We start from the raw sequence: 55,094 nt of genomic DNA, 5'->3' as shown, positions 1-55,094 counted from the left end.
GCGTTTTCTAGACGGCTTGAATCGATTTCGTTGCGCCAAGTCAGACCGAATGCAAGCGCTGGCGTGAGCCGGAAAGCTGGCTTGGCGCGGAACTTAGAAGCGGTAACCCAGCGACAGGAACGTGACCACCGGGTTCAGCTTGACCTTGGCTTCGCTGGTCGTGGTGATCGGGCCGCGGGTGGTCGTCAGCTTGGCGGTGGTGCTGACCGGGATGTACGACACGGAGAATGCGAGCGTCCAGTGCTTGTCCATGTTGTAGTTGATACCCGCGTTGAACACTGGCGCCCACGAATTGGTGAGCTTGGCCGTTGTGTTGCCGCCTGGGCCGCCCGTCAATGCATTGCTGGCCAGCGATTGGAAGCCCGGCGTCAGTTCAATGTTCGTATACCAGAAGTAGCTGACCCCAAGGCCGACGAAGGGACGCCATGTATCGTTTGCCTGTCCGAAGTAATACTTCAGCAACAAGGCCGGGCTCCACTGCTTGGCCGATGCCAGCGAACCGCCACCTGGCAGCGCGAGGTTGCCCTGTCCGTAGAGGCGGAACTTCGGCGCGAAGCCGGTGACGGCTTCCACGGCGATGTTGTCGGTAAAGAAGTGGGCAAACGTGAGGCCCGCGGTGTCGGCGTCGTCGACTTGGGCACCCGTATTGCCCAGTCGGCTATTCACTGCCGCGGCCAGACCCGGAACGTTCGATCCGGTCACATTCAGTGGATCGCTGGAAACCTGGGGCGAGAGGTGGAACCAGCCAAGGTTGACAACGTTATCGCCGGCTTGCTGTGCAAACGCGGCCCCGGACACCGTGAGCGTGGCCACGGCAGCCATCGTCAAATGCTTCAACTTCATCGATTCGTCTCCTGCTCAAGATTCTTTATTGTCGAGAATTTCGGTAAATGAAATTCAGGGCCATTATGCCGACGGGGCATAGCAGCGGAAAGCAAGAGTCTGGAGTGCGCGCTCTAAAGGTGTTGTTTCCATGCATCGACTCATGGAATGCCCCTAGAAAAGTGCGCTGGACGGGCGAAAAGCGCGCCCTGACGCCCAGGGCACGCCTTTAGGATTTCACTGCGGAGTCCGATATGTCGAACGCATTCTGCGTCCCGCACGCTGAGTCTAGAACTTGTAGCCGAGCGAGACGAAGGTGACAATCGGGTTCAGTTTGATCTCGGCGTCGGAGGAGGAGAGGACCGTTCCGTCCTGCGCCTTGATCTTGATGTTCGCGGTGGTCTTGAGGGGAACGTAAGAAACCGAGGCGCTGGCGACCCAGTGTTTGTCGAAGGCATAGGACACGCCGGCATTGAAAACGGGTTGCCACGACGCCGACGATTTCGCTTCGACGGTGGTCGGCCCGTTATGCCCGGAAGTGAACGCGAGCACGCTGCCGAAATTCTGATTCAACGCCGCTTCGAAATTCGGATTGAGATTGACGTTCGTGAAGAACGTATAACTCACACCGACCCCCAGAAACGGGCGCCAGGTGGAATTGGCCTGGCCGAAGTAATACTGGAACACAAGCGCCGGACTCCATTGACGAACGCTCTGCACAATCGGATTGTTTTGTGGCGCGCCAAGGTCGATACTCGTGAGCGCGCCGGCCAGTCCCGGCGGTGCGATCACGCCTTGTCCGGTAAGCTTGAACTTGGCGGGAATGCCGGCAACCGTCTGTACGGCAATGTTGTCGGTGACAAAGTGGGTGATGACGAGGCCGAGCGTGTCGGCGTTACTGACCTTCGCTCCGCTTCCGGGGGACGTGAAGTTCGACGGCACCAGGCTTGGAGTGAGCCCTTCCTGGGTGACACTTGTGGTCATCGGCTTGCTGGAGTCTTGCGGCGCGATGTGAAACCATCCGAGATTGACGACGTTGTCGCCGGCTTGTTGTGCACTGGCGCGGGTGGGCGCCAGGGAAACGAAGAGTCCGAGCGCGCACAAGCACGCCGCGGACCGATAGGCCCGAGTTGTCATTTGTCTATCCTCCCAAGATTATTTATTTATTTTTCGATGCATTATGCGCTTGGGATTTCACGGCGCAATCGCCGTATCTAGAGCTTTTGTACGAATCAACGGGGTTTGGCTAGATATCAGTATTTAAAGGGGTTTTTATGATGAAACTCCCTCGACGATCGTGATATCGAGCTTTAAAGAATTACATTTGAATCCGCATGGCCCGATTACCGCGACTTTTCATTCCACGCCAACCGCAGCATGTGATTCTGCGCGGCAATAACCGGCAGGCGATCTTCGTCGACGACGAGGACCGGCGTGTATTTCACGACCGGTTGCGCGACGCCGCGCGCGCCAACGGACTGGCGATTCACGCCTGGTGCATGATGCCGAACCACCTGCATCTGGTTGCCACGCCCGCAGACGAGCGCAGCCTTCCGGCCACGCTTCAGGCCGTTGGTCGCTACTACGTGTTGTATTTCAACCGGCGTCACCAGCGCACCGGCACGCTTTGGGAGGGCCGGTATCGCGCCACGGTCATCGAAGCGGAACACTATCTGCTGCTTGCCAGCCGGTACGTCGAGCTCAACCCGGTGCGCGCGGGGCTGGCAGATGCCCCCGGGAATTACCGATGGTCGAGTTACCTCCATCACGTCGGCCTCACGGTCGATAGTCTGGTCACGGACCACGCGCTGTATTGGGCGCTCGGCAATACACCGTTCGAACGTCAACGTGCCTACGCCGAGGGGTTTTCGATCCCGCTGCCGGCACCTGAGATTGACGCATTGCGTACGGCAACGCAGAAAGGATGGCTGCTCGGCGGGCCCGATTATCAGGCTCGCATGTCACTTACCGCCAACCGGCGCGTGAGTCCTCTCACGCGCGGTCGTCCACGCAAAGCGATCTCGGACGCGCTCTGACACTGGCTGGCCGCAGGCCGGTTCCGGTCTGCCTCGCTTTCTCCAGCTATTTGAAATCACAGAATTTTTTGACGAGCACAGATCGGATCGAATTAATCTGACCCTAATAAAAAGGGGCCTTCGATCAGCGTGGTTTTTAATGCGAATCTGACCCCATTAAATTGTTTTGTCTTTGTGAATTCCTTGGCGTATATTCCAACTTCGGCCGATTGGTGCGATGCGCAAAAGCGTGCGCGCTGAGTCGGCTCCCTGTGGCGACGCCCAAGAACGACCTTCGACGCGCGCGAATCCGCAGTCCTGGCCCACCCGGCCACCCCCACTTAACCCGGTCGAGCGCGACGAGCATGCGCGCGGCGACCTCGCCAAGAGACGGTGTAACTCGTGGAAAAGAAACAGCAACCGATTGCAGCGGCCGTAGCGATGCCGGGTGAGGCGTACGTGGCGCCGGACGCTCAGGGCATGTACGACCCGGCCAACGAACATGACGCCTGCGGCGTCGGCTTCGTGGCCCACATCAAGGGCGTGAAGAGTCATGCCATCGTCGAGCAGGGCCTGAAGATTCTCGAAAACCTCGATCACCGGGGTGCCGTGGGCGCCGACCCGTTGATGGGTGACGGGGCCGGCATCCTGCTCCAGATTCCCGATCAGTTCTACCGCGAAGAGATGGCCCGGCAAGGCGTGACCCTGCCGCCGGCCGGCGAATACGGTGTCGGCATGATCTTTCTGCCGAAGGAACACGCGTCGCGTCTGGCCTGCGAACAGGAACTCGAGCGGACCGTGAAGGCCGAGGGGCAAGTCGTGCTGGGTTGGCGCGACGTCGCGATCGATCGCGACATGCCGATGTCGCCCAACGTGAAGGCGACCGAGCCGGTGATCCGTCAGATCTTCATCGGCCGTGGGCAGGACATCATGGTGACGGACGCCCTCGAGCGTAAGCTGTACGTCATCCGCAAGACGGCAAGCCATCGCATTCAGGCGCTCAAGCTCAAGCACGGCAAGGAATACTTCGTGCCGTCGATGTCGGCGCGCACGATCGTCTACAAGGGGCTGCTGCTGTGCGACCAGGTCGGCCGCTACTACCGCGACCTGGCCGATCCGCGCACCGTCTCGGCGCTCGCCCTCGTTCACCAGCGTTTCTCGACGAACACGTTCCCGGCATGGGAGCTGGCGCACCCGTACCGAATGGTCGCGCACAACGGTGAAATCAACACCGTCAAGGGCAACGTCAACTGGATCAACGCCCGCACGGGCGCGATCTCGTCGGCCGTGCTCGGCGACGATCTGCAGAAGTTGTGGCCGCTGATCTACCCGGGCCAGTCGGACACCGCATCGTTCGACAACTGCCTCGAAATGCTCACGATGGCCGGCTATCCGCTCGCCCACGCCGTGATGATGATGATCCCGGAAGCCTGGGAGCAGCACACACTGATGGACGACAACCGCCGCGCGTTCTACGAATATCACGCCGCGATGATGGAGCCGTGGGACGGCCCCGCCGCCATCGCCTTCACCGACGGTCGTCAGATCGGCGCGACGCTCGACCGTAACGGTCTGCGTCCGGCGCGCTTCGTGATTACCGACGACGACATGGTCATCCTGGCCTCGGAATCGGGCGTGCTGCCGATTCCCGAGTCGAAGATCGTCAAGAAGTGGCGCCTGCAGCCGGGCAAGATGTTCCTGATCGACATGGAGCAGGGCCGCATCATCGACGACAAGGAACTCAAGGACAACCTCGCCAACGCGAAGCCGTACAAGAGCTGGATCGACGCCGTGCGCATCAAGCTCGACGAGATCGAGCCGAAGGTCGAAGAGGCCGGTGTGCATCACGATTCGGCCACGCCGCTGCTCGATTTGCAGCAGGCCTTCGGCTACACGCAGGAAGAAGTGAAGCTGCTGATGACGCCGATGGCGATCAACGGCGAAGAAGCCGTGGGCTCGATGGGCAACGACAGCCCGCTCGCGGTCATGAGCAACAAGAACAAGACGCTCTATCATTACTTCCGCCAGTTGTTCGCCCAGGTGACGAACCCGCCGATCGATCCGATCCGCGAGAACATGGTGATGTCGCTGGTGTCGTTCATCGGCCCGAAGCCGAACCTGCTCGACACGAACAACATCAACCCGCCGATGCGTCTCGAAGTGTCGCAGCCGGTGCTGGACTTCAAGGAAATCGCGAAGATCCGTCACATCGACAAGTACACCGGGGGCAAATTCCGCTCGTACGAGCTGAACATCTGCTATCCGGTCGCGTGGGGCAAGGAAGGCATTGAAGCGCGCCTCGCGTCGCTGTGCGCCGAAGCCATCGACGCGGTGAAGTCGGGCTACAACATCCTCATCGTGTCGGACCGCCTGACGAATCGCGAACAAGTCGCCATCCCGGCGCTGCTCGCGACCTCGGCCGTGCACCAGCATCTGGTCGCGCAAGGTCTGCGCACGAGCACCGGCCTCGTGGTCGAAACCGGTTCGGCGCGCGAAGTGCACCACTTCGCATTGCTCGCGGGCTACGGCGCGGAAGCCGTTCACCCGTACCTCGCGATGGAGACGCTCGCACAGATCGCCCGCAAGCAGGGTGGCGACCTCACGCCCGAGAAGGCGGTCAAGCACTTCGTCAAGGCGGTCGGCAAGGGCCTGCACAAGGTCATGTCGAAGATGGGCATCTCGACGTACATGTCGTACACCGGCGCGCAAATCTTCGAAGCCATCGGCTTGTCGCAGGAACTGGTCAAGAAGTACTTCCAGGGCACGGCGTCGAACGTCGGCGGTATCGGCATTTTCGAAGTGGCCGAGGAAGCGGTGCGTCTGCATCGCGACGCCTTCAGCGACAACCCGGTGCTCGCAAACATGCTCGACGCCGGTGGCGAGTACGCGTTCCGCATTCGTGGCGAAGACCATATGTGGACGCCGGATGCCATCGCCAAGCTCCAGCACTCGACCCGTTCGAACTCGTACCAGACGTACAAGGAATACGCGAACCTCATCAACGACCAGAGCAAGCGTCACATGACGTTGCGCGGTCTGTTCGAGTTCCGCGTCGATCCGCAGCGCGCGATTCCGCTCGATCAGGTTGAATCGGCCAAGGACATCGTGAAGCGTTTCGCCACCGGTGCCATGTCGCTCGGCTCGATCTCGACCGAAGCGCACGCCACGCTGGCCGTTGCCATGAACCGTATCGGCGGCAAGTCGAACACGGGCGAAGGCGGCGAAGATGCGCGCCGTTATCGCAACGAGCTGAAGGGAATTCCGATCAAGAAGGGCGAATCGCTCGCATCGATCGTGGGGCACGACGTCATCGAGGCCGATATCGAACTTCAGGATGGCGATTCGCTGCGCTCGAAGATCAAGCAGGTGGCCTCGGGCCGCTTCGGCGTGACGGCTGACTATCTGGTCTCGGCCGATCAGATCCAGATCAAGATGGCGCAGGGCGCCAAGCCGGGCGAAGGCGGTCAGCTGCCGGGTCACAAGGTGACCGAATACATCGGCAAGCTGCGTTACTCGGTGCCGGGCGTCGGCCTGATTTCGCCGCCCCCGCACCACGACATCTACTCGATCGAAGATCTGGCGCAGCTCATCCACGATCTGAAGAACGTGAATGCCTCGTCGTCGATTTCGGTGAAGCTCGTGTCCGAGGTGGGCGTGGGGACGGTCGCCGCCGGTGTCGCGAAGGCCAAGGCCGATCACGTGGTGATCGCCGGTCACGACGGTGGCACGGGCGCTTCGCCCCTGTCGTCGGTGAAGTACGCCGGCACGCCGTGGGAGCTGGGCCTGGCCGAGACGCAACAGACGCTGGTGCTCAATCGCTTGCGCGGTCGTATCCGTGTGCAAGCCGACGGTCAGATGAAGACCGGTCGCGACGTGGTGATCGGCGCACTGCTGGGTGCCGACGAATTCGGCTTCGCGACGGCGCCGCTCGTCGTCGAGGGCTGCATCATGATGCGCAAGTGCCACCTGAACACCTGCCCGGTGGGCGTGGCGACGCAAGACCCGGTGTTGCGCAAGAAATTCCAGGGCAAGCCGGAGCACGTGGTCAATTACTTCTTCTTCGTGGCCGAAGAAGTGCGCGAAATCATGGCGCAACTGGGCATCTCGAAGTTCGACGATCTGATCGGCCGCGCTGACCTGCTCAACACCCGCGCGGGCGTGGAGCACTGGAAGGCGAAGGGCCTGGACTTCGCGCGCATCTTCCATCTGCCGGAAATGGAAGCGGACGTACCGCGTCTGCATGTCGAAACGCAAGATCACGGTCTGGCCGCCGCACTCGATCACGCGCTCATCGAAAAGGCGCTGCCGGCGCTCGAGAAGGGCGAGCATGTCTCGTTCATTCAGCCGGTGCGCAACCGTAACCGTACGGTCGGCGCAATGCTTTCGGGCGAAGTGGCTAGGCGTTACGGCCATGACGGTCTGCCGGACGACACGATCCACGTGCAGCTCAAGGGCACGGCCGGCCAGAGCTTCGGGGCGTTCCTCGCACGCGGCATCACGCTCGATCTGGTAGGCGACGGCAACGACTATGTGGGTAAGGGCCTGTCGGGCGGGCGCATCATCGTGCGTCCGACCAACGACTTCCGCGGCAACGCCGAAGACAACATCATCGTGGGCAACACCGTGATGATTGGCGCCATCGAAGGCGAAGCCTTCTTCAATGGCGTGGCCGGCGAACGCTTCTGCGTGCGGAACTCGGGCGCCACCGCCGTGGTGGAAGGCTCAGGCGACCACGGTTGCGAATACATGACCGGCGGTACGGTGGTCGTGTTGGGCGAGACCGGGCGTAACTTCGCGGCGGGGATGTCGGGCGGTGTGGCCTACGTGTACGACGCTGACGGCACGTTCGCCGCCAAGTGCAACACCGCGATGGTCGCTCTCGACCCGGTGCTGCCGCACGGCGAGCAGGAGCGCACGGTGAGCCAGGGATTGTGGCATCGCGGCCAGACCGACGAGGCGCAACTGCGCGAGCTGATCGAGCGTCACTTCCAGTTCACGGGCTCGACGCGCGCCAAGGCGCTGCTCGAAGACTGGGACGGCGCGCGCCGCAAGTTCGTGAAGGTGTTCCCGAGCGAATACAAGCGGGCCCTCGGCGATATGGCCAAGGCCAACGAAAAACAAGCACTGGCGGCCTGAAGCCGCTAGCGCGGCGGCGCCACGGGGTGAGGGCCCCGATGGCGTGCCGCGCGCGGGTGAGGCACGGTAACCACAAAACTTTCCGACTGAAGAAACATGGGCAAGGTCACAGGTTTTCTCGAATTCGAGCGCCAGGGCGAGTCTTACGAAGCACCGCTGGCACGCGTAAAGCATTACAAGGAGTTCGTGCTCGCGCTCTCCGACGAGCAGGCAAAGGTGCAGGGCGCGCGCTGCATGGACTGCGGCATTCCGTTCTGCACCAACGGTTGCCCGGTCAACAACATCATTCCCGACTTCAACGACCTGGTGTATCGCCAGGACTGGAAGTCGGCCATCGCGGTGCTGCACTCGACGAACAACTTCCCCGAGTTCACGGGCCGTATCTGCCCGGCGCCGTGTGAAGCCGCCTGTACGCTGAACATCAACAGCGATGCGGTGGGCATCAAGTCGATCGAACACGCGATCATCGACAAGGCGTGGAGCGAAGGCTGGGTCGAACCGCAGCCCGCGAAGCACAAGACCGGCAAGACGGTCGCCGTCGTCGGCTCGGGCCCGGCGGGCATGGCCGTGGCGCAGCAACTTGCGCGCGCCGGTCACGACGTCACCGTGTTCGAAAAGAACGACCGTGTGGGCGGACTGCTGCGCTACGGCATTCCCGACTTCAAACTGGAGAAGTGGCTGATCGATCGCCGCATGCGCCAGATGGAAGCCGAGGGCGTGACGTTCCGCACGGGTGTCTACGTCGGCAAGGACGCGCCGGAAGCCCACGTCAACAACTTCTCCAAAGAGACGATCTCGCCGGAGCAGTTGCAGGCGCAATTCGACGCCGTGGTGATCGCGGGCGGTGCAGAACAGCCGCGCGATCTGCCGGTGCCGGGGCGCGAGCTGGAAGGCATCCATTACGCGATGGAATTCCTGCCCCAGCAGAACAAGGTCAATGCGGGCGACAAGCTGGCCAACCAGTTGTTGGCCACGGGCAAGCAGGTGATCGTGATCGGGGGCGGTGATACCGGTTCCGACTGCGTGGGCACGTCGAACCGTCACGGCGCAAAGAGCGTGACGCAGTTCGAACTGCTGCCGCAGCCGCCCGAGCAGGAAAACAAGCCGATGGTGTGGCCGTACTGGCCGACCAAGCTGCGTACATCGTCGAGCCACGAAGAGGGTTGCGAGCGTGACTGGTCGGTGGCAACGAAGCGCTTCGAAGGCAAAAACGGCAAGGTCGAGAAGCTGATTGCCGTGCGTCTCGAATGGAAGGACGGCAAAATGCAGGAAGTGCCGGGCTCGGAATTCGAACTCAAGGCCGACCTGGTGCTGCTCGCGATGGGCTTCGTGTCGCCGTTGCAGACCGTGCTCGACGCGTTCGGCGTGGACAAGGACGCGCGCGGCAACGTGCGTGCCTCGACCGAAGGCGAGCGCGCCTACACGACGAACCTGCCGAAGGTGTTCGCGGCCGGTGACGTGCGTCGCGGTCAGTCGCTGGTGGTGTGGGCGATTCGCGAAGGCCGTCAGTGCGCCCGTGCGGTGGACGAGTTCCTGATGGGCTACTCGGAACTGCCGCGCTGAGCGCGTGAAAGAGTAATGCCTGCCAAAACCACAAATACGGGGTTGAGAGGAGGGGCGCGGAGGTAGGTCTCTGCGTTGCCGTGAAGAAACCGTCCGGGCGACAACGTCCGGGCGGTTTTTTCTTGCCCGATCGCTTTGCGTGTCTTTGTTTGCACGGTATTCGGGCGACCGGGACATGCACAAGATCGATAAATATAAGATGTCATATGACATGGCCGATCTTGCGTCATCGGCCTTCAGGGAAACACCCCTGGTATAGGTGGGCGCCAATGAATATAAGGCTTGTCGCGTCGATGCAAGGCATCGAGTGAAATACTAGGGATTCTCCGTAAACCGACCAATTGGCCATTGTCATCGTACATCGTCTGACGTAGGATGCCTCTCCATGCGACCCCCACGTTTTCGATGAGCGTCGGGCGCGCCGACGCGGCGCCGGGTTTGTTGTGGCAAGGCGTCGTCGCATGCACTGCGATCTACCGACGAACAAGGACTGATATGAGCCAGACATCCGGCAAACCCTTCCGCCGTCTGCTGCTGACCGGCGCAGCGGGCAATCTTGGCAAACAACTGCGCGGCAAGCTCGCCGAGTGGGCGGATATCGTGCGCGTGAGCGACATCGTGCCGCTCACGGCTGATGCGCCGCACGAAGAAGCCATGCAGGTCGACCTCGCGGATCGCGCCGCCGTGCACGCGCTGCTCGAAGGCGTCGACGCGCTGGTGCATCTGGGCGGCATCTCCGTCGAGGCGCCGTTCGACGACATCATGCAAGCCAATATTCTCGGCATGTACAACGTCTATAGCGCGGCGCAGAAGCAGGGGGTGAAGCGCATCGTCTACGCCAGCTCGAATCATGCGGTGGGTTTCCATCCCGTGACGGAAGTGCTCGATGTCGACGCGCCGCACCGTCCGGACAGCATGTACGGTATCTCGAAATGTTTCGGTGAAGACCTGTCCCGCTACTACTTCGATCGCTTCGGTCTGGAGACCGTGTGCCTGCGCATCGGCTCGTCGTTCGAGCAGCCGAAGAATCCGCGCATGATGGTGACATACCTGAGCTATCGCGATTTCGTCGAACTCGTGCGCTGCTCGTTGTTCACGAATCGCGTGGGCCATGCCATTGTCTACGGCGTGTCGAACAACCCGACGCTGTGGGTCGACAATACGAAGGCCGCGTTTCTTGGCTTCCGTGCGCAAGACAGCTCGGCGGAATTCGCCGGCCTGTTTCCGGCGCAGGCGCCCGATCCGCGCATGGACGATGTGACGCAGCGCTACCAAGGCGGACCGTTCGTGCTGCTGGGGCCGATGGAACCCAAGGCATGACGGTGTCGATCGAACGGCTCGAACCGTCGCGACAGACGCCTCACGCCGTTGGCGAGAGCCCGTTGTGGCGGGCCGACGAGCAGGCGCTCTACTGGGTGGACATCCCCGCGAAGCAACTGCATCGCGTAACGCCCGCCGACGGCGATCATCGCCAATGGACATTCCCCGAGCAGATCGCGTGCTTTACCTTCGACGCCTCGGGCATGCTGCTGGCGGGCTGCGAGACTGGGCTGTTCGCGGCGCGCCTGGGGCCGCCGGGCACGCTTGCGGCGTCTGATTGGCAGCGACTGGCCGCGCCGGTGTTCCCGTTGCCGGGCATGCGCTTCAACGACGGACGCTGCGATCGGCAGGGCCGCTTCTGGGCGGGCACGATGGTGCAGGATATGTCGCTCGCGAGCGACGCAGGCGCGCTCTTCTGTTTCGACACGCACGGCCGTCTGTCGGCGCCGCTCGTCGAGGGCCTGGTGACGCAGAACGGTTTGGGCTTCTCGCCGGACAGCCGCACGATGTACCTGAGCGATTCGCATCCGACGCGCCGCCGCGTGTGGGCGTTCGACTTCGATGCCGAGTGCGGTGCGATCAGCGGGCAGCGGCTGTTCGTCGACATGAATGACTATCCTGGCCGTCCGGACGGCGCGGCCGTCGATGCCGACGGCGCTTACTGGACGTGCGCCAACGACGGTAGCCGCTTGCTTCGCTTCACGCCCGCAGGCGTGCTGGACCGCGAGATCGTGCTGCCGGTGTCGAAGCCGTCGATGTGCGCGTTCGGCGGGCGCGACTTCGACACGTTGTTTGTTACGTCGATTCGTCCGGCAACCGGCGCGACCGAACACGACGGCCATGTGTTGGCCGTGCGTTGCGGCGCGCAGGGATTGCCGGAGGTGCCTTACGCCGGCTAGGCCGCGTCGACCACCCGTGGCGGCGCGACGTCGCCCGCGGCATGCAGCGTCATGGTGTGTTGATGGAAGCGGCCGAGCGTTTCCCTATGGGCCACGCTGACCATCGTGGTGCCCGGTAGGCGCGCATGCAGCGCTTCATACACCGCCTCCTCGGTTTCTACGTCGAGCGCACTGGTCGCTTCGTCGAGGAACAGATAATCCGGCTTTTGCAGCAAGGCGCGCGCGGTGGCGAGCCGTTGTTGCTCGCCGCCGGACAAGCGGCGGGCCCAGTGAGCGACGGTCAGTAACTCGTCACGATACTGCTCGAGGTTGACGGCGCTGAGCACGTCTCGGCATTCGTCGTCGGTAAAAGTATCGGCATGCGAAGGAAAGGCCAGGGCCGCCTTCAGTGTGTCGATCGGCAAATAGCTTTGTTGTGACAGGAACAGCACGCGGGCGTCGGCGGGAACTTCGATGCGTCCGCTGCCGAACGGCCACAGGCCGGCGAACGCGCGCAGCATGGTGCTCTTGCCGCAGCCCGAGCGGCCACGGATGAGCCATCGCGAGCCAGGCGCAAAGGCAAACGACCCGGCGACCGCGAGCGGTGCACCGTCGGGTAGCGCCAGGCGAAGATCGGTGGCCGTGAAGGCTGCCGAGGGCGAATGGGCGGTCGTCACGAGCGCAATGCCACCGGTGCTCGGTGCTTGTGGCGGTGCGTCGATCACGCGCGTGAATTCGCGCAGCCGGTTGATCGTCGCTTTCCAGTCGGCCAACGTCGAGAAGCTGTTCACGAACCACGAAAAACCGTCGCTCACTTGCCCGAACGCACCGATGATCTGCATGAGCACGCCGAGCGTGAACGCGCCGGCGAAGTAGCGCGGTGCGGCCGCCATGATCGGGAACACGATGGCGATCTGCCCGTAGATCGAATTCGCGAAGATCAGCCGTTTCGTCACGACCATGATCTGCCACCAGTTGTCGCGCACGGCCCCGAAGGCCGACGTCAGGCGCGACAATTCAGCGCCTTCACCGCGATAGAGCGCGACCTGCTCCGCCGACTCGCGCAGACGCACCAGCAGAAAGCGGAAATCCGCTTCCACCTGCTGCTGACGATAGCTCAGCCCCACGAGTGGCCGACCGACCTTGAAGATGAAGAACGATCCCACCAGGGCGTAGAGCGCCGCGACCCAGACCATGTAGCCGGGAATCGTCACGTTCATGCCGCCCAGCACAAATGACACGGCGCCTGAGATCGTCCAGAGAATGGTGATGAACGAAAACAGCGAGACCAGCGTCGTGAGCAAATCGAGCGACAGCGCCAGCGATGCGCTGACCAGCGTGCGGATGTCTTCCGAAATACGTTGGTCCGGGTTGTCCGCCAGATGGTCGCGCTCGATGCGGTAATAGGCTTGATGCGAGAACCACTTCGACAGGTTGGCATCGGTGACCCACTGCCGCCAGCGAATTTCGAGCATCTGGCGGAAGTAGGTGCGGAACGTCGCAATGACGATGAAGCTGAATGCGAGTACCGCGAATTCGATCAGCGACGACTTGAAGATGGGCCAATCGCGCTTGTCGAGCGCGTCATAGAAGCCGGCGTTCCACGCATTCAGTCGTACGTTGATGAACACGACGGCAAGATTGAGCGCCACGACGAGTGCGAGCAACCGACGGCCCTCCCAGCGCTTCTCCGAGGCCCAGTAGGGCCGGATCAACTGCCACGCAGTGGGGTGCTTCGGTGGCTTGGGGGCAGGGACGGCCGGGTTGCCGGCGGGCGGCGCCTCGGGAGGCGGGGAAGACATCGGCGTGTGGGCCATGATCGTCTGGCGGGGTTGCCGCGGAAATGCAACGTGTTATTAGGGTCGACGGCCCATTTGACCGCAGTTCCGGCGGGTGCGTTGCACAATTTTCGGATTGGGGGCGCTTGTCACGTCGGTTTTCAGTTTACGTGGGGTTACACGGCCCGGGGGATTCGTCAAAAAACGAGACGCATCGCGCGTGCAATCGTCCGATGCCCCGGCTTGCACGGGCATCGGCATCTATGTTGTAATGGCTGCGGGCGAAACAGGGGTGCTCCGTGTCGAACGCAGGTGTTGACCATGCGTAACCATACGACGCGGGGCTGAGAGAGACCCTTTGCACCCGACCCGGGTAATACCGGCGTGGGAAGTTTCCGACTACTCCAGTGGGGTAAGGTGTTCAACACCGTTTCGTCCTTTTGCTTTCATGAGGAAAGGACCCCATGCGCTGCCTTCCGCAGATTCCTGCGCTTATCCCTGCGGTTTTCGCCGCAACGACTTCCGAGATTCCGCTCGCGAGTCATCCTTTGCCTGCTTTCGAGTGCCTGCGCGCCGTCCCGGCTTGCGCGGCAGAACGCGTATGAGCGCTTCCACTTCGCGTCCCGACGTCGCCGTGCTCGGCGGCGGCCTGTCCGGGCGTCTGCTGGCGTGGCAACTGATTCGTGCCGGCGCACGCGTGGCGCTCTACGAGCGTGGCGATGCCGACGGGTCGTCGGCTGCCGGCTGGGTGGCAGCGGCCATGCTCGCGCCCTTGGCCGAAGCGGCCGTGGCCGAGCCGAGCATCGTCGAGATGGGCGCCGTCGGCCTGGAACGTTGGCCGGCATTGATCGACGGCCTGCCCGAACACGTCTTCTTCCAACGCAACGGCACGCTGGTCGTGTGGCACCAGCCCGATCGCGCCGAGGCGGTGATGTTCGACCGACGCATGCGCGCCAATGCCCCACCGGCCTTGCTGCGTGACGGTGTGCGCCGCGTGTCGGGCGCGCAATTGGCCGAGGTCGAGCCGGCGCTGGCCGGACGGTTTCAGGAAGGCTGGTGGCTGCCGAACGAGGGCCAGCTCGACAACCGGCAACTGTTGCGCGCGCTGGCGGCAGGTCTTGCTAAGGCGGGGGCGGCGCTGCATTGGCATACCGAGATCGCCGAGGGCGCGTATCCGGACGCCGGTCTGGTCGTCGATTGCCGCGGGCTGGGCGCGCGTGCCGCGCTCACGCAATTGCGCGGTGTGCGGGGTGAGGTGGTGCGAATTCACGCGCCGGGCATTGGGCTGCGCCGGCCGGTGCGGTTGCTGCATCCGCGCTATCCGATCTATATCGCGCCCAAGGAAAACGATCTGTATGTGATCGGCGCGACCGAACTCGAGTCGGAAGATATGTCGCCGATGACCGTGCGCTCCGCGCTCGAACTGCTCTCGGCGGCCCATTCGCTGAACCCGGCGTTCGGCGAGGCGCGCATTGTCGAGCTGAATGTCAACTGCCGTCCGGCATTGCCCGACCATCTGCCGCGGGTGCAGTGGGACGGTGCGCGGGTGCTGCGCGTGAACGGTTTGTACCGGCACGGTTATTTGCTCGCGCCGGCGGTCACGGGAGAGGCGTGCGCGCTGGCGCAGGCATTGATGCAAGCGACGAGCGCGCGAGTGGGCCTTGGGCACGCGTTCGACTGGGAGATGTGGCGAGCCAGCCGGCCGTGGCCGGACCTGTTCCGTCGTGCATGAGAGGGGAGGGACACCATGGATATTCATATCAATCAACAGACACTGAGCGTGGCCGAGGCGGCGACGCTGGCCGAGGCGCTCGCCGCCTACGGCGCCAAGCCGCCGTTCGCCGCGGCGATCAACGGGCAGTTCGTGCCCAAGACGCAATATGCCGCCCGCGCGCTCGCGCATGGCGACAAAATCGATGTAGTGCAACCGGTGGCCGGAGGCTGACATGAACGCATTCACCGAATCGGCCAACGTGGCCGCAGGCAGCGTGCGCGACGCGCTCACGCTGTATGACACGCGCTTCGGCAGTCGCTTCCTGCTCGGCACGGCGCGCTACCCGTCGCTGCAGGCGCTCAATGATTCCATCGACGCCGCCCGCCCGGGCATGGTGACGGTGGCGTTGCGCCGGCAACTCTCGGGCACCGGGGCGCAGGCGTCGGAAGGCCATTTCTGGGAAACGCTGCGCCGTCTCGCGGTGCCGGTGCTGCCCAATACAGCGGGTTGCCACTCGGTGCAGGAAGCGGTGACGACGGCGCAAATGGCGCGCGAAGTCTTCGAGACCGACTGGATCAAGCTCGAACTGATTGGCGACGACTACACGCTTCAGCCCGACCCGTTCGGTCTGGTGACGGCCGCCGAACAACTGATTCGCGACGGCTTCAAGGTGCTGCCGTATTGCACGGAAGACCTGGTGCTGTGCCGTCGCTTGCTCGACGTGGGCTGTCAGGCGCTGATGCCCTGGGGTGCGCCGATCGGCACTGGCAAGGGCGTGATCAATCCGTACGGCCTGCGACTGCTGCGCGACCGTCTGCCGGATACGCCGCTTATCGTCGATGCCGGGCTCGGTCTGCCGTCGCACGCGTGTCAGGTGATGGAGTGGGGCTTCGACGGCGTGTTGCTCAACACGGCCGTGGCGCTTGCCGCCCAGCCGGTGGAGATGGCCGGCGCGTTCGCCGCCGCGATCAAGGCGGGCCGCGCGGCGTGGCTCGCCGGACCGATGGCCGAGCGCGAGAGCGCCGAAGCCAGCACGCCGGTCGTCGGGGTGCCGTTCTGGCATCAGTCGGGCGCGTGATCCCCGAGGAGACGCGCTTGAATTCCACCGCAACCTCGCACCGCCTGACCCACCGGGAAGCTTCATGACGACGCATAGCGGCGGCGCCACCCTGTCTCACGTGCAATGCCTGCCGGCTAACGCACCCCTCGCCACAGCATGGCAACAGGCCGCCGCCGGCATCCGCGCGCGCCTCGCGCCGTGGCCGGACGACCCCGCTACGCCAAGTTGGCGTGTGCACGCGCAGACGCCGGACCGCGCGGGGGCTGGGGACGTGGTCTGGTGGCCGCTCTCGCCGCAGGGCGCTCCCGGAACCGAAGCCACCGTGCAGATCGACGCATGGCGGGCGGCGCACGCCGTTGTCCTTTGCTCGCGGGCGCTGGCGGCGGGACAGGTGGAAGACACCTTGTACACGCACGACACCGTTTATCGCGTTGCGGGCGCGGACGATCCGGCCTTCTTCCCCGCGTTCGCTGCGTTCCTCGACTGCGGATTCGCCCCACACGACGCGCTCGTGCTCGCGCGCGCATGGCGCACCGACGGCAGCCACGCGCGCGCGGCCGATGCCGACACGCTCGGGGCATGGCCGACGGTGCTCGAAACCTTCCCGGTCGTGCTCGGCCAAGTGCCGTCACCCGGCCGGTTCCCGGCCTGCCCGTCACGCCTCGGTCTGTATCCGGTGCTGCCAGATGCCGGTGCTTGCGAGCGCATGGCCGATCTTCAGGTCGGCACCGTGCAGTTGCGGATCAAGGATCCCGCGGATCCGACGCTGCGCTCTGAGATCGAACGGACGGTGGCGGCCGGGCGGCGCGTGATGCACGACAGTGCCTGGTTCATCAACGACCATTGGCGCGAAGCCGCGCAAGCGGGTGCCTATGGCGTGCACCTCGGACAGGAAGATATGGCGGCGCTTTCCGCCGACGAGGTCGCGGCGCTGTTTGCGACCGGCATGCGCCTGGGCATCAGCACGCACGGCTATTACGAGATGCTGGCGGCGCATCACTTCCGGCCCAGCTATCTGGCCGTGGGGGCCGTGTTTCCGACAACCACCAAAGTGATCGCGACCGCCCCGCAGGGACTCGCGAAGTTGGCGCGGTACGTGAAGCTCATCGCGCCGCACTATCCGCTTGTCGCCATTGGCGGCATCGATGCGGACAATCTCGGGCAAGTGCTCGACACCGGGGTGACCAGCGCGGCCGTGGTGCGAGCCGTCACGCAGGCCGTCGATGTGGCGGCGGCGGTGAAGGGAATGCAGCAGGCGTTCGCGCAACGCGCGTGATGTTTGCCGCGCGCAGCCTGTTATAGCGTGCGCGTCATGAACATGGCGCCGTCGCCGTATCCGGCCAACTTCGCGGCCATCTGCGGCGAGGCATCGCTCGTTGCGGCATAACCGAAGCGCGCCCAGAACCCCTGCGATTGCTGCACCGCCACGAGGGCCGACGCGCGCAATCCTGACGACCGTGCCACCGCCAGAGCCGCCGCGTAGAGTTGGCAAGCCACGCCCGCGCCGCGCGTGCGAGGGAGCAGCGCCATGTCGTGCACGTACCAGCAGTCGGCCGCGTCAGGCAGGGCCTTGAGGATGGTGTCCAGTGGCGGCGGGGCGGCCATGCGCCACGGGTGTGTCAGTAGATAGCCGACCACGGACGTATCCGTTGGGCCTGTTCCCTCCGCAACCCAACACGTTGACGGCGACAGCGCATGACGTGAGGCCAATGTCGCTTCCGACTCACGCATCGGACCGACATACGCTGCTGCCTGTACCGTCAGGACTTGGGGAATATCGCAGGATTGCATCGGACGAATCCGAAATTCGATCGTCTCCGTATCTTGCGGCAGAAGGGGATGGAAAGGCGTTTGGGGGGCGCGGGGCATCGGGGTCAACGATTTATTGCGTGAAACGGCGTATTGTAGCAACGGCGCAACACCCGACACCCCCGAGGTCTCGATAAGTCCTTGCTGGCGTTACGTTTTTTGTTCGTTGTGCCGGTCGGCGCGCGACAAGGCGAATGGACGCCGGCCCTGTAGAATGCCGCGGGGCAGCGCCAATCCTCGATTTCGTCCATCGCCGTTGGGCGGCATCAATCGGCATTCCCCCCTATAATTGGCGTTTTGCGCCGCACTATAAGACCCGAAACGTGCCTATCCCGAATCCGGAAAATTTGCTCGAATTGCGCGACGTCAGCTTTGGTTATGGCGAACGATTGGTGCTTTCCGGGTTGAATATGCGGTTCCCCCGCGGCAAAGTCGTTGGGGTGATGGGGGGGTCCGGCTGCGGCAAGACGACCGTGCTGCGCCTGATCGGCGGGCTCGTCCATGCCAGCCGCGGCACCGTCGAATTCGACGGGACCGATGTCGCATCGCTCGACCACGCTGGCTGGTACCGCTTGCGGCGTCGCATGGGCATGTTGTTCCAGTTCGGTGCGCTCTTTACCGACATGACGGTGTTCGACAACGTGGCGTTTCCGCTGCGCGAACACACCCGGCTCGACGATGCGCTCATTCGCGACCTCGTGCTGATGAAGCTCAACGCCGTGGGCCTGCGCGGCGCACGCGACATGAAGCCGGCCGAGATTTCGGGCGGCATGGCGCGACGTGTGGCACTGGCACGCACGATGGCGCTGGACCCGGACCTCATCATGTACGACGAGCCGTTCACTGGGCTCGACCCGATCTCGTTGGGTATCACCGCGAATCTGATCCGCAAGCTCAACGACGCGCTGGGCGCCACGTCCATTATTGTTTCGCATGATGTGACGGAGACCTTTGCCATCGCCGACTACATCTATTTCATTAGCGAAGGGCGCATCGGTGCCGAGGGGACGCCGGAGGCGCTGCGAGCCTCGAATGACCCGACGGTGCGCCAGTTCATCGATGCGCAACCGGACGGGCCCGTAAAATTTCAGTATCCCGCGCCGTCGCTTGCGGACGATTTTGGGATGGGAGCGCGTGCATGATCACGACCCTCGGTAGTTTTGTTCGCGGTCACGTAGAGCGCCTGGGGTACGGTGCGCGAATGTTTTGGCGCGTGCTCGCGTCGAGCGGGGCGATGCTGCGCCGGCCGCGTCTGGTGACCGACCAGATTCATTTCGTCGGCAACTATTCGTTCGTCATTATTGCGGTCTCGGGCCTGTTCGTCGGCTTCGTGCTGGGCCTGCAAGGCTATTACACGCTTAACCGGTACGGCTCGGAACAGGCGCTGGGTCTGCTTGTGGCGCTGTCACTGGTGCGTGAGTTGGGGCCGGTGGTCACCGCACTGCTGTTCGCGGGACGCGCTGGAACCTCGCTCACCGCCGAAATCGGTTTGATGAAGGCAGGGGAGCAATTGACCGCCATGGAGATGATGGCGATCGATCCGATCGCGCGCGTGGTGGCCCCCCGCTTCTGGGCAGGCGTGATCGCCATGCCGATTCTCGCGGCCATCTTCTCGGCGGTGGGTGTGTTTGGCGGTTACCTGGTCGGCGTGAAGTTGATCGGCGTGGACCCCGGCGCGTTCTGGTCGCAGATGCAAGGCGGCGTAGACGTGTGGTCGGACGTCGCCAACGGCGTCATCAAAAGCGTAGTGTTCGGGATTGCCGTCACCTTTATCGCCCTGTACCAGGGATTCGAGGCGCAGCCGACGCCAGAGGGCGTGTCGCGTGCGACCACCCGTACGGTGGTGCAGGCGTCCCTCGCGGTACTCGGTCTCGACTTCCTGCTCACGGCCCTGATGTTCAGCTAACGGGCCTGCGTGCCCGCCAAGACATAGATAGATTGCGCACACTGACACAATGAAAAAACACCCCCTCGACTTCTGGGTTGGCCTGTTCGTCGTTCTCGGCTTCGCAGCGCTGCTGTTCCTCGCGCTCAAGGTGGGCAACATGAGTTCGCTGTCGTTCTCGAGTTCGTATCCGGTGACGGTGCGCTTCGACAACATCGGCGGCCTCAAGCCGCGGGCGCCTGTCAAGAGCGCGGGCGTCGTGGTCGGACGCGTGGCGTCGATCAACTTCGACGACAAGCGGTACGTGGCCGACGTGACGCTCAACATCGATTCGCAATATCACTTCCCGAAGGACTCGTCGGCGAAGATCCTGACGTCGGGGCTGCTCGGCGAGCAATACATCGGGCTCGAGGCGGGCGGCGACGATCAAATGCTCAAGGCCGGTGATACGATCACGCTCACGCAATCCGCAATCGTGCTGGAAAATCTGATCGGCCAGTTCCTGTACAACAAGGCGGCAGATGCCGGGGGCGCCCAACCGGGCGGGGCATCGACCGCACCGGCATCGACCGCACCCGCTGCTTTGCCGGCGTCAGGGGCGGCCACGGCAACCCAAGGAAAATAAAAAAGATGACCCGCTTCCGTACTTCGGCAGTGCTGGCCGCCGGCGCGATGGCGCTGGCAGGGTGCGCGACTGTCACGAATCCGAGTCCCGCCGACCCCATCGAAGGGTTCAACCGTTCGATGTACACGTTCAATGACACGCTCGACAAGACGGTCATGACGCCCGTGGCCAAGGGCTACCGCTTCGCCGTGCCGCAACCGGCGCGCGACATGGTCACGAACTTCTTCTCGAACGTGGGCGATGTGTACAACTTCGCCAACAACCTGCTGCAACTGGAAGTCACGGCTGCCGTGCAGGATCTGATGCGCCTGACGATCAACACCTTCCTCGGTGTGGGCGGTCTGGTCGACTTCGCCACGCCGGCCGGCTTGCCCAAGCACAGCCAGGACTTCGGTGTGACGCTCGGCAAGTGGGGCCTGCCCGACGGCCCGTACCTCGTGCTGCCGGTGCTCGGCCCGAGCACGGTGCGCGACAGCGTCGGCATGGCTGGCAACATGTTCATCGACCCGACGTCGTATATCAATCCGACTTGGGTCAGCTACTCGATCTTCGGCGTTCGCATCGTGAATACGCGAGCGAACCTGCTCGACGCATCGAACCTTCTCGAAGCCGCCGCCCTCGATCCATACTCGTTCACGCGCGATGCTTATCTCGCACGACGCAAGTATTTGATCAATGGCGGGGCCGCGGGCAACGCGGCGTTGCCGAATTACGAAGAGGAAGACGGCGCCGGCGGCACGAACGCGCAGCCGATGCCTGCCTCAGGCGTTCAAGCCGAACCTGCCTCGGGCGTGAAAGCCGAACCGGACGCGCCGCAAGGTTCGCCCGTACCGGGCAAGATCGTGCCGGGCGGATTGCCGTTCCGCCGGTGATCGGCGCGAGTCGCCTGCCGCCAGGCATCGATGCCTCCTGATGACAGGGCGCCCCGCCTTACGGGGCGCCGTTGGCAGGCCTGTCGGGCAACAGTTTGTTACACGACACTGCCGGTATTTCGCGAACTCCAGACACAACACGGGTATCCAATCCCGCAACACCTGTCACTCGAAAGAGGAAGTCCACAATGAAGAAGTTTTGGCTCATTCCCGTCATGGCTTTGATGACGTACACCGCCGCCGGCGCCGCCGTGGCCCAGGCGCAAGCGCCTGACGTTCTGGTCAAGCAGACCGTGAACGAAGTGATGGCCGCCGCCAAGTCCGATCCGAACATCCAGAAGGGTGATCTGAACAGCATCACCAAGCTGGTCGAGCAGAAGATCTTGCCGCACGCCGACTTCGCGAAGACGACGCAGTTGGCGACTGGCGCCGCATGGCGCACCGCTACGCCGCAGCAACGGCAGCAGCTGACCGAGCAGTTCAAGACGCTGCTGCTGCGTACGTACGCGGGCGCCATCGCGCAGATTCGCGACCAGCAGGTCAACTACAAGCCGTTCCGTGGTCAGCCGGGCGACACCGACGCCGTGGTCTATACCGATGTCCTCAACAACGGTCAGCAGATCGAGCTCGACTATCGTCTGTACAAGTCGGCCAGCGGCGAATGGAAACTGTATGACCTGAACGTGCTGGGCGCCTGGCTCATCCAGACGTACCGCAATCAGTTTGCCGAGCAGGTGAACAAGTCGGGCGTCGACGGTCTGATTCAGTTCCTGACCCAGCGCAACCAGCAACTGGCCGGCGGCAAGTAAGCGCATGCTCGCGTTGCAGACCGATCTCACGCACGACACCGCCGGCGACGTCCTCGCGCAGGCCATCGATCGCATCGACGCGGGCGAGACCCAGATCGATTGCGCCGGGCTGAAGCAGTTCGATTCGTCGGCGCTCGCCGTGTTGCTGGCCCTGCGCCGCCACGCGGTTCGGCGTGGTGCGACGTTGGCGTTCACTAACCTGCCAGCGGGGCTGGCCAGCCTTGCGCTGGTGTACGGCGTCGACCAGTTGCTCTCGATCTGATTCGCCTGGCCGGATCGCCGTCCCGCAGGAAAGCGCCGTCTCGCAACGGCGCTTTTTTTATGGGCAATGCGGTGATGCCGGCCGAGCGCGACGCATACCCGGCCCGAAGGGCCTTGCGGGCGTCGCGCCCGTGATCGACGTTTCCCTTGGGGGGCACTGGACAGGGCGTGAGCACGGCCGCCACCGGCTTCCTTTATAATCAGGGGTTTTCTGCCGACTTTTGGGCAGTTACCCTCATCCGGGCACCCACGCCGCCGATATGGCCGCTGCCGCGATCCCAGCGGTTGCGCCCACGCGCGGGCGTGGCCGGAGAATCTATATGGCGCGCTCGCCAATGCGGGTGCGTGCAGTCCATGGCCGCCATCGAAATCCGTAACGTCAAGAAACGCTATCAGGCACTGCAGGCGCTCAAAGGCGTCAGCTTTTCGATCGAAGAAGGGGAATTCTTCGGTCTGCTCGGTCCCAACGGTGCCGGCAAAACCACGCTGATCAGTATTCTCGCCGGCCTCGCGCGCGCGGATGCGGGCAGCGTCAGTGTGCTCGGCCACGACGTGGTGCGCGACTACCGCAATGCCCGCCGCAAGCTCGGCGTGGTGCCGCAGGAACTCGTCTTCGATCCGTTCTTCTCCGTTCGCGAAACGCTGCGTATCCAGTCCGGCTACTTCGGTCTGACGCGCAACGACGACTGGATCGACGAAGTCATGGCGAACCTCGACCTGACCGACAAGGCCGACGCGAACATGCGCCAGCTCTCGGGCGGCATGAAGCGGCGCGTGCTCGTTGCGCAGGCGCTCGTGCATCGCCCGCCGGTGATCGTGCTCGACGAGCCGACCGCCGGGGTCGACGTCGAACTGCGCCAGACGCTCTGGAAATTCATCTCGCGCCTGAACCGCGAAGGCCACACCATCGTGCTGACTACGCACTATCTCGAAGAAGCGGAAGCGCTGTGCGACCGCATTGCCATGCTCAAGCGCGGCGAAGTCGTGGCGCTCGAGCGCACCGCCTCGTTGCTGCAGCGTTTCGCGGGCACGCGTCTCGTGCTGCGCTTCAAGCACGGCACGCTGCCCGACGCACTACGTCCGTTGCTGGTCGACCCGCAAAATACGAGTGGACCTCAGTTCGCGCTGCGTCTGGCGGGCTGCGACGAAGTCGAATCGATTCTCGCCACCTGCCGGGCGGCGGGCTGCATCGTTGAGGACATCGACATCCAGAAGGCCGATCTCGAGGATGTGTTCGTGCAGATCATGTCCGGTTCGCGCGCGCAGGAGGTGGCAGCATGATCGGGGCATGGGTCGGATTCCGCACGCTGTTCTACAAGGAAGTGTTGCGTTTCTGGAAGGTCAGCTTCCAGACCGTGGCCGCGCCGGTGCTCACCGCGCTGCTGTACCTGATGATCTTCGGCCACGTGCTCGAAGACCGCGTGAAGGTCTATGACCAGATCACGTACACATCTTTCCTCGTGCCGGGCCTGGTGATGATGAGCGTGTTGCAGAACGCGTTCGCAAACAGCTCGTCGTCGCTGATCCAGTCCAAGATCACGGGCAACCTCGTGTTCGTGCTGTTGCCGCCGCTGTCGCATTGGGAGATGTACGGCGCGTACGTGCTCGCCGCGGTCGTGCGTGGGTTGTGCGTGGGCGCAGGCGTCTTCGCGGTGACGGTCACGTTCACGCATCTAACGTTCGCCGCGCCGCTGTGGATCATCGGCTTCGCGTTCCTTGGGGCGGCGATTCTCGGCACGTTGGGTCTGATCGCGGGCATTTGGGCGGAGAAGTTCGACCAGCTCGCGGCGTTCCAGAACTTCCTGATCATGCCGGCAACGTTCCTGGCGGGCGTGTTTTACTCGATTCACTCGCTGCCGCCGCTGTGGCAGGCTGTCTCGCACTTCAACCCGTTCTTCTACATGATCGACGGGTTCCGTTACGGCTTCTTCGGTGTGTCCGACGTTGCCCCGCAGACCAGCCTTGCCGTTGTGGGTGCGACTTTTCTGATACTCGCAACCGTCGCGCTGACTTTGCTGCGCCGTGGTTATAAATTGCGTCACTGAACTTCTCTAGGATCGGCCATGCTGCCTACCCCCGAACAAATCAAACAGTACATCGAAGCCGGTCTGGCTTGCGAGCACGTGGCCGTCGAAGGCGATGGTCAGCACTTCTACGCGACCATCGTGAGCGAGCAGTTCGACGGCAAGCGTCTCATCGCCCGCCATCAACTCGTGTACGCCGCGCTGGGCGATCGCATGAAGGCGGAAATTCACGCGTTGTCCATGAAGACCCTCACGCCTGCGGAGTATCGGGCGCAATGAGGATTACGCAAGAAAGCGCCGGCGTCGCCGGCAACGGCGAGACCGCCACCGGCGAGCGCATGGCCGCGGACCACCTGGTGATCGAGGGCGGCGAGCGGCTGGCGGGAGAGATTACCGTATCGGGCGCCAAGAACGCGGCGCTGCCGATCCTGTGTGCGTGCCTGCTGACGGCCGAGCCGGTGGTGCTCGGCAACGTGCCCGATCTGCACGACGTGCGCACCATGCTGACGCTGCTCGCACGCATGGGCGTGAAGGTCGAGCGTCACGGCGAATCAGTGACGCTCGATGCGTCGCAGATCACCGAGCCGGCGGCCCCCTATGAGCTCGTAAAGACCATGCGCGCGTCGATTCTCGTGCTCGGCCCTCTGCTGGCGCGTTGCGGCGAGGCGCGCGTGTCGCTGCCCGGCGGGTGTGCGATCGGAGCGCGACCTGTCGATCAGCACATCAAGGGCCTGCAGAAGATGGGCGCCGAAATCACGCTGACGCACGGCGACATCGTCGCCAAAGCAACGCGTCTGCGTGGTGAGACGCTCGTGACCGACATGATCACCGTCACGGGCACCGAAAACCTGCTCATGGCGGCCACGCTGGCCGACGGCGTTACGGTGCTGGCCAACGCCGCCCGCGAACCCGAAGTGACGGACCTGGCCGAGCTGCTCGTGAAAATGGGCGCGAAGATCGACGGCATCGGCACTGATCGTCTGGTCGTGACGGGCGTGCCGCGCCTGTCCGGCGCGACACACGATGTTGTGCCCGATCGGATCGAAGCCGGCACGTTCCTGTGCGCGGCGGTGGCGACGCGTGGCGATATCACGCTGCATCGCGTTGTGCCGGGTACCCTCGACGCGGTGATCGAGAAGTTGCGCGAAACCGGCGCGAACGTGACGGCCGGCGCGGATTGGCTGCGCGTGACGATGGATCGGCGCGCGCGGGCGGTCAGTTTCCGAACGTCGGAATATCCGGCGTTCCCGACCGATATGCAGGCCCAGTTCATGGCGTTGAATTGCGTTGCCGAAGGGGCATCGCAGGTCGTCGAAACGATCTTCGAGAACCGGTTCATGCACGTGCAGGAGTTGACGCGTCTGGGCGCGAACATCGGCATCGACGGCAACACGGCGCGGATTTCCGGCGTGAATCGCCTGTCGGGTGCGCATGTGATGGCGACCGACCTGCGCGCTTCCGCCAGCCTGATCGTCGCGGGTCTGACGGCCGAGGGCCGCACGCTCGTCGACCGTATTCACCACCTCGATCGCGGCTATCATCGCATCGAGGCCAAGTTGTGCGCCGTGGGTGCGCAAATCCGGCGCGTCGAAGCGCGCCAGGGAGACATTGCATGAATTCCGCCAAGCCCGCCCAGCCGCTTGCTCAACCGCTGACGCTGGCGCTCTCGAAAGGGCGTATCTTTACGGAGACGCTGCCGTTGCTGGCGGCCGCCGGTATCGAAGTCACGGAAGACCCCGAGACCTCCCGCAAGCTGATTCTGCCGACGACGGATCCGAACCTGCAGGTCATCATCGTGCGCGCGACCGACGTGCCGACCTATGTGCAATATGGTGCCGCCGACTTCGGCGTGGCCGGCAAGGACGTGCTCATCGAACACGGCGGCGGCGGTCTGTATCAGCCAATCGATTTGAACATTGCGCGTTGCCGCATGTCTGTTGCTGTACCGAAGGGCTTCGATTACGCGAATGCCGTACGTCAAGGGGCACGTTTGCGCGTGGCGACCAAGTACGTGCAAACGGCGCGCGAGCACTTCGCGGCCAAGGGCGTGCACGTCGACCTGATCAAGCTGTACGGCTCGATGGAGCTGGGCCCGCTCGTGGGTCTGGCCGACGCGATTGTCGATCTGGTGAGCACCGGCGGCACGCTGCGGGCCAACAATCTGGTGGAAGTGGAAGAGATCATGGAGATCTCCTCCCGCCTCGTGATCAATCAGGCTGCACTCAAGTTGAAGCGCGAGTCGTTGCAGCCTATTCTGGATGCCTTCGAGCGGGCGTCCCGGCAAACAGCATGAAACTCGATATTCGCAAACTCGATTCCTCCGCCGAAGGCTTCGCGGCGCAGCTTCGCGATGTCCTGGCGTTCGAGGCGAGCGAAGACGCCGCCATCGATCGTGCGGCGGCCGACATTCTCGCCGACGTGAAGGCGCGCGGCGATGTGGCCGTCATCGAATACACCAACAAGTTCGACCGCTTGAGCGCGACGGACATGACGGCGCTGGAGCTGCCCGCCGAAGCGCTGGCAGCTGCGCTCGAGAGCCTTGAGCCGAAGCGTCGCGCGGCGCTCGAGGCCGCAGCGGCCCGCGTGCGCGCCTATCACGAGAAGCAGCGCATCGAGTGCGGCAGTCATAGCTGGCAATACACCGAGCCGGACGGCACGATGCTGGGCCAGAAGGTCACGCCGCTCGATCGGGTGGGCATCTATGTGCCGGGCGGCAAGGCGGCTTATCCGTCGTCGGTGCTGATGAACGCCATTCCGGCGCGTGTGGCGGGGGTGAAAGAGATCGTCATGGTGGTGCCCACGCCGGATGGCGTGCAGAACCCGCTGGTGCTCGCCGCCGCGCAAATCGCTGGGGTGGACCGCGTGTTTACCATCGGTGGCGCACAGGCGGTCGCCGCGCTGGCCTATGGCACCGCAACGGTGCCGGCCGTCGACAAGATCGTCGGGCCGGGCAACGCGTTCGTGGCTGCCGCCAAGCGCCGCGTGTTCGGCACGGTCGGGATCGACATGATTGCCGGGCCGTCAGAGATTCTTGTCATTTGCGACGGCACGACCGATCCCGACTGGGTCGCGATGGACTTGTTCTCGCAGGCGGAACACGACGAACTCGCGCAGTCGATCCTGTTGTGCCCGGACGCCGCCTATCTCGCGCGCGTGCACGCTTCGCTGGAGCGCCAGATCGACGAGATGCCGCGCCGCGAAGTGATTGCCGCCTCGTTGCGAGGCCGCGGCGCGCTGATCAAGGTGCGCGACATGGCCGAAGCGTGCGAGATCGTCAACGTGATCGCGCCGGAGCACCTCGAAATCTCCACCGAAACCCCGCAGCAGTGGGGCGACAAGATTCGCCACGCCGGCGCGATCTTCCTCGGCAAGTTCACGAGCGAGAGCCTGGGCGATTACTGCGCCGGTCCCAACCATGTGCTGCCGACGTCGCGCACGGCGCGGTTCTCGTCGCCGCTGGGCGTGTACGACTTCATCAAGCGTTCGAGCCTGATCGAAGTGAGCGAGGGTGGTGCCCGCATGCTTGGCGAGATCGCCGCGGAATTGGCTTACGGCGAAGGCCTGCAGGCGCACGCGCGCAGCGCCGAATACCGTCTGCATCGCGAGTCCTGAGATGCGCGACGACGCCCTGCGGCCCGCGTATTGTCCAACGACGTCGGCCACCGCTCGGCGTCGGCCCCGTGCCATCGCGCTGTCCCCGGGGTCGTTGTCGTGGCCGCTGCCGGCCCGCCTCGCGCGCGCTGTGCGCAGAGTGGCTGTCGTGTGCGCCCTCGCGGCTGCCGGCAGTCCCTCGGCCTACGCCGCCGGTCAGTATTGCCAGCACGCCACCTTCGAAGGCACGTCGGTCGAGCGTATGACCGTGTGCGTGAGCCGTCAGGCGTTCGACAACGATATTTACGTGTTGCGACTCGGCGGCAAGACTGCGCTGCGCGGCACGGACGACGAAGTGGCCCACGGCGTGTTCGGCCGCGTTGGCAACCGCCTGGTCGCCATGCGTTGCGAGGCCGATGCCGCGCACGCGCGCGTGAGCCCGGCGGTGGCGCAGGCGCTGTCCTGGCAGACCGGCGTGCGGCTGCAGCGCATTACCGATGCGCTCGGCAGTGTGGAAACCGGTCGACGCTGCGTCGTCAAAATCGACGGCGCCGACGCCGGACGGCTGACGTTCGCCTTCAACTGATCCTTTATCAATGATTCCGCGCGATGTCGCGCAACCCGCCTCTACTGCCATGTCCGTCGACTCAGTGATCCGCTCCGATGTGCTCGCCATGAGTTCCTACGCCGTGCCTGACGCGAGCGGTTTCCTCAAGCTCGACGCGATGGAGAATCCGTATGGCCTGCCGCCGGCGTTGCGCAGTGCGCTGGGGCAGCGACTGGCCGGCGTGGCGCTCAATCGTTACCCGGCACCGCGTCCTCATGTGCTGCTCGAGACGCTCGCCCGCACGATGGGCGTGCCGGCCGGGGCCAAGCTGCTGCTGGGCAACGGCTCGGACGAGATCATCAGCATGATCGCGATGGCCACCGCTCGGCCGGGGGCCACGGTGATTGCGCCGATGCCGGGCTTCGTCATGTACGAGATGTCGGCGCGCTTGGCGGGCATCGAGTTCGTCGGTGTGCCGCTGCGCGCCGATTTTTCGCTCGACATGCCGGCCATGCTGGGCGCCATTGCGGCGCATCCGGGCGCGGTCGTATACCTGGCCTATCCGAACAATCCGACGGGCAATCTGTTCGCCGACGACGACATCGAGACGCTGGTGCGTGCCGCCAGCCGCGGCCTCGTGGTGATCGACGAGGCGTACCAGCCGTTTGCCGGGAAGACGTGGATGCCGCGTCTGCCGGAGTTCCCTCAACTGCTGGTCATGCGCACCGTCTCGAAGCTCGGGCTGGCGGGCATCCGGCTGGGCTACGTGGCGGGCAGCGCACAATGGCTCGACCAGATCGACAAGGTGCGTCCGCCCTATAACATCAATGTGCTCACGCAGGCATGCGCCGAATTCATGCTCGATCACCTTGGCGTGCTCGACGCCCAGGCGGCCGAATTGCGCGCCGAACGCACGCGGCTGGCCGCCGCCGTGGCGGCGCTGCCCGGGGTGAGTGTGTTCCCGAGCGATGCGAATTTCCTGCTCGTTCGCGTGCCGGATGCCGACAAAACCCACGCGGGTCTGCTCGCACACAAGGTGTTGATCAAAAACGTGGGTAAAATGCACGTATTGCTGGCCAATTGCCTGAGATTGACGGTCGGCACCCCCACGGAGAATGCGGCAATGGTGAAAGCCCTGGCCGCATCACTCTAACAAGCCATACGACGAGAACTCACCACCATGCGCATTGCGGAAGTCGTTCGCGATACCAGCGAAACGCAAATACGCGTCAAGATCGACCTGGACGGCACTGGCCGCAAGGCCCTCGATACCGGCGTGCCGTTCCTGGACCACATGCTCGACCAGATCGCGCGCCACGGCCTTATCGACATGGATGTCGAAGCCCGCGGCGATACCTTCATCGACGATCACCACACGGTGGAAGACGTCGGCATCACGCTGGGCATGGCGGTGGCCAAGGCGATCGGCGATCGTAAGGGTATCGTGCGCTACGGCCACAGCTACGTGCCGCTCGACGAAGCGCTGTCGCGCGTTGTGATCGATTTCTCGGGTCGTCCCGGTCTCGAATTCCATGTACCGTTCACGCGGGCGCGTGTCGGCAATTTCGACGTGGATCTGACCATCGAGTTTTTCCGTGGCTTCGTCAATCATGCGGGCGTCACGCTGCATATCGACAATCTGCGTGGCATCAACGCCCACCACCAGTGCGAAACGGTGTTCAAGGCGTTCGGTCGCGCGCTGCGCATGGCGGTCGAGATCGATCCGCGCGCAGCGGGTGTCGTGCCGTCCACGAAGGGAAGCCTGTAACGCGAGACGGGTCGGCGCAGCCGGCCCGGTAGCCCGATAGCCCGCCGGCCCGCAAGGCCGGCGCCCCTGCGACGATTCACCGACCGGCCGGCCGCCGGCGCCGCGTGCCCCTATGACGCTCGACGCCTTCAAGTTCTTCATCTCGCTGCTGGCCCTGATCAATCCGCTCGGGGCGATCCCGCTTTTCATCAGCTTGACGTCCTCGCAGACGCGCGAGGAGAAGCGCCGTACGATCAATGTCGCGGCGATTGCGGTCGCCCTGGTGGTCGCGGGCTCGGGGTTGTTCGGTGAAGCCATCATCCGCTTCTTCGGTATTTCGATCGCATCGCTTGAAGTGGGCGGCGGCGTCATCATGTTGCTCATGGCGGTGAACATGATCAACGCACAGACCGGGAACACGCGCTCGACGGCGGAAGAGCGCGACGAAGCGGAGGAGCGGCCGAACATCGCCGTGGTGCCGCTCGCGATTCCGCTGCTCACCGGCCCGGGCACGATCAGTACCGTGATCATCTACTCGGGGCGTGCGCACGGCTGGGCCCAGATTCTGATGCTCCTGGCGATCGGCGTGGGCCTGGGCGCGGTGTGCTGGGTGGCACTGAGCAGCGCCGGGCGCCTCGAAGGCTGGCTCGGGCGTACGGGCATCAATATCGGCACGCGTCTGATGGGGTTGATCCTCTCGGCGCTGGCCGTGGAATTCATTATCGATGGTTTGAAAATACTGCTGCCGGGTTTGAGATGAATAAGATTGCGATTGTCGACTACGGAATGGGCAACCTGCGCTCGGTCTATCAGGCGCTGCGTGCCGCCGCGCCGGAGGCCGATGTGAGCATCAGCAGCGACGCCGCCGAGATTCGCGCCGCCGACCGGGTGGTGCTGCCGGGGCAAGGCGCGATGCGCGACTGCATGGGCTGCCTGAACGAGTCGGGCCTGCGCGACGCGGTCGTCGAGGCCGCCGCGACCAAGCCGATGTTCGGCGTGTGCGTGGGCGAGCAGATGCTGTTCGACATGTCCGACGAGGGCAACACGCCCGCGCTCGGCCTGCTGCCGGGCCGCGTGGTGCGCTTCGACCTCGAGGGCCAGTTGCAGGACGACGGCTCGCGCTTCAAGGTGCCGCAGATGGGCTGGAACCGCGTGCGTGAGACGCGGCCTCACCCGATCTGGGCCGGCGTGCCCGACGACAGCTATTTTTACTTCGTGCACAGCTACTACGTTGTGCCCGCAAGGCCCGAGTTGACCGTCGGCGAGACCGTCTACGGGGTGCCCTTTACCTGTGCGGTGGCCCAAGATAATATCTTTGCCACCCAGTTCCACCCGGAAAAGAGCGCTCAGGCGGGCCTTACCCTTTATCGCAATTTTGCGCAGTGGAAGCCTTGAGCGTGACCCGTCTCGCGTATTCGCGCCCGGATGTCACTCGGAGCATGCCCTGCGTCACGGCTTATACTGTGTGTCATGTTGATGAATCCGATCCCGACGTGCCGATGCCCGGCAAGGCAGGGGTCGGTTTTGTATTGTCCGCGTAATTTGCGAATTTCTTTTACCTCCCTCTAGCGACGTTTCACGATTGCCTATGCTGCTCATTCCGGCCATCGACCTTAAAGACGGTCAGTGTGTTCGCCTCAAACAAGGCGACATGGATCAAGCCACCGTATTCTCGGAGGACCCCGCGGCCATGGCTCGACATTGGGTCGAGCAAGGCGCTCGCCGCCTCCATCTGGTGGACTTGAACGGCGCATTCGTCGGCAAGCCGCGCAACGAAGCGGCCATTCGCGCCATCATTCAGGAAGTCGGGGCCGATATCCCCGTGCAACTGGGCGGCGGCATTCGCGACCTGGCCACCATCGAGCGCTATCTCGACGACGGTTTGTCGTACGTCATCATCGGGACGGCGGCGGTGAAGAATCCCGGGTTCCTCCGGGACGCATGCACCGCATTCGGCGGGCACATCATCGTTGGTCTCGACGCCAAGGATGGCAAGGTCGCCACCGACGGCTGGAGCAAGCTCACCGGCCACGAAGTCGTGGATCTGGCGCGCAAGTTCGAGGACTACGGCGTCGAAGCGATCATCTACACCGATATCGGCCGCGACGGCATGCTCCAGGGCATCAATATCGACGCGACCGTGCGCCTCGCGCAGGCCGTGACCGTGCCGGTGATTGCCAGCGGCGGCCTGTCGAACCTGGGCGATATCGACGCGCTGTGCCAGGTTGAGCGGGAAGGCGTCGAAGGCGTCATCTGCGGCCGCGCGATCTACTCGGGCGACTTGAATTTCTCGGCGGCGCAAACGCGTGCGGACGAGCTTTCCGGAGGAGCGGCATAAGCGAGACCACGGCTGCGGCCGCCTCGCCTGCCAACATCATGGCTCTCGCTAAACGCATCATCCCGTGTCTGGACGTAACGGCCGGCCGCGTGGTCAAGGGTGTCAATTTCGTCGAACTTCGCGACGCGGGCGACCCCGTCGAGATCGCCCGCCGCTATGACGAGCAGGGCGCCGACGAATTGACGTTCCTCGACATCACGGCGACCTCCGACGGGCGCGACCTCATTCTGCCGATCATCGAGGCGGTGGCCGCGCAAGTCTTCATTCCGCTGACCGTGGGCGGTGGCGTGCGCGAAGTGGCCGACGTGCGCCGCCTGCTCAACGCCGGTGCCGACAAGGTCAGCATGAACTCGTCGGCCGTGGCCAATCCGCAGTTGGTGGCCGACGCGGCCGCCAAGTACGGCGCGCAGTGCATCGTCGTGGCGATCGACGCCAAGCGCGTCTCCGCCGACGGCGAAACGCCGCGCTGGGAGGTCTTCACGCACGGTGGTCGCAAAGCCACGGGCCTCGACGCCGTGGCCTGGGCCAAGCGGATCGAGGCCTTGGGCGCGGGCGAAATCCTGCTCACCAGCATGGACCGCGACGGCACCAAGAGCGGCTTCGACCTCGCGCTCACGCGCGCAGTGTCCGATGCCGTGAGCATCCCGGTGATCGCCTCGGGCGGCGTGGGGTCGCTGGCCGATCTGGCCAACGGCGTGACTGAAGGCCATGCGGATGCCGTGCTCGCAGCGAGTATCTTCCACTACGGCGAGCACACGGTCGGTGAAGCGAAGCGCTTCATGGCCGACAAGGGCATTTCGGTGCGGCTCTGAACGGAATTCCACGGATCATGACGCAAGATTGGCTGGACAAGGTAGCTTGGGACGCGCAGGGCCTCGTGCCCGTGATTGCGCAGGAACTCGGCAGCAACGATGTGCTGATGTTCGCGTGGATGAACCGCGAGGCGCTCGCGCGTACGGTCGAGACCGGCGAGGCTGTCTATTATTCGCGCTCGCGCAAGCGTCTGTGGCACAAGGGCGAGGAGTCGGGCCACGTGCAGAAGGTGCATGAGATTCGTCTCGATTGCGACGAAGACGTGGTGCTGATCAAGGTCGAGCAGATCGATGGCATTGCCTGCCACACCGGTCGCCATTCCTGTTTCTTCCAGAAGTTCGAGGGCAGCGTCGAGGATGGCCATTGGGCATCCGTCGAACCGGTGCTCAAGGACCCGCACAAGATCTACAAGTGAGCACCATGAACGATACGCTGGAGCGTGTGGCCGAGGTCATCGCCTCGCGCAAGGGAGCCGACCCCGACAAGTCGTACGTTGCCCGTCTGTTCCACAAGGGTGACGACGCCATCTGCAAGAAGATCGGCGAGGAAGCCACCGAAGTGGTGCTCGCGGCGAAGGACATTCGCATTGGCGGGGCCGACAACCTGCGCCAGAAGCTCGTCAACGAGACGGCCGACCTGTGGTTTCATTGCATGGTACTGCTCGCGCATCACGACCTGAGCCCGAACGAAGTGCTCGCCGAACTGGCGCGCCGCGAAGGGTTGTCGGGGCTCGTCGAAAAGGCGCAGCGCGGCGTCCGTGGCGAACACGCGGACTGATTTCCTTTGGCCACGATGGCCGTGATCATCGATATGCCGCGCTGGCTCACGCGAGGAGACGCTTCATGAACGATTCGCAGCCCCCGGGCGCGACCGGATCGCCCGGCAGCCCCGGCAATCCTTACCTCGCGACACCCCCGAATGCGCCGAGCGCCGAGCAGGAGCGCGCGTTGCGCAAGCTCACGCACGTGCTTTATGCGCTCTATGCGCTGTTCTGGCTCACGGGCGGCGTGACCGCCATCGTCGCGATCATCATCAACTACATCAAGCGCGATGACGCCGCCGGCACGCTCTACGCCTCGCATTTCACGTGGCAGATCCGCACGTTCTGGTGGTCGGTGGTCTGGGGGGTACTCGGCGTGGCGCTTGCCATCGTGATGGTCGGCTTCGCGATTCTCTGGGTGCTGGGCATTTGGGCGCTGTATCGGATCGTCAAGGGCTGGCTCTACCTGAACGACAACAAGCCCATGTACGCCGCGCGCGCCTGAACGATACCGGGCGGCACCTAAGCTCCCTACAAGCATTCGAGAGGAAGACACACGCATGACGCACGACAACTGTATCTTCTGCAAGATTATTGCCGGGCAGATCCCGAGCGCGCAGGTCCATGCCGACGACGATGTCGTGGTGTTCAAAGACATCAATCCGGCGGCCGACCTGCACCTGCTCATGGTGCCGCGCAAGCACATCGCCACATTGCAGGACTGCCAGCCGGAAGATCAGGCGCTGTTGGGCAAGATGATGCTGCTCGCGCCGAAGCTGGCCGCCGAGCAAGGCTATCGTTTCGACGGCGATGCGTCGAACATCGAAGGCAACGGATTCCGCGTTGTGATGAACACCGGACCGGGTGGCGGCCAGGAGGTTTATCATCTTCATATGCACATTCTGGCCGGACCGCGGCCGTGGAAGCGCATGTGAGTGTCGCCGGCGGCATGACGCGACGCGTTGCCGCATAGTGCTGTCGGAGCGTGCAAGTGTTCCGCATCGACGACGGTTTCACGAAACATTTATTTCTACCCGGTGTCCGACCCGGTTACGATGCAGGGCGTGCCGCGCAATGTGCCACAATGGGGCACGTTGCTGCGGGCACGGCGGCAAACATGGAGCGCTTGTTCCTGGCTGTCACGCCGGGGCAACCGTGCACGACAAGATCCCGTCGCGACGCGGCAGGGGTGGGGAAACGCAAGGAGAGTGGTCATGGGTTCGTTGAGTATTTGGCACTGGCTGATCGTGCTGGTGATCGTGATGATGGTTTTCGGTACCAAGAAGTTGCGCAACATCGGCACCGATCTGGGAGGCGCCGTCAAGGGGTTCAAGGACGGCATGAAGGAGGGCGAAGGTGCCCCGGCCGCCAAGGATGACCCGGCGACTGCCAAGGAACTGCGCGACTCGACCACGATCGACGTGCAGGCCAAGGACACGAGCGATCGCAAGCAAGGCTAAGCCGGCGTCGACATGATCGATCTCGGTCTTTCCAAACTGATGTTGATCGGCGTTGTTGCGCTGGTCGTGATCGGGCCCGAGCGCTTGCCTAAAGTGGCGCGCACGGCGGGCGCGCTCTTTGGCCGCGCACAGCGCTATATCAACGATGTGAAGGCTGAGGTGAGCCGCGAAATGGAACTCGACGAGTTGCGCAATATGCGCACGCAGTTCGAGGACGCGGCCCGCAGCGCCCAGAACACCATTCAGAAGCAACTGCACGAGCAAGAGGCGTCGCTCAACGACGCCTGGGCGAGTGCCACGGGCACGTCGTCCGGCGAGATCGCCGGCGGCGGTACGGATGCGGCGACCGGGTATTCCGACAGCTACCTTTCCGAACCCGTCGTGACGTCCGGTATCCGCGCGTCGACCAAGCGCCGCAACTGGCGCGTACGCCGGACTGCTACGCCGATCTGGTTCAAGCAGGCCAGCGCCACGCGCACGCAGGTGCAGTCGGGGGCGGCGCGTGTGGCGCGTCACACACCGGCCAAGCTGCGCCGGCCCGTCAAGTTCTTCTGAGGCGCTTGCGCACCGAACTTCCCGCCATCTGGCACTGTGCCGGCTTCATTCCTGGATAAGTCGACGTGAGCGACGACAAGCAAATCCCCGACGGGGGCTCCGAAGAGACCTTCATCTCGCATCTGATCGAGCTGCGCAATCGCATCATTCGCGCGGGCGCGGCGGTGATCGTGGCGTTCCTCTCGCTGGTCTACTGGGCACCGGACATCTTCCGCCTGCTCTCTCGCCCGCTGATGCAATCGCTGCCCGCGGGCGGCAAGATGATCGTCACCGATATTACCGGCTCGTTCTTCGTGCCGATGAAGGTCACGATGATGGTGGCGTTCGTCATTGCGCTGCCCGTGGTGTTGTACCAGGCCTGGGCGTTCGTGGCGCCAGGGTTGTATCAGCACGAGAAGAAGCTGGTGATGCCGTTGGTCGTGAGCAGCTACACGCTGTTCCTGCTGGGCATGTCGTTCGCCTACTTCCTGGTGTTCCCGACCGTGTTCCACTTCATGGCGCATTACAACGCGCCATTGGGTGCGGAGATGAACACCGATATCGACAATTACCTGAGTTTTGTGCTCACGATGTTCCTATGCTTCGGGGTGACCTTCGAAGTGCCGGTGGTCGTCGTGGTGCTCGCGCGCATGGGCGTGGTGAGCATCGAGAAGCTCAAGCAGATTCGGCCGTACGTGGTGGTGGGTGCCTTTGTGCTGGCTGCCGTCGTGACGCCGCCGGACATGCTCTCGCAACTGATGTTGGCGATCCCGCTCTGTATCCTTTATGAGTTGGGCTTGATCGCGGCGCGGCTGTTCGTCAAACAGGGCCATCGGCAAGACGAAGGCAGCGAGGGGAACGGCGAAGCGACGCCGTAACCTTGGCGTGGCTTGCCGCGGCACAGTCGGCTCGCGACATCGATAATGCCGATACAGAAAAGCACGGGTCTCATGGCCCGTGCTTTTTTTGTAGGCGATCGCCGCAGGCGAGGGCCGAAGATGCACGAGGGCAGGCGTGACAATGGGCGAAGCCCGTCGCGGCGACGCAAATGAAAACGGCCGCGCCCAGGCGCAGCCGTTGTGTCCTTCCGGGCGGTCCGATGCCCTCAGTCGGCGCTGTTCCCGTCGGTGCCATCGCCGCCGTCGGTACCGTCTCCACCGTCCGCACCGTCCTGCGCCGGTCGCTTGGGCGGCGGCGGGCGCTTGCCGATCGTCACGGTAAGATCCATCGCTTTCTTCTTGCGCGTGACGTTCAGCTTGGCCTGCGTGCCCGGCTTGATCTGGGCGATGACGTTGAGCAGTTCGGTGGTGTCGCGAATCGATGCGTCGTTCACCTTTGTCAGGATGTCGCCCGGCTGGACGCCGGCCTTGTCGGCGGGGCCACCCTGCACGACGCCGGCGATGATGACGCCCGAATCCTGCTGCAGGCCAAACGACTCGGCGATATCCGAGGTGATGTCCTGCGGCTCGACCCCGACCCAGCCGCGCGTGACTGAACCGGTGGTGATGATGCTCTCGAGCACCGAGCGCGCCGTCGACACGGGAATCGCGAAGCCGATGCCCATGTTGCCGCCGCTACGCGAGTAGATCGCCGTGTTGATGCCGAGCAGGTTGCCGTTGACGTCGACCAGCGCGCCGCCCGAATTGCCGGGGTTGATGGCGGCGTCCGTCTGGATGAAGTTCTCGAACGTGCTGATATCGAGGTGATTGCGCCCCAGCGCGCTGATGATGCCCATCGTAACCGTCTGGCCGACGCCGAACGGGTTGCCGATGGCGAGGACCACGTCACCCACGCGCACCTGTTCCATGCGGCCCAGCGTGATGGCGGGGAGGTTGTCGAGCGTGATCTTGAGCACCGCGAGGTCGGTTTCGGGGTCGCTGCCGACCAGCTTGGCGCGGGCCTTGCGGCCGTCGGCAAGGGCGACTTCGATCTCGTCGGCCCCGTCCACCACGTGATGATTCGTGAGAATATAGCCTTCGCTGCTCACAATCACGCCCGAGCCGAGGCTCGAGACCGGGTCTTGCCGCATTGTGCCGCCGCCGTCGCCAAAGAAATACCGGAACAACGGATCATCGAGGCGCGGATCGCGATTCTGCTTTTGTTCCTTGCTGGAAAAAATGCTGACGACCGCAGGCATCGCCTTTTGTGCGCCATCGGCGTACGAGCCGGTCGACGGCTTCTCGGACAGACTCGGCGCGACTTCCTGCAGGGCGATGATGGGATTGGCCAGTTGCTTGCCGAACGAACCCTGGCGTTGTAGCCACTGAGGCTTGAGGGTGGCGACGATGAAGAGCAACGCAAGCAGCACGGTGACCGCTTGCGCGAACAGTAGCCAGAAGCGTCTGAGCATGAAAGAGCGAGACCTTATATGAATCGTGTTGAACTCGAATTGTATCTGAACGATACCCTGCAAATCGCGCAATTTCGCGATTACTGCCCGAATGGCCTACAGGTCGAAGGGCGCGGCGAGATTCAGAAAATCGCCAGCGGCGTGACCGCCAGCCTGGCTTTTCTCGAAGCCGCCCGCGACTGGGGCGCCGATGCCGTCCTCGTTCACCATGGTTACTTCTGGAAGAGCGAAGATGCCCGAATTACCGGGATGAAGCGACGTCGTTTGGGGGTGTTGATCGGTCACGACATCAACCTGTTCGCCTACCACCTGCCTCTCGATGCCCATCCCGAACTGGGCAACAACGCGCAACTCGGCAAGTTGCTGGGCTTCTCCGACGACGGCGGCCGTTTTGGCCCGGATCAGCTTGGATGGCTTGGCGCACCCGCCGCGCCGACGACATTGGCGGCGCTTGCGGCCCACGTTGAAGCAAGGCTGGGGCGCGCGCCGCTGTTGTTGGGGGACCCGAATCGCGAGGTGCGCCGTGTTGCGTGGTGCACCGGCGGCGCGCAGGGCTTCTTCGAGGCTGCCATCGGGGCGGGCGCGGATGTGTATATCAGCGGCGAAGTCTCCGAGCCTACCCAGCATCTCGCGCTCGAGAGCGGCGTGGGTTATCTGGCGGCGGGCCATCATGCGACCGAGCGTGGCGGCGCGAAGGCCATTGGCGAGCATGTCGCAGCCCGGTTCGGGCTCACGCATCGATTCTTCGATATGCCGAACCCGGCTTGACCTGAGGCGCTTTTCGGGGGCGGTACGAGGCCGCCCTGCGCAGCTTTACCCGTTCTGCTTCTTGAGGCTGTCGCGGATTTCGCGCAGCAGAACGATGTCTTCCGGTGTGGGCGCGGGGGCTGCCGGGGCTTCCGCCTCCGGACGCTTGAGCCGGTTGATCTGCTTGACCATCAGGAAAATGATCACGGCCAGGATCAGGAAGTTCAGGGCGACGGTGATGAAGTTGCCGTAACCGAAGACGGCCACACCGGCTTTGGTCAGATCGGCGTAGGACGTCGGGTTGCCCTTGAAGTCGGGCGGGATGGTGCCAAGCAGAATGAACTTGCTCGAGAAATCTAGGCCACCGAAGATTGCACCCACGATCGGCATGATCAAGTCTTTGACGACCGAATCAACGATCTTGCCGAAGGCCCCGCCGATGATCACGCCGACGGCCAGATCGATCACATTGCCCTTGACGGCAAATTCCTTGAATTCCGACATGAAGCTCATGCCATTTCTCCCTGTTATGTTGCGTGACCCGGAGGAGCATCGCGCTACACCGGGACTCATGAACTGGCATTGATTGACCGGTAATTCCATGCGGGCCGCACGGCTGCGGCGGGGGTCGCGTCAAATAATGTCACGCGAATGCCACAGGCCGCGCACGATGTCACCGGGACGAGACAGGGAAAATGATGACTAAATGTCGTGCACGCGTCAACGAAAGCGGCGATCATGACGGTTCTCGTGCAGCATCCCAGAAGCGAAACCCCGGGTGAGCGCTGGCCACCCGCAGGGTACGTTAATCCTTTGAAAATACGCGAAAACCACTAGGAGGCTGGGGCGTTTTGCCGTTGTTTCAGGCATTCACGCTCGCGTATGATTTAAGGTTGACGGAAATACCAATTCAACCGTGTGGGGCTTGTGATGAGTGACAATCAAGAAAAGGCCGTCGACAGTAGCCGTCGGAATCTGTTGATTGCAACGTCCGTAGCGGGAGGCGTGGGCGGCGTTGCAACGTTGGTTCCCTTTGTCAGTTCGCTCGAACCCTCGGAGCGCGCCAAGGCAGGCGGGGCGCCCGTCGAGGCAGACATCAGCAATCTCAAGCCAGGCGACAAGATGACCGTGGCTTGGCGCGGCTTGCCCGTGTGGATCGTGCGTCGCACGCCTGACGAGATGGCTTCGCTGTCCAAAGTGACGGCGGAGTTGGCCGATCCGGACTCCAAGGAAACGTTTTCCTACCCGATGCCCGACTATTGCAAGAACGCGTTCCGCGCGCGTGTCGAGCACAAGGATCTGCTCGTGGTCGTCGGCATCTGCACTCACCTCGGTTGCATCCCTTCCGGCCCTTACCAGGCGAACGCCAACGCCGCGCTGGGCCCCGATCCGGGTTTCCTGTGCCCGTGCCACGGGTCGACCTACGATATGTCTGGCCGTGTCTTCAAGAACAAGCCGGCGCCAAAGAATCTCGACGTTCCCCGGTTCATGTTCGTGAACGACACCAAGCTCGTGATCGGTAAAGACGAAAAAGGAGAAGCGTAATCATGGCCGCCGACAAACAGGTCGACACGACGGGCTTGCTGGGCTGGATCGATCGCCGGTTTCCGCTCAGCCAGCTCTGGAGGGAGCACGCGTCCGAGTATTACGCGCCCAAGAATTTCAACTTCTGGTATTTCTTCGGATCGCTGGCCATGCTGGTGCTGGTGATTCAGATTCTCACCGGTATTTTTCTGGTGATGAACTACAAGCCCGACGCCAATCTCGCGTTCGCGTCGGTCGAGTACATCATGCGCGAAGTGCCGTGGGGCTGGCTCATTCGCTATATGCACTCGACGGGCGCATCGATGTTCTTCGTCGTGGTGTATCTGCACATGTTCCGCGGGCTGTTGTACGGTTCCTACCGCAAGCCGCGTGAGCTGGTGTGGGTGTTCGGATGCTTGATCTTTCTGTGCCTGATGGCTGAAGCGTTCATGGGCTATCTGCTGCCGTGGGGGCAGATGTCATACTGGGGCGCGCAGGTGATCGTGAACCTGTTCTCGGCGATTCCGTTCATCGGTCCGGACCTGTCGCTGTGGATTCGCGGCGACTACGTGGTATCGGATGCCACGCTCAACCGCTTCTTTGCGTTCCACGTGATCGCCGTTCCGCTGGTGCTCATCGGGTTGATCGTCGCGCACATCATCGCGTTGCACGAAGTCGGGTCCAACAACCCTGACGGCATCGAGATCAAGGACAAAAAAGACGCCAACGGCCGGCCGCTCGATGGCATTCCGTTCCATCCGTATTACACGGTGCACGACATCATGGGGGTGGGCGTGTTCCTGATGGTGTTCTCGGCGATTGTGTTCTTTGCGCCGACGATGGGCGGTTACTTCCTGGAAGCGAACAACTTCATTCCGTCCGACTCGCTCAAAACGCCGCCGCACATTGCGCCGGTGTGGTATTTCACGCCGTTCTACTCGATGCTGCGCGCCACGACCGACGACTTCAAGCATTTGTTGATGGGGCTGGCGGTGATCGTTACGGCGATCTGGTGGGTCAAGGGCAAAGCGGCCGCGACCACGAAGGTGGCGGCGTCTGGCGGTGTCGTGTTGCTGCTGCTGGCGATGTATCTGACCGAGGCCAAGTTCTGGGGCGTGGTGGTGATGGGCGGCGCGGTGGTCACGCTGTTCTTCCTGCCGTGGCTGGACCATAGCCCGGTGAAGTCGATTCGTTACCGTCCGGGATTCCACAAAGTGTTGTTGGGTATTCTCGTCGTTGTTTTTGCGGTGCTGGGGTATTTGGGCATTCAGGAACCGACGCCCATGAAGACCGCGATTTCGCAGGTCGGCGCGCTGTACTACTTCGGATTCTTCTGGCTGATGCCGCTGTGGAGCAAACGCGGCACGTTCAAGCCGGTGCCGGATCGCGTGACCTTCGCGGCGCATTGAGCGCACGCCAACGACGACTAGGGATATCACGATGAGAAAACTGTTGCTTGTCCTGGCGCTCCTGAGTGGTTTCGCGGCGCCGGTCTTGGCTGAAGAAAGTATGGCGCTGGATACGGCGCCCAATCGGATCGACGACCTGGCCTCGCTGCAGCGAGGCGCGAAGCTGTTCGTGAACTACTGCCTGAACTGCCATTCGGCGGCGTCGATGCGGTATTCGCGCCTGAAGGATCTGGGATTGTCGGATGCAGAGATCAAGAACAATCTGCTTTTCACGACGGACAAGATTGGCGACACGATGACCGTGGCCATGCGTGCGGCGGATGCCAAGGAGTGGTTTGGTGCACCGCCGCCGGATCTGTCGGTCGAGGCCCGGGCGCGGGGGACGGACTGGCTGTATACCTACTTGCGTACGTTCTATCGAGACGATGCGCGGCCGACGGGGTGGAACAACCTGGTGTTCCCGAATGTGGGCATGCCAAACCCGCTTTGGCAGTTGCAGGGACAGCGGGGATTGAAGCATGGGGAGGGGGCGGAGCATGGTCCGGCCCAGTTCGTGCAGATTACGCAGGGGACGATGAAACCGGTGGAATTCGATGCTGCCGTGGCTGATCTGGTATCTTATCTGGATTGGATGTCGGAACCGGCGCAACGCACACGCCGGCAGTTGGGTGTCTGGGTTTTGTTGTTCTTGGGACTCTTTACGGTACTTGCCTGGCGCCTGAATGCGGCCTATTGGAAGGACGTGAAGTAAAATAACGTCTGTACGACGGGGCCAGGGTATGGGGAGCGTCGATTTCCCGCCCCGGCCCCGTTGGTTTTTAAGGAAGACGCGCTATGATGGTTTTGTACTCGGGCACTACGTGCCCCTTCTCCCAGCGTTGCCGGCTGGTTCTGTTCGAAAAAGGCATGGATTTCGAAATCCGTGACGTCGACCTGTTCAACAAGCCGGAAGACATTGCGGTGATGAATCCGTACGGTCAGGTGCCGATTCTTGTTGAACGCGACTTGATTCTGTACGAATCGAACATCATCAATGAGTACATTGACGAACGATTCCCGCATCCGCAGTTGATGCCGGCCGATCCGGTGCAGCGTGCGCGTGCGCGTTTGTTCCTGTTCAATTTCGAGAAAGAGCTGTTCGTGCATGTGAGCGCGCTCGAGAACGAAAAGGGCAAGGCGGCGGAGAAGACGCATGAGAAGGCGCGTGCGTCGATTCGCGATCGTTTGACGCAGCTTGCGCCGATCTTCGTGAAGAACAAGTACATGTTGGGCGAGGAGTTCTCGATGCTCGACGTGGCGATTGCGCCGTTGTTGTGGCGTCTGGATCACTATGGCATCGAGTTGTCGAAGAATGCCGCGCCGTTGATGAAGTATGCCGAGCGGATTTTCAGCCGTCCGGCCTACATTGAAGCGCTGACGCCGTCCGAAAAGGTCATGCGTCGCTGATGCGTTGATTGAACCGCTGGCGAGGCTGGCCTGCAGAGTGCGGTGGGCGGGTTTCGCGGCGGGATAAGTTGGTCATATGCCTGAAACGTCTACCAAGCCTTACCTTTTGCGCGCGCTGTACGAGTGGTGTACCGACAACGGGTACACACCGTATTTGGCCGTGCATGTCGATGCCAGGACGCGAGTACCGCGCGAGTTTGTGAAAGATGGCGAGATCGTGCTGAACATCAGCTTCGATGCCACGAGCGGATTGCAGATGGGCAACGACTGGATTGAATTCAGCGCCCGTTTCGGCGGCATTTCACAGAAAGTGGAAGTGCAGGTGCCGAACGTGCTGGCGATATATGCTCGCGAGAATGGCCAGGGGATGGCGTTCCCGGTCGACAAGCAGGCGTCTGCGGAAGAGGGTGCCGAGTTGGAAGCGGTGCCGTCGGTGCAGGCCGCGAGCGACGACGATTCGGATCCGACGCGCCCAGGTGGCAATGGCGCGGCGGGCGGCAACGCCGGACGGGCTCGCCTGAAGGTGGTGAAGTAATTCGAGAGCGCAGGTGAGCGGGGTGGGCGCTTTGTGCGCATTGCCCCAAAGGCCTGCGTCGCCGGATGATTTTGCCCTGACAGGGGGTCGTCAGTAACCGATGAATCGGTTACAATACGCGACTTCGCCGGCTTAGCTCATCTGGTAGAGCAGTTGATTTGTAATCATCAGGTGGCGGGTTCGAGTCCTGCAGCCGGCACCATATAAAACAAGGGGTTACGTGGTTATCACGTAGCCCCTTCGCGTTTCCAATTCCGCATTGCTGAACGTTATGTGCTCCGTTCGACATTTGACTCAGAAGGACAACTTTTGAGGCTTACTGAGCGCGATTGAGCTGTTCGTGAGAGGCCGATTCCGACCCTCAACAGACTGTAAGCGTTGCGAAAAGCAGTCGTTCGACGGAAACCAAACGTCCACGCGCGGTTCGGCTAAAGAGTGATTACCCGAGGCTCACCTGCGGTCCGGCGGCAGGTTTTCCTTATTGAGCTTGGTCTGGTACGAGTGTGCCATGCTGGAAAAAAACGCTTCGTTTCGACTGGTCGCGCTGCTAAGCAAGGTTAGAAGTTCGGCTGCACGTGTACGCAATGGAATCCAACATGGGTGATGCATCGCACGCTTATTGACTGCCGCGGTTGTTCCTCCTTCCAACACCGAATCCGGAATTTCGTCCAGTGCAGTGACAATCCCGACAATGCCATCCTGCTGCTGTTTGGTTAGTTCGCCGCTCGGAAGCGTCAACATACATAAGCCTGCCGAGACGTCATCCTTGAGTTCCCACGCCACGTTATAGTTACCCATTAGGTCACACTGCGAGTCTGCGTCCGCAGCCAAGATTTTTAGCGCTTTCACAAAATAGTAGAAGGAATTCGCAAATTCCTCTTCTGGTGACATTCCGCTGCTTTCCGGTTGACTCGTCATTTTGCCGCCCCAGATGTCGATTTCCGTAAACCAAGTTTAGTATTCGGGCAAGGTGCCAACCGATACTACTGAGCGCCAAGGGAGAACCGCAAGATGTTGTAGTGCGCAAGCGCACCACCGAACGTCCCTTCCTGGCCGATTTCAGACGTTTCCAAAACGATAGCGTATCACCGCCTGATGTGGGTTTTCGGGCATGGAATGTCGACGTTTTGGAATCGCCGGAAGTGACCTAAGTGATTGATAGATTGGATTATTACAGAGGCTTTGTAATCATCAGGTGGCGGGTTCGAGTCCTGCAGCCGGCACCATATAAAACAAGGGGTTACGTGGTTATCACGTAGCCCCTTCGCGTTTCCAATTCCGCATTGCTGAACGTTATGTGCTCCGTTCGACATTTGCCTCAGAAGGACAACTTTTGAGGCTTACTGAGCGCGATTGAGCAGTTCGTGAGAGGCCGATTCCGACCCCGAAGCAGCCCTCGGCGCTAACCCGATCCATTTGGCCGCTTGCATGACACAACGGCCGTTCGTGAGGAGGAGGCCCTGGGAATTTCGCGATGTCATGAGCTTCGGGTGCCGCCCGGAAGCGCTACGCCTCGGGCTTCGTCGATAATCCATGTCGCAAATGCCTGCAGTGGTCCCACACTCAATTCGATTGGCTCGGGAAGAACGAGGCAGAAGTTTTTGGCAACCCCCTTACCCTCCGGCCAGGGCGCAACCAAACGGCCTTGCTCAAGCTCGGTTCGGACGTAAAGCCGCGGCACCAATGCCACGCCCAAGCCCGCTAGCGCCGCCTCAATCAGCATTGAATGGAGATCGTAACGAGCACCGACCGCCGAATTGGTAAGCACAATGCCTGACTCTTGGGCATAGAGCTGCCAGGCGTCCGGATTTTGCCGCCTGTGAAGGCGTGGAAGCTCATCCAGCGACGTCTTCGCGCCGGCGTCTTCGAGAAGCGCCGGACTGCAGACGGGCACTAGCACCTCCTTGAGCAGGTGATGCAGGTGCATACCCGCCCATGCTGGATGCTCGAAATGAATTGCCGCGTCGAAACCGCTACCTGCAAGAAGGAAGGGATCCATCCGTTCTGCAATATGCACGGTAATGTTCGGGTGCCTATCCTGAAATCGCTTTAGCCGCTGGATGAGCCAACGCGTAGCGAACGTCGGAATTGCTGCTATATCAATACTCGCGCCCTCGATGGGCTGCCCCATCAGATACAGGCTGTCCCGCTCCAGCCGATCCAGACTCTCACGAACCTGCACTGCGTATCGCGCGCCGTTTGGTGCAAGCCGCACCCGATTCCCGACTCGCTCGAATAGTGCAACACCCAAAAACGCCTCCAACCGACCAATCTGGCGACTGATGGCGCCTTCGGTGAGGGCCAACTCCTCGGCGGCTCGGGCGAAGCTTCCGTGTCGCGCCGCAGCCTCAAAGGCCAGAAGCGCGGAGTTGCTTGGGATCTTGCGTCGCATTCGAATTTGGTCGAGGTGTTAGGTGGACATGAACTTGTGCAAATGTCACTGAGGGTTGAGTTTATTTCGATTTCTACAGGGAAAATACCAGATTAGCATTACTTAATTGCAATGAAGGTGGCGCTCGCAGCGAGATGCGCTCCCGTCTCAAGGGACAACCCGATGATCTATACCGTGGAATGCAGCTTCGCCGATCCCAACAGCGAGGCAGAATGGAACGACTTCTATAGCCTCGAAAAACTGCCCGCTCTTATCACGGTGACCGGCTTTCACACGTCGCAGCGCTTCAAGGCGATAAGCAATGGTTGCCCTGTCTACCTGGCCGTCCACACGATCGACGGTCTCGACGTTCTGACCGGAGACGAATATCGCTGCAAGGGTGGCGGTAATTTCGCAAGGTGGCAGCAGCACATCACCGACTGGCATCGAAATCTCTACAGCGATATCGGCATGGCGCCGGCAGTCAACGCCGACGAACTGCTCGCGCTGTGCGCAAGCGGCCCCGACTCCCTGATCCAGATGGGCCTCGACCCGCTGGCCATGCAAGCTATTGCGCTGGAGAAGTTTCCGGAACGTCGATGGCTCGCGAAGCTGCGTTTGAGCGACGCCCTTTATTTCGAAGGTCTTGAAGGCGTTCACCTTTACGCGCCGATGACAGAACAACTGACGAGCGCTCGAACGGTTTCGGACTCGCAGGAAGAATAGGTCTGCGATGCCAAACGTCACGTTCTACATTCACGCGGGGAAAAAGCCGTCCGAAGAACATCTTGCCGACCTGTCCGACGACTGTGTCCAACTCTGCACGAATGTCCTCGAAGCAGAACTCGAAAACGTTCACGTCGTCTATGTGGACGTTCGGCATGGGCACGGACATCCCGTGTTCGTGGAGGTCCAATACCGCCTTGAGATGTTCCGAACGTCTACGGTAATGAACCGGTTCATGGATGCGCTCGAGAGCGCCATCGCCTGCCGTACGGGTCTCACGCCGCGCATCCGTTGTTTCGGTTACCCCGAGTCGAACATTTACGCCCGAAATTGATCGGTCTGGAGAACCATGGTGTCTACCCTTACGTTTCCGAGTCAGCAAGTCGGCGACTTCACGATTATCGCCATCAGCGATGGCCATCTCACTGCTAGCTTCGACTTCCTTTCGAATATCGACGCCGCAGAGGCCGCCAGAATGCAGTGCGATGCAGGACAAACGGAGCCCACTGCCGTGCATATCAACTGCTATGTGGTGCGCGGAGCGGGCCGCACTGTGCTCATTGATAGTGGCGCCGGTGGGATAAACCAATGGGGCGGCCGCCTGAGGCCCAATCTATCGCTAGCTGGCATCGAACCGTCCACGATCGACACAATTCTGCTCACTCACGCCCATCCTGATCACGTCGGGGGACTGCTGAATGCCGCTGGAGAAACGGCCTTTCCGAACGCGGAGCTTGTCGTTCACAGGCAAGAGGTGAAGTTTTGGCAGGACGACGGCAATCTGGCGCGTGCCAGCGAGCGGGCGCGCGGAAACTTCCTCATCGCGCGCCGAGTGTTCGACGGCTACCAGGAGAGGCTCCGGACCATCGAAGACGGGGACGTGCTTCCCGGTATCAGTGCGATGTCGCTACCCGGGCACACCGACGGGCACACCGGCTATCTCCTCGAATCCGGCGATAAGGGTCTGCTGGTTTGGGGCGATGTGGTTCACTTTCCGCACATTCAAATATCACGGCCGGACGTATCGATCGCGTTCGATCAAGATGCTTCACTGGCCGCCACCACACGATCCCGGCTTTTGGACCAGGTTAGCTCCGAGCGGCTTCTCATCGCCGGCATGCATCTGGGTGAAGCCGGCTTCGCGCGGATAAAGCGAACGATGGGGAAATACGGTCTGCTTTACGAGACCGACGCGTGAGTAGTGGTGGCCGTTGACCGTGAGTCGCTGTCGTGGATGCACGGACGACGCTTTACGAAGCACGCGGGGTGCCGTCCGACAGCTTGGCTCGTCCAACCCGCAATTTGCGACTGTTCCCGAGGCTGAAGCTGCCGCTCAAAGGGCAAACTGCCGAGATGGGCGAATGGCGCTTCCTGGCCGATTTCAGACGTTTCCAAAACGATAGCGTATCACCGCCCGATGTGGGTTTTCGGGCATGGAATGTCGACGTTTTGGAAACGCCAGAAGTGACCTAAGTGATTGATGGATCGGATTATTACAGAGGCTTTGTAATCATCAGGTGGCGGGTTCGAGTCCTGCAGCCGCACCAATAAATTCAAAGGGCCACGTGAAAATCACGTGGCCCTTTGACGTTTTCAATGGTTCCCGCGCTGCCAATGTGCCGCTTGAGGCGGCTCACTAACGCCCCGGGTGCAGGGCGCCGCAGGGACGCCCGACGACGCCCAGTCGCGAGGATCAGCCCGGCGAAGCAAATAACGCCACGCCAAAACAACCGCCGCACCCAATCCAGCGGATCAGCGCGACTGCCGCTTGTATCCTTCGCCGCCGATGCGTGCTCGGTCTACCGCCGCAATTCGGTTGCGTCCCTGGTCTTTTGCCTGATAGAGCTGCGCATCAGCCAGATTGATAAACGCGGTGATATCGATGTCTCCGGTCGGCACGACGGTGGCTACCCCGAAGCTTGCCGTCACTCGCTGACCGTGCGGGGAGCGCAGGTGAGCGATGGCTTCCTCCGCGATCAGCGCGCGGCAACGCTCCGCGACACGCACGGCGTCATCGGCATTCGTGTCGGCGAGCACGAGTATGAATTCTTCCCCGCCAAACCTGCCCAGAAACGCATTCGGCCCAACTGCCTCTTCGAGCACGCGCGCGAGGCGTTTCAGACATTCGTCGCCTTGAAGATGACCGTAATAATCGTTGTACGATTTGAAGAAATCGATGTCGACCATCACGAGCGAAAGCGGGTTGCCCGATGCCGCCGCGCTCGCCCATTCGCGGGCAATGATCGTGTCGAACATGCGACGGTTGCCGACCCCGGTCAAACTGTCTGACAACGAGAGCCGCTCCAATTCGCGCTGGAGTTCCGCGAGCCGGGCCTCGGTGCGCTTACGTTCACTGATGTCGAACATGAAGCCGATCAGCGCGTCAACGTCACCGTTCGCTTTGCGCACGACGTGGACAACGTCGCGAATCCACACATACCCGCCGTCCGCAGTCAGCGCGCGATAGTCCGCCTCATGATCGGCGCCCGCTTGCGACTGTGCGACGCAAAATTCAACAACCGCTTCACGGTCCTCCGGATGCATCCGCGAGGCCCAGTCCTCGACCGTTTTCCACGTCGACGGCGCGTAGCCAAGCAGTTTCTCAATCTGCGGGCCGATATAGGTGAACTGCATTGTCGCCCAGTCGATCTTCCAGGGGATCGCTCGGGTTGACTCGAGCAACGTGCGATAAACCGCGGGGTTGTCCTCGCCGGGCTGCTGTCCGGACGATACCAGGCTGTCCTCGTGGCGCAGGAATGCGGCTTGAAGCGAGCTCGGAGCTAAATCCTTTTCTTCGTGACTCATTGTGGTCTTCCAATACCCTGTAAATCCATTATCGGCAGGTGCGGCAGGGTCCTGAGCACAGCGCGAAGATTGATCGCCTGCAGACCCGCAAGTCATCGGTTGCCAACAACCGCACGTTTCCAATTGTCGCCGAGGTTGAGGCAAACTGGGCTGCTGCCGATTCGGTGCGACGTCGCCCCGAATTTGAGTTGCGCGCGGATATGGCGCCCATCATGTAGTCGGGAAATTGGACATGAAGAAGCGAGACCCGCCGCCGCAGACGGGCCTCCGCTACAGCTACCCCCTCACTTTCGGCGGCAGTCCTTTGCCCGGCGAGTAGAGGATAAGACTCGGGCTAATCAATTTGTCCGACGCGACCACGGCATGTGCCAAGGTGTCGAAATAGATGGCGTGCTCCGGATCGGCAACCGGGGACTTTTTGATTTCCCTTGCCAGCTCGTCCCACTCGAAGCCGAGGTATTTCCTGTGTTCGTAGAACCAGACGACGTGTCCTTCACGTGCCAGCGACTTCGGGATGTCGCGTCCGTCATCTCCTGCATCTGCACAGCCCTTTCCGTTGTCATTCTCTGAAGTACTCATCAAGGCCTCCTGTGATGTGCGCGGGTTCAGCCGAGCTATCGGCCAAGCTCATCATCGCAGCAGTATCGAGCCTTGAGTTTCAGTAACTTCCGAATAACTTCGCCGATGTGTCGACACTCGAAACGTATCGGCTACCGACAAAAACGCTCGCGACGTACGACGGGTTGAAAACACGAGTGCGTCACTCCCTAGCCGCTTCCCGCTTCCCGCTCCCGCCGCCGGTTTCCCGCTTCTCCGCGAAGCCGGACGTCGCGTTCGATTCGAACCCGCGCGGCGTAACCGGCGGGCAATGCCGGTGTCACGCCAATCCTTCGGCTTTCAGGCGCCGATACAGGGTGCGCTCGCTCAACCCCAGATGGGCCGCCAACGCCTTGCGTGTGCCCTGAAAATCGCGAACCACCGTGGCGAGATCGACCTCGCCGCCAGTCGTGCGCATCTCCGTCTGGCGGGTTGTTGCCACGTCAAGTGCGAGGTGCTCGGGCCTGATCACGCCGTCGTCGGCAAACAGACGCGCGCGCTCAAGCACGTTTCGCAATTCCCGGATGTTGCCTGGCCAGTCGTATCGGACGAGTTGCGCCATGGCCTCCGGCGAAGTATGCAGTCGTTGATCGGGTTCTTTGCCGCCTCGCTGCAGCAGCGACTCCACGAGCAGGGGAATATCGTCTCGCCGCTCCCGTAACGCGGGCAGGTGAATGGGGAAAGCGCTGATCCGGTAATAGAGATCCTGTCGAAACGCGCCTTCGGCCACCATCGTTTGCAGCGGCTTGTGGGTGGCGGCGACCAAACGGAAATCCGCCTGTTGCGTGTCGACGGAACCGACCCGGCGGTAGGTGCCCGACTCGATCAGCCGCAACAGCTTGACCTGCATCCCCAGCGGCACGTCGCCGATCTCGTCGAGGAAAATCGTGCCGCCTTTTGCCGTCTCGACGAGTCCAGCCTTGCGAGTATGCGCGCCGGTGAATGCCCCCTTCTCGTAGCCGAACAGTTCGCTCTCGAATAGGGTTTCGGTCAGCCCCGAGCAGTCGACCACCACAAACGGGCCACGCGAGCGCTGGCTCGCCTCGTGCAACGCGCGCGCGAACAACTCCTTGCCACTGCCAGACTCCCCCAGCAGCAACACCGGCAGTTCGGCAGTAGCCACCCGCTGCAGTTCGCCAAGGGCGCGATTGAACGCGGGCGACTTGCCGACCAGCCCCTGACGACTGGCTTGCACCGACGCGTGTCTTACGGTCTGCAACCGTTCGACGAATCCCACGACTTGATGATGGCTGTCCACGATCGGCCGGAGTTCAACGTCGACATGCTCCGGACCCCGCGGCGTGTGGTGGATGTGGAGAACGCGATCCGGCCCCTTGCTGATCAGCGCGCTTTGCATAGGGCAATGCTCGCCGGCCTGATCGCAGGGCACCGCGTAATGGTGCGACATCGCATAGCACTTGTGGCCGACGTAAGGCTTTCCTGCCGTCGCGAACTGGCGCTTGTAGGCCGTATTGGCCGCCAGGATCTCGTAATCGGTGTTCATCACGATCATGGGCGCGGATTCGTGATCGAGATAGGAAATCAGGGCCTGGACCTGAAAGGCCTGAAGAACTTCGGGAACGGGGTGCATGGCGGATGCTCGCGATAGTCGACCGGCAACGACTGCCAGTACTGCCATTTGGCAGTATGCCACTGCCAAATGGCACTGTCACGAGCGACAGAAATCGCTCGGTCTCATCCGAGAACTAAATTTTTATTATTTAAATCATTGGGTTAATGGAATTTCGTGAGTTGGCACGAATTTTGATAGTTATCAGACATTCGATTGATTCATGAGGCGGAGATCATGGAGAACTTGTATATCGAGGGTCACTTCGACCCGGCGACCAGCACCATCAGCTATATCGTGCTGGATCGCGCCACAAACCAATGCGCATTGCTCGACACTGTGCTTGATTACGACCCGAAGTCCGGCCGGACCTCGACACACAGCGCCGACCACCTTATCGAGCGGGTTCAGGCGCTGGGCGCGACGGTGCAGTGGATTCTGGAGACCCACGCTCACGCCGACCATTTGTCGGCTGCGCCCTATCTCAAGCAGAAGCTGGGCGGTCGTATCGGCATTGGCGAGCATATCCGCCAGGTGCAGGATGTGTTCGGCAAACTGTTCAATGCGGGCAGCGAATTCGCGCACGACGGAAGTCAGTTCGATCACCTGTTCGCGCACGGCGAGCACTTCCAGATCGGCGATCTGAAAGCCCGCGTCATGCATACGCCGGGGCATACCCCCGCGTGCATCACATACGTGGTCGAGGAAGGCGACCAGATCGCCGCCTTCGTGGGCGACACGCTCTTCATGCCCGACTACGGCACGGCGCGTTGCGATTTTCCCGGCGGCAATGCACGCACGCTGTTCCACTCCATCAACGAGGTCCTCAGCCTGCCGGCACATACGCGGCTCTACCTCTGCCACGACTATCAACCCAACGCCCGCAAGCTGGAATTCGTCACCACTGTCGCCGACGAACGCAAGCACAACGTTCACGTGCGTGACGGAATCAGCGAGGAAGAGTTCGTGGCCATGCGCACGACACGCGACGCGACGCTGGACATGCCGACGCTGCTGCTTCCGTCAGTCCAGGTCAACATGCGCGCGGGGCAGTTGCCGCCTGCGGAAGGCAATGGCGTGCGCTACCTGAAGATTCCCCTTAACGCTGTCTGAAAACGCGAGGCGCCATCATGAATATCAATGTGGGCGGTGTGGACCGTGGCCTGCGAATCGTCGCCGGCGCGGTGCTGATGATGCTCGCGGCCACCGGGACCATCGGCTGGTGGGGGTGGCTGGGGCTGATTGCCGCGATCACCGGGCTGGTCCGGTTCTGTCCGCTCTACTCGCTGTTCGGCATCAGCAGTTGCAAGACACGGGGTCGCTGACCCCATCGCTCGGACGGCACCGGCGCGGCTTTGCCCCCGAAATGCCGACGCCGAAGCACCTATAGTCACCGAGGAGACACGCCATGAATACCAAGCAACTGACGGCGCAATTGTCCGTCTGCGCGCAGGTCTCGCCTGCCGACGTTCCGGACATTGCTGCCGCCGGCTTCAAGTCCATCATCTGCAACCGGCCGGACGGCGAAGCCGCCGACCAACCCAGCTTTCGCGAAGTGGAGCAGCAGGCTCAGGCGGCAGGGCTGGAAATCCGCTACTTGCCGGTGACACCCGGCAGGGTTTCCGACGAACAGGCCGCGCAGTTCGATCAACTGCTCGACGTGTTGCCCAAGCCGATCCTTGCGTATTGCCGCAGTGGCATGCGAAGCACGACGCTGTGGGGACTCTCGCGCGCCGATCGCCTGTCCACCGGCGAAATCCTCAAGCGCGCCGAAGCGTGCGGCTACGACCTGAGCGCGGTGGTGCGCCGGATCTCACAGACCGCTGCCACGCCGTTCACTGTCGCTGATTCGACCCACCGGGTCGTCATCGTGGGCGGCGGTGCGGCCGGCATATCCGTGGCGTCGAGTCTGCTGGCCCGCCAGCCGGGCCTCGACATCGCCATCATCGATCCCGCCGACGTGCATTACTACCAGCCTGGATGGACGCTGGTGGGCCGCGGGGTATTCAAGCCCGCACAAACCGCCAGGGTCATGGGCTCGCTGATTCCGCGCGGCGTGCGCTGGATCAAGTCGGCTGTCGCAGGCTTCGAACCGGAGCGCAACGCGGTCTTGCTCGACGGCTGCCGGGTCGTGAAGTACGAGCAGTTGATTGTGTGCCCGGGGTTGAAACTGAACTGGGAGGGTATCGAAGGGCTCACGGATACGCTGGGGCGCAACGGCGTGACGTCGAATTACCGCTACGATCTCGCGCCCTACACGTGGGAGTTGGTCGAGCGCTTCAAAGGCGGCAATGCGCTGTTCACCCAACCGCCGATGCCGATCAAATGCGCCGGCGCGCCTCAGAAAGCGATGTACCTCTCGTGCGACGCGTGGCGACGCGCCGGTGTGCTCGACCAGTCTCACGTGAAGTTCTTCTCGGCCGGTAATGCGCTGTTCGGCGTGCCGGAATACGTACCGGCCCTCATGGAGTATGTGAAGTCCTATGCCATCGATCTCAATTTCGGCCACAACCTGACGGCCGTCGACGGCGTACGCAAGATTGCGACCTTCAGCGTGGCATCCGCCCAGGGCGACGCCGGAAAAATCGAAGTTCCGTTCGACATGATCCACGTGGTGCCGCCACAAACGGCGCCCGACTTCGTCAGCCGCAGT

General features: G+C 62.5%; 58 protein-coding genes, 1 tRNA gene, 1 pseudogene and 1 riboswitch (1 of these 61 running past the window's edge). Of the genes and pseudogenes, 49 read left to right on the top strand and 11 right to left on the bottom strand.

What is annotated here, in order from left to right; all coding sequences use genetic code 11:
- Nucleotides 1-93: 93 nt before the first annotated feature.
- Complete coding sequence (locus OYT13_RS22970) at nt 94-843, bottom strand: OmpW/AlkL family protein (RefSeq protein WP_017235763.1); 750 nt, start codon at nt 841-843, stop codon at nt 94-96.
- 267 nt (nt 844-1,110) lie between these two features.
- Nucleotides 1,111-1,959 (bottom strand): OmpW/AlkL family protein, encoded by an 849-nt coding sequence (locus OYT13_RS22965; RefSeq protein ID WP_017235762.1) that lies wholly within the window; start codon nt 1,957-1,959, stop codon nt 1,111-1,113.
- 197 nt (nt 1,960-2,156) lie between these two features.
- On the opposite strand from OYT13_RS22965, the gene OYT13_RS22960 reads away from it, so the two are divergent.
- The 5 genes from OYT13_RS22960 to OYT13_RS22940 all read left to right on the top strand — a co-directional run bounded on the left by OYT13_RS22960 (nt 2,157) and on the right by OYT13_RS22940 (nt 11,755).
- Nucleotides 2,157-2,858, top strand: a complete 702-nt coding sequence (locus OYT13_RS22960; protein ID WP_268566989.1) for a transposase — start codon at nt 2,157-2,159, stop codon at nt 2,856-2,858.
- A 420-nt stretch (nt 2,859-3,278) separates the two neighbouring features.
- Nucleotides 3,279-7,973, top strand: a complete 4,695-nt coding sequence (locus tag OYT13_RS22955) for a glutamate synthase-related protein (protein ID WP_150563391.1) — start codon at nt 3,279-3,281, stop codon at nt 7,971-7,973.
- A 96-nt stretch (nt 7,974-8,069) separates the two neighbouring features.
- Nucleotides 8,070-9,536, top strand: a complete 1,467-nt coding sequence (locus OYT13_RS22950) for a glutamate synthase subunit beta (RefSeq protein ID WP_268566988.1) — start codon at nt 8,070-8,072, stop codon at nt 9,534-9,536.
- Nucleotides 9,537-10,031: 495 nt separating this feature from the next.
- Nucleotides 10,032-10,856: an NAD-dependent epimerase/dehydratase family protein gene (locus tag OYT13_RS22945; protein WP_150610059.1), complete on the top strand. Its 825-nt coding sequence runs from the start codon at nt 10,032-10,034 to the stop codon at nt 10,854-10,856.
- Nucleotides 10,853-11,755, top strand: a complete 903-nt coding sequence (locus OYT13_RS22940) for an SMP-30/gluconolactonase/LRE family protein (RefSeq protein WP_268566987.1) — start codon at nt 10,853-10,855, stop codon at nt 11,753-11,755. The genes OYT13_RS22945 and OYT13_RS22940 overlap by 4 nt, the downstream gene beginning before the upstream one ends.
- Here OYT13_RS22940 and OYT13_RS22935 read toward each other — a convergent pair.
- Nucleotides 11,752-13,536, bottom strand: coding sequence for an ABC transporter ATP-binding protein/permease (locus OYT13_RS22935; RefSeq protein WP_026132326.1), 1,785 nt, complete (start codon nt 13,534-13,536; stop codon nt 11,752-11,754). The genes OYT13_RS22940 and OYT13_RS22935 overlap by 4 nt on opposite strands.
- A 254-nt stretch (nt 13,537-13,790) precedes the next feature.
- A riboswitch (TPP riboswitch) is annotated at nt 13,791-13,920 on the top strand.
- 193 nt (nt 13,921-14,113) lie between these two features.
- Here OYT13_RS22935 and OYT13_RS22930 point away from each other — a divergent pair.
- The 4 genes from OYT13_RS22930 to OYT13_RS22915 all read left to right on the top strand — a co-directional run bounded on the left by OYT13_RS22930 (nt 14,114) and on the right by OYT13_RS22915 (nt 17,562).
- Nucleotides 14,114-15,244, top strand: coding sequence for an FAD-dependent oxidoreductase (locus tag OYT13_RS22930; RefSeq protein ID WP_017235756.1), 1,131 nt, complete (start codon nt 14,114-14,116; stop codon nt 15,242-15,244).
- Nucleotides 15,245-15,259: 15 nt separating this feature from the next.
- Nucleotides 15,260-15,457, top strand: a complete 198-nt coding sequence (gene thiS, locus OYT13_RS22925; RefSeq protein WP_017235755.1) for a sulfur carrier protein ThiS — start codon at nt 15,260-15,262, stop codon at nt 15,455-15,457.
- A gap of 1 nt (nt 15,458) precedes the next feature.
- Nucleotides 15,459-16,304: a thiazole synthase gene (locus OYT13_RS22920; RefSeq protein ID WP_150563307.1), complete on the top strand. Its 846-nt coding sequence runs from the start codon at nt 15,459-15,461 to the stop codon at nt 16,302-16,304.
- Between the two features lie 64 nt (nt 16,305-16,368).
- Nucleotides 16,369-17,562, top strand: coding sequence for a thiamine phosphate synthase (locus OYT13_RS22915; RefSeq protein WP_261939640.1), 1,194 nt, complete (start codon nt 16,369-16,371; stop codon nt 17,560-17,562).
- A gap of 20 nt (nt 17,563-17,582) precedes the next feature.
- On the opposite strand, the gene OYT13_RS22910 is transcribed toward OYT13_RS22915, so the two are convergent.
- The gene (locus OYT13_RS22910) at nt 17,583-18,017 is read right to left on the bottom strand and encodes a GNAT family N-acetyltransferase (protein ID WP_327198131.1); all 435 of its coding nucleotides are present in this window, start codon (nt 18,015-18,017) and stop codon (nt 17,583-17,585) included.
- Between the two features lie 425 nt (nt 18,018-18,442).
- On the opposite strand from OYT13_RS22910, the gene OYT13_RS22905 reads away from it, so the two are divergent.
- The 26 genes from OYT13_RS22905 to tatC all read left to right on the top strand — a co-directional run bounded on the left by OYT13_RS22905 (nt 18,443) and on the right by tatC (nt 37,239).
- The gene (locus OYT13_RS22905) at nt 18,443-19,237 is read left to right on the top strand and encodes an ATP-binding cassette domain-containing protein (protein WP_017231778.1); all 795 of its coding nucleotides are present in this window, start codon (nt 18,443-18,445) and stop codon (nt 19,235-19,237) included.
- The gene (gene mlaE, locus OYT13_RS22900; protein ID WP_017231779.1) at nt 19,234-20,001 is read left to right on the top strand and encodes a lipid asymmetry maintenance ABC transporter permease subunit MlaE; all 768 of its coding nucleotides are present in this window, start codon (nt 19,234-19,236) and stop codon (nt 19,999-20,001) included. The genes OYT13_RS22905 and mlaE overlap by 4 nt, the downstream gene beginning before the upstream one ends.
- Nucleotides 20,002-20,050: 49 nt before the next feature.
- Complete coding sequence (mlaD, locus tag OYT13_RS22895) at nt 20,051-20,605, top strand: outer membrane lipid asymmetry maintenance protein MlaD (protein WP_017231780.1); 555 nt, start codon at nt 20,051-20,053, stop codon at nt 20,603-20,605.
- Between the two features lie 5 nt (nt 20,606-20,610).
- On the top strand, nt 20,611-21,477 hold the full coding sequence (locus tag OYT13_RS22890) for an MlaA family lipoprotein (RefSeq protein ID WP_017231781.1): 867 nt from the start codon (nt 20,611-20,613) through the stop codon (nt 21,475-21,477).
- A 188-nt stretch (nt 21,478-21,665) separates the two neighbouring features.
- Nucleotides 21,666-22,286, top strand: a complete 621-nt coding sequence (locus tag OYT13_RS22885) for an MlaC/ttg2D family ABC transporter substrate-binding protein (RefSeq protein ID WP_017231782.1) — start codon at nt 21,666-21,668, stop codon at nt 22,284-22,286.
- 4 nt (nt 22,287-22,290) lie between these two features.
- A complete protein-coding gene (locus OYT13_RS22880; protein WP_017231783.1) occupies nt 22,291-22,548 on the top strand; it encodes an STAS domain-containing protein in 258 nt (85 codons plus the stop codon).
- Nucleotides 22,549-22,901: 353 nt separating this feature from the next.
- The gene (locus OYT13_RS22875; RefSeq protein ID WP_017231784.1) at nt 22,902-23,828 is read left to right on the top strand and encodes an ABC transporter ATP-binding protein; all 927 of its coding nucleotides are present in this window, start codon (nt 22,902-22,904) and stop codon (nt 23,826-23,828) included.
- Entirely contained in the window at nt 23,825-24,592 is a 768-nt protein-coding gene (locus OYT13_RS22870; protein ID WP_017231785.1) for an ABC transporter permease, read from the top strand. Before OYT13_RS22875 ends, OYT13_RS22870 begins: the two co-directional genes overlap by 4 nt.
- 18 nt (nt 24,593-24,610) lie before the next feature.
- Nucleotides 24,611-24,850 carry a BolA family protein gene (locus tag OYT13_RS22865; protein WP_017231786.1) on the top strand — a complete coding sequence of 80 codons (240 nt, stop codon included), beginning with the start codon at nt 24,611-24,613 and terminating at the stop codon, nt 24,848-24,850.
- Nucleotides 24,851-24,909: 59 nt separating this feature from the next.
- On the top strand, nt 24,910-26,187 hold the full coding sequence (gene murA, locus OYT13_RS22860) for a UDP-N-acetylglucosamine 1-carboxyvinyltransferase (protein ID WP_232424490.1): 1,278 nt from the start codon (nt 24,910-24,912) through the stop codon (nt 26,185-26,187).
- A complete protein-coding gene (gene hisG, locus OYT13_RS22855) occupies nt 26,184-26,864 on the top strand; it encodes an ATP phosphoribosyltransferase (RefSeq protein WP_017231788.1) in 681 nt (226 codons plus the stop codon). The genes murA and hisG overlap by 4 nt, the downstream gene beginning before the upstream one ends.
- Nucleotides 26,861-28,183 (top strand): histidinol dehydrogenase, encoded by a 1,323-nt coding sequence (gene hisD / locus OYT13_RS22850; RefSeq protein ID WP_150563311.1) that lies wholly within the window; start codon nt 26,861-26,863, stop codon nt 28,181-28,183. Before hisG ends, hisD begins: the two co-directional genes overlap by 4 nt.
- Nucleotide 28,184: 1 nt before the next feature.
- Nucleotides 28,185-28,748, top strand: coding sequence for a hypothetical protein (locus OYT13_RS22845; protein WP_268566985.1), 564 nt, complete (start codon nt 28,185-28,187; stop codon nt 28,746-28,748).
- 49 nt (nt 28,749-28,797) lie between these two features.
- Entirely contained in the window at nt 28,798-29,862 is a 1,065-nt protein-coding gene (hisC, locus tag OYT13_RS22840) for a histidinol-phosphate transaminase (protein ID WP_268566984.1), read from the top strand.
- A gap of 27 nt (nt 29,863-29,889) precedes the next feature.
- On the top strand, nt 29,890-30,477 hold the full coding sequence (gene hisB / locus OYT13_RS22835; RefSeq protein WP_017234571.1) for an imidazoleglycerol-phosphate dehydratase HisB: 588 nt from the start codon (nt 29,890-29,892) through the stop codon (nt 30,475-30,477).
- A 112-nt stretch (nt 30,478-30,589) separates the two neighbouring features.
- Nucleotides 30,590-31,216, top strand: coding sequence for a MarC family protein (locus OYT13_RS22830; RefSeq protein WP_017234572.1), 627 nt, complete (start codon nt 30,590-30,592; stop codon nt 31,214-31,216).
- A complete protein-coding gene (gene hisH / locus OYT13_RS22825) occupies nt 31,213-31,851 on the top strand; it encodes an imidazole glycerol phosphate synthase subunit HisH (RefSeq protein WP_017234573.1) in 639 nt (212 codons plus the stop codon). Before OYT13_RS22830 ends, hisH begins: the two co-directional genes overlap by 4 nt.
- Before the next feature lie 193 nt (nt 31,852-32,044).
- Entirely contained in the window at nt 32,045-32,794 is a 750-nt protein-coding gene (gene hisA, locus OYT13_RS22820) for a 1-(5-phosphoribosyl)-5-[(5-phosphoribosylamino)methylideneamino]imidazole-4-carboxamide isomerase (protein WP_268566983.1), read from the top strand.
- A 38-nt stretch (nt 32,795-32,832) separates the two neighbouring features.
- On the top strand, nt 32,833-33,606 hold the full coding sequence (hisF, locus tag OYT13_RS22815) for an imidazole glycerol phosphate synthase subunit HisF (protein WP_017234575.1): 774 nt from the start codon (nt 32,833-32,835) through the stop codon (nt 33,604-33,606).
- Nucleotides 33,607-33,623: 17 nt separating this feature from the next.
- Entirely contained in the window at nt 33,624-34,022 is a 399-nt protein-coding gene (gene hisI, locus OYT13_RS22810) for a phosphoribosyl-AMP cyclohydrolase (protein WP_017234576.1), read from the top strand.
- Nucleotides 34,023-34,027: 5 nt separating this feature from the next.
- Nucleotides 34,028-34,384 carry a phosphoribosyl-ATP diphosphatase gene (locus OYT13_RS22805; protein ID WP_039830469.1) on the top strand — a complete coding sequence of 119 codons (357 nt, stop codon included), beginning with the start codon at nt 34,028-34,030 and terminating at the stop codon, nt 34,382-34,384.
- Nucleotides 34,385-34,449: 65 nt separating this feature from the next.
- Nucleotides 34,450-34,872: a DUF4870 family protein gene (locus OYT13_RS22800; protein ID WP_017234578.1), complete on the top strand. Its 423-nt coding sequence runs from the start codon at nt 34,450-34,452 to the stop codon at nt 34,870-34,872.
- A gap of 55 nt (nt 34,873-34,927) precedes the next feature.
- The gene (locus tag OYT13_RS22795; protein ID WP_017234579.1) at nt 34,928-35,302 is read left to right on the top strand and encodes a histidine triad nucleotide-binding protein; all 375 of its coding nucleotides are present in this window, start codon (nt 34,928-34,930) and stop codon (nt 35,300-35,302) included.
- Nucleotides 35,303-35,581: 279 nt separating this feature from the next.
- Nucleotides 35,582-35,827, top strand: a complete 246-nt coding sequence (tatA, locus tag OYT13_RS22790) for a Sec-independent protein translocase subunit TatA (RefSeq protein ID WP_017234580.1) — start codon at nt 35,582-35,584, stop codon at nt 35,825-35,827.
- Nucleotides 35,828-35,839: 12 nt separating this feature from the next.
- Nucleotides 35,840-36,382 (top strand): Sec-independent protein translocase protein TatB, encoded by a 543-nt coding sequence (tatB, locus tag OYT13_RS22785; protein WP_017234581.1) that lies wholly within the window; start codon nt 35,840-35,842, stop codon nt 36,380-36,382.
- Nucleotides 36,383-36,447: 65 nt separating this feature from the next.
- Nucleotides 36,448-37,239: a twin-arginine translocase subunit TatC gene (tatC, locus tag OYT13_RS22780; protein ID WP_017234582.1), complete on the top strand. Its 792-nt coding sequence runs from the start codon at nt 36,448-36,450 to the stop codon at nt 37,237-37,239.
- 227 nt (nt 37,240-37,466) lie between these two features.
- Here the strand turns inward: tatC and OYT13_RS22775 are convergent, their stop codons facing one another.
- The gene (locus OYT13_RS22775; RefSeq protein ID WP_017234583.1) at nt 37,467-38,711 is read right to left on the bottom strand and encodes a Do family serine endopeptidase; all 1,245 of its coding nucleotides are present in this window, start codon (nt 38,709-38,711) and stop codon (nt 37,467-37,469) included.
- A gap of 18 nt (nt 38,712-38,729) precedes the next feature.
- On the opposite strand from OYT13_RS22775, the gene OYT13_RS22770 reads away from it, so the two are divergent.
- The gene (locus OYT13_RS22770) at nt 38,730-39,479 is read left to right on the top strand and encodes a Nif3-like dinuclear metal center hexameric protein (protein WP_017234584.1); all 750 of its coding nucleotides are present in this window, start codon (nt 38,730-38,732) and stop codon (nt 39,477-39,479) included.
- Nucleotides 39,480-39,524: 45 nt separating this feature from the next.
- On the opposite strand, the gene mscL is transcribed toward OYT13_RS22770, so the two are convergent.
- The gene (gene mscL, locus OYT13_RS22765; protein WP_017234585.1) at nt 39,525-39,971 is read right to left on the bottom strand and encodes a large conductance mechanosensitive channel protein MscL; all 447 of its coding nucleotides are present in this window, start codon (nt 39,969-39,971) and stop codon (nt 39,525-39,527) included.
- A 417-nt stretch (nt 39,972-40,388) separates the two neighbouring features.
- On the opposite strand from mscL, the gene petA reads away from it, so the two are divergent.
- From petA to OYT13_RS22735, 6 genes are all read left to right on the top strand, one after another.
- Complete coding sequence (gene petA, locus OYT13_RS22760; protein WP_130027380.1) at nt 40,389-41,003, top strand: ubiquinol-cytochrome c reductase iron-sulfur subunit; 615 nt, start codon at nt 40,389-40,391, stop codon at nt 41,001-41,003.
- Between the two features lie 2 nt (nt 41,004-41,005).
- Nucleotides 41,006-42,391 carry a cytochrome b gene (locus OYT13_RS22755; RefSeq protein WP_017234587.1) on the top strand — a complete coding sequence of 462 codons (1,386 nt, stop codon included), beginning with the start codon at nt 41,006-41,008 and terminating at the stop codon, nt 42,389-42,391.
- A gap of 31 nt (nt 42,392-42,422) precedes the next feature.
- Nucleotides 42,423-43,142, top strand: a complete 720-nt coding sequence (locus tag OYT13_RS22750; RefSeq protein ID WP_026132066.1) for a cytochrome c1 — start codon at nt 42,423-42,425, stop codon at nt 43,140-43,142.
- An 83-nt stretch (nt 43,143-43,225) separates the two neighbouring features.
- Nucleotides 43,226-43,837, top strand: a complete 612-nt coding sequence (locus tag OYT13_RS22745; protein WP_023593906.1) for a glutathione S-transferase N-terminal domain-containing protein — start codon at nt 43,226-43,228, stop codon at nt 43,835-43,837.
- 76 nt (nt 43,838-43,913) lie between these two features.
- On the top strand, nt 43,914-44,372 hold the full coding sequence (locus OYT13_RS22740) for a ClpXP protease specificity-enhancing factor (protein WP_268566982.1): 459 nt from the start codon (nt 43,914-43,916) through the stop codon (nt 44,370-44,372).
- A 126-nt stretch (nt 44,373-44,498) separates the two neighbouring features.
- A tRNA-Thr gene (locus OYT13_RS22735) sits at nt 44,499-44,574 on the top strand.
- A 248-nt stretch (nt 44,575-44,822) separates the two neighbouring features.
- On the opposite strand, the gene OYT13_RS22730 is transcribed toward OYT13_RS22735, so the two are convergent.
- Together OYT13_RS22730 and OYT13_RS22725 are read right to left on the bottom strand one after the other, a co-directional pair.
- A complete protein-coding gene (locus tag OYT13_RS22730; RefSeq protein ID WP_268566981.1) occupies nt 44,823-45,263 on the bottom strand; it encodes a hypothetical protein in 441 nt (146 codons plus the stop codon).
- Between the two features lie 586 nt (nt 45,264-45,849).
- Complete coding sequence (locus OYT13_RS22725; RefSeq protein ID WP_268566980.1) at nt 45,850-46,764, bottom strand: LysR substrate-binding domain-containing protein; 915 nt, start codon at nt 46,762-46,764, stop codon at nt 45,850-45,852.
- Nucleotides 46,765-46,926: 162 nt separating this feature from the next.
- Here OYT13_RS22725 and OYT13_RS22720 point away from each other — a divergent pair, with 162 nt between their 5' ends.
- The 4 genes from OYT13_RS22720 to OYT13_RS22705 are packed head-to-tail and all read left to right on the top strand — an operon-like array spanning nt 46,927 to nt 48,942.
- Nucleotides 46,927-47,469, top strand: a complete 543-nt coding sequence (locus OYT13_RS22720) for a sugar ABC transporter (RefSeq protein ID WP_268567924.1) — start codon at nt 46,927-46,929, stop codon at nt 47,467-47,469.
- Between the two features lie 7 nt (nt 47,470-47,476).
- The gene (locus OYT13_RS22715; protein ID WP_268566979.1) at nt 47,477-47,803 is read left to right on the top strand and encodes a hypothetical protein; all 327 of its coding nucleotides are present in this window, start codon (nt 47,477-47,479) and stop codon (nt 47,801-47,803) included.
- Between the two features lie 18 nt (nt 47,804-47,821).
- The gene (locus OYT13_RS22710; protein ID WP_268567923.1) at nt 47,822-48,667 is read left to right on the top strand and encodes an MBL fold metallo-hydrolase; all 846 of its coding nucleotides are present in this window, start codon (nt 47,822-47,824) and stop codon (nt 48,665-48,667) included.
- 32 nt (nt 48,668-48,699) lie between these two features.
- Nucleotides 48,700-48,942: a hypothetical protein gene (locus OYT13_RS22705; RefSeq protein WP_268566978.1), complete on the top strand. Its 243-nt coding sequence runs from the start codon at nt 48,700-48,702 to the stop codon at nt 48,940-48,942.
- A 279-nt stretch (nt 48,943-49,221) separates the two neighbouring features.
- Here the strand turns inward: OYT13_RS22705 and OYT13_RS22700 are convergent, their stop codons facing one another.
- The 3 genes and pseudogenes from OYT13_RS22700 to OYT13_RS22690 all read right to left on the bottom strand — a co-directional run.
- Nucleotides 49,222-50,274, bottom strand: a complete 1,053-nt coding sequence (locus OYT13_RS22700) for a sensor domain-containing diguanylate cyclase (protein WP_268566977.1) — start codon at nt 50,272-50,274, stop codon at nt 49,222-49,224.
- A 276-nt stretch (nt 50,275-50,550) separates the two neighbouring features.
- Nucleotides 50,551-50,853: a hypothetical protein gene (locus OYT13_RS22695; protein WP_268566976.1), complete on the bottom strand. Its 303-nt coding sequence runs from the start codon at nt 50,851-50,853 to the stop codon at nt 50,551-50,553.
- A gap of 474 nt (nt 50,854-51,327) precedes the next feature.
- A pseudogene (locus OYT13_RS22690) lies at nt 51,328-52,462 on the bottom strand (sigma-54 interaction domain-containing protein); the annotation flags it as partial.
- Between the two features lie 216 nt (nt 52,463-52,678).
- On the opposite strand from OYT13_RS22690, the gene OYT13_RS22685 reads away from it, so the two are divergent.
- The 3 genes from OYT13_RS22685 to OYT13_RS22675 form a co-directional block, all read left to right on the top strand.
- Nucleotides 52,679-53,554, top strand: coding sequence for an MBL fold metallo-hydrolase (locus OYT13_RS22685; protein WP_026132073.1), 876 nt, complete (start codon nt 52,679-52,681; stop codon nt 53,552-53,554).
- Nucleotides 53,555-53,571: 17 nt separating this feature from the next.
- Complete coding sequence (locus OYT13_RS22680; protein ID WP_017234613.1) at nt 53,572-53,766, top strand: YgaP family membrane protein; 195 nt, start codon at nt 53,572-53,574, stop codon at nt 53,764-53,766.
- 83 nt (nt 53,767-53,849) lie between these two features.
- Nucleotides 53,850-55,094 carry the 5' portion of a bifunctional protein tyrosine phosphatase family protein/NAD(P)/FAD-dependent oxidoreductase gene (locus tag OYT13_RS22675; RefSeq protein ID WP_017234614.1) on the top strand. 423 nt of this gene lie beyond the right edge of the window, so only the first 1,245 of its 1,668 coding nucleotides appear in the window; its start codon is at nt 53,850-53,852; its stop codon lies off the right edge, out of view.

This window comes from Pandoraea sp. XJJ-1, from assembly GCF_026802345.1.
GTDB lineage: Bacteria > Pseudomonadota > Gammaproteobacteria > Burkholderiales > Burkholderiaceae > Pandoraea > Pandoraea cepalis.
Note: the sequence above shows the minus strand (reverse complement) of the source record. Positions and strands in the feature narration are given on the sequence as shown.

Bases quoted from the DNA above. Each gene is read 5' to 3' on its own strand.
- OYT13_RS22695 (WP_268566976.1), bottom strand. From the start codon at position 50,853: ATGAGTACTTCAGAGAATGACAACGGAAAGGGCTGTGCAGATGCAGGA.
- OYT13_RS22955 (WP_150563391.1), top strand. From the start codon at position 3,279: ATGCCGGGTGAGGCGTACGTGGCGCCGGACGCTCAGGGCATGTACGAC.
- OYT13_RS22890 (WP_017231781.1), top strand. From the start codon at position 20,611: ATGACCCGCTTCCGTACTTCGGCAGTGCTGGCCGCCGGCGCGATGGCG.
- OYT13_RS22740 (WP_268566982.1), top strand. From the start codon at position 43,914: ATGCCTGAAACGTCTACCAAGCCTTACCTTTTGCGCGCGCTGTACGAG.
- OYT13_RS22720 (WP_268567924.1), top strand. From the start codon at position 46,927: ATGATCTATACCGTGGAATGCAGCTTCGCCGATCCCAACAGCGAGGCA.
- OYT13_RS22805 (WP_039830469.1), top strand. From the start codon at position 34,028: ATGAACGATACGCTGGAGCGTGTGGCCGAGGTCATCGCCTCGCGCAAG.
- OYT13_RS22745 (WP_023593906.1), top strand. From the start codon at position 43,226: ATGATGGTTTTGTACTCGGGCACTACGTGCCCCTTCTCCCAGCGTTGC.
- hisA (WP_268566983.1), top strand. From the start codon at position 32,045: ATGCTGCTCATTCCGGCCATCGACCTTAAAGACGGTCAGTGTGTTCGC.
- OYT13_RS22715 (WP_268566979.1), top strand. From the start codon at position 47,477: ATGCCAAACGTCACGTTCTACATTCACGCGGGGAAAAAGCCGTCCGAA.
- OYT13_RS22830 (WP_017234572.1), top strand. From the start codon at position 30,590: ATGACGCTCGACGCCTTCAAGTTCTTCATCTCGCTGCTGGCCCTGATC.
- OYT13_RS22940 (WP_268566987.1), top strand. From the start codon at position 10,853: ATGACGGTGTCGATCGAACGGCTCGAACCGTCGCGACAGACGCCTCAC.
- OYT13_RS22960 (WP_268566989.1), top strand. From the start codon at position 2,157: ATGGCCCGATTACCGCGACTTTTCATTCCACGCCAACCGCAGCATGTG.
- tatB (WP_017234581.1), top strand. From the start codon at position 35,840: ATGATCGATCTCGGTCTTTCCAAACTGATGTTGATCGGCGTTGTTGCG.
- OYT13_RS22775 (WP_017234583.1), bottom strand. From the start codon at position 38,711: ATGCTCAGACGCTTCTGGCTACTGTTCGCGCAAGCGGTCACCGTGCTG.
- thiS (WP_017235755.1), top strand. From the start codon at position 15,260: ATGGATATTCATATCAATCAACAGACACTGAGCGTGGCCGAGGCGGCG.
- tatA (WP_017234580.1), top strand. From the start codon at position 35,582: ATGGGTTCGTTGAGTATTTGGCACTGGCTGATCGTGCTGGTGATCGTG.
- OYT13_RS22945 (WP_150610059.1), top strand. From the start codon at position 10,032: ATGAGCCAGACATCCGGCAAACCCTTCCGCCGTCTGCTGCTGACCGGC.
- hisB (WP_017234571.1), top strand. From the start codon at position 29,890: ATGCGCATTGCGGAAGTCGTTCGCGATACCAGCGAAACGCAAATACGC.
- OYT13_RS22725 (WP_268566980.1), bottom strand. From the start codon at position 46,764: ATGCGACGCAAGATCCCAAGCAACTCCGCGCTTCTGGCCTTTGAGGCT.
- OYT13_RS22875 (WP_017231784.1), top strand. From the start codon at position 22,902: ATGGCCGCCATCGAAATCCGTAACGTCAAGAAACGCTATCAGGCACTG.
- OYT13_RS22755 (WP_017234587.1), top strand. From the start codon at position 41,006: ATGGCCGCCGACAAACAGGTCGACACGACGGGCTTGCTGGGCTGGATC.
- OYT13_RS22700 (WP_268566977.1), bottom strand. From the start codon at position 50,274: ATGAGTCACGAAGAAAAGGATTTAGCTCCGAGCTCGCTTCAAGCCGCA.
- OYT13_RS22930 (WP_017235756.1), top strand. From the start codon at position 14,114: ATGAGCGCTTCCACTTCGCGTCCCGACGTCGCCGTGCTCGGCGGCGGC.
- OYT13_RS22865 (WP_017231786.1), top strand. From the start codon at position 24,611: ATGCTGCCTACCCCCGAACAAATCAAACAGTACATCGAAGCCGGTCTG.
- hisF (WP_017234575.1), top strand. From the start codon at position 32,833: ATGGCTCTCGCTAAACGCATCATCCCGTGTCTGGACGTAACGGCCGGC.
- OYT13_RS22965 (WP_017235762.1), bottom strand. From the start codon at position 1,959: ATGACAACTCGGGCCTATCGGTCCGCGGCGTGCTTGTGCGCGCTCGGA.
- mlaE (WP_017231779.1), top strand. From the start codon at position 19,234: ATGATCACGACCCTCGGTAGTTTTGTTCGCGGTCACGTAGAGCGCCTG.
- hisI (WP_017234576.1), top strand. From the start codon at position 33,624: ATGACGCAAGATTGGCTGGACAAGGTAGCTTGGGACGCGCAGGGCCTC.
- OYT13_RS22950 (WP_268566988.1), top strand. From the start codon at position 8,070: ATGGGCAAGGTCACAGGTTTTCTCGAATTCGAGCGCCAGGGCGAGTCT.
- OYT13_RS22680 (WP_017234613.1), top strand. From the start codon at position 53,572: ATGAATATCAATGTGGGCGGTGTGGACCGTGGCCTGCGAATCGTCGCC.
- OYT13_RS22970 (WP_017235763.1), bottom strand. From the start codon at position 843: ATGAAGTTGAAGCATTTGACGATGGCTGCCGTGGCCACGCTCACGGTG.
- hisG (WP_017231788.1), top strand. From the start codon at position 26,184: ATGAATTCCGCCAAGCCCGCCCAGCCGCTTGCTCAACCGCTGACGCTG.
- OYT13_RS22870 (WP_017231785.1), top strand. From the start codon at position 23,825: ATGATCGGGGCATGGGTCGGATTCCGCACGCTGTTCTACAAGGAAGTG.
- OYT13_RS22845 (WP_268566985.1), top strand. From the start codon at position 28,185: ATGCGCGACGACGCCCTGCGGCCCGCGTATTGTCCAACGACGTCGGCC.
- OYT13_RS22920 (WP_150563307.1), top strand. From the start codon at position 15,459: ATGAACGCATTCACCGAATCGGCCAACGTGGCCGCAGGCAGCGTGCGC.
- OYT13_RS22935 (WP_026132326.1), bottom strand. From the start codon at position 13,536: ATGTCTTCCCCGCCTCCCGAGGCGCCGCCCGCCGGCAACCCGGCCGTC.
- OYT13_RS22910 (WP_327198131.1), bottom strand. From the start codon at position 18,017: ATGCGTGAGTCGGAAGCGACATTGGCCTCACGTCATGCGCTGTCGCCG.
- mlaD (WP_017231780.1), top strand. From the start codon at position 20,051: ATGAAAAAACACCCCCTCGACTTCTGGGTTGGCCTGTTCGTCGTTCTC.
- murA (WP_232424490.1), top strand. From the start codon at position 24,910: ATGGCCGCGGACCACCTGGTGATCGAGGGCGGCGAGCGGCTGGCGGGA.
- OYT13_RS22885 (WP_017231782.1), top strand. From the start codon at position 21,666: ATGAAGAAGTTTTGGCTCATTCCCGTCATGGCTTTGATGACGTACACC.
- OYT13_RS22750 (WP_026132066.1), top strand. From the start codon at position 42,423: ATGAGAAAACTGTTGCTTGTCCTGGCGCTCCTGAGTGGTTTCGCGGCG.
- OYT13_RS22800 (WP_017234578.1), top strand. From the start codon at position 34,450: ATGAACGATTCGCAGCCCCCGGGCGCGACCGGATCGCCCGGCAGCCCC.
- mscL (WP_017234585.1), bottom strand. From the start codon at position 39,971: ATGAGCTTCATGTCGGAATTCAAGGAATTTGCCGTCAAGGGCAATGTG.
- petA (WP_130027380.1), top strand. From the start codon at position 40,389: ATGAGTGACAATCAAGAAAAGGCCGTCGACAGTAGCCGTCGGAATCTG.
- OYT13_RS22880 (WP_017231783.1), top strand. From the start codon at position 22,291: ATGCTCGCGTTGCAGACCGATCTCACGCACGACACCGCCGGCGACGTC.
- OYT13_RS22915 (WP_261939640.1), top strand. From the start codon at position 16,369: ATGACGACGCATAGCGGCGGCGCCACCCTGTCTCACGTGCAATGCCTG.
- hisH (WP_017234573.1), top strand. From the start codon at position 31,213: ATGAATAAGATTGCGATTGTCGACTACGGAATGGGCAACCTGCGCTCG.
- OYT13_RS22730 (WP_268566981.1), bottom strand. From the start codon at position 45,263: ATGTCACCAGAAGAGGAATTTGCGAATTCCTTCTACTATTTTGTGAAA.
- OYT13_RS22795 (WP_017234579.1), top strand. From the start codon at position 34,928: ATGACGCACGACAACTGTATCTTCTGCAAGATTATTGCCGGGCAGATC.
- hisD (WP_150563311.1), top strand. From the start codon at position 26,861: ATGAAACTCGATATTCGCAAACTCGATTCCTCCGCCGAAGGCTTCGCG.
- OYT13_RS22770 (WP_017234584.1), top strand. From the start codon at position 38,730: ATGAATCGTGTTGAACTCGAATTGTATCTGAACGATACCCTGCAAATC.
- hisC (WP_268566984.1), top strand. From the start codon at position 28,798: ATGTCCGTCGACTCAGTGATCCGCTCCGATGTGCTCGCCATGAGTTCC.
- OYT13_RS22685 (WP_026132073.1), top strand. From the start codon at position 52,679: ATGGAGAACTTGTATATCGAGGGTCACTTCGACCCGGCGACCAGCACC.